This is a genomic window from Paraburkholderia caffeinilytica (genome assembly GCF_003368325.1).
In the GTDB taxonomy this organism is placed as follows: domain Bacteria; phylum Pseudomonadota; class Gammaproteobacteria; order Burkholderiales; family Burkholderiaceae; genus Paraburkholderia; species Paraburkholderia caffeinilytica.
In genome coordinates this window covers 227680-285111 of the sequence record NZ_CP031466.1, presented here as the reverse complement: position 1 = coordinate 285111, position 57432 = coordinate 227680, and the positions used below count along the sequence as shown (strand labels likewise).

The 57432-nt window shown below is 60.7% G+C and carries 51 protein-coding genes and 1 pseudogene (2 of these 52 cut by a window edge); 28 read left to right on the top strand and 24 right to left on the bottom strand.

Annotated features, from left to right (window positions below; translation table 11 throughout):
• The 3 genes from DSC91_RS01355 to DSC91_RS01345 form a co-directional block, all read right to left on the bottom strand.
• A protein-coding gene (locus DSC91_RS01355; protein WP_115776478.1) for an AraC family transcriptional regulator crosses the window boundary here: on the bottom strand, window positions 1–864 show its 5' portion. 132 nt of this gene lie to the left of the window's left edge; only the first 864 of its 996 coding nucleotides appear in the window; it begins with the start codon at window positions 862–864; the stop codon falls past the left edge of the window.
• Between the two features lie 26 nt (window positions 865–890).
• Window positions 891–1676 carry an SDR family NAD(P)-dependent oxidoreductase gene (locus DSC91_RS01350; RefSeq protein WP_115776477.1) on the bottom strand — a complete coding sequence of 262 codons (786 nt, stop codon included), beginning with the start codon at window positions 1674–1676 and terminating at the stop codon, window positions 891–893.
• Window positions 1677–1868: 192 nt separating this feature from the next.
• Window positions 1869–2900, bottom strand: a complete 1032-nt coding sequence (locus tag DSC91_RS01345; RefSeq protein ID WP_115776476.1) for an NAD(P)H-quinone oxidoreductase — start codon at window positions 2898–2900, stop codon at window positions 1869–1871.
• A 151-nt stretch (window positions 2901–3051) separates the two neighbouring features.
• Here DSC91_RS01345 and DSC91_RS01340 point away from each other — a divergent pair, with 151 nt between their 5' ends.
• Window positions 3052–3936, top strand: a complete 885-nt coding sequence (locus DSC91_RS01340) for a LysR family transcriptional regulator (RefSeq protein ID WP_115776475.1) — start codon at window positions 3052–3054, stop codon at window positions 3934–3936.
• A 17-nt stretch (window positions 3937–3953) separates the two neighbouring features.
• Here DSC91_RS01340 and DSC91_RS01335 read toward each other — a convergent pair whose 3' ends face one another.
• From DSC91_RS01335 to DSC91_RS38120, 4 genes are all read right to left on the bottom strand, one after another.
• Window positions 3954–5222: an RNA polymerase sigma factor gene (locus DSC91_RS01335; RefSeq protein ID WP_115776474.1), complete on the bottom strand. Its 1269-nt coding sequence runs from the start codon at window positions 5220–5222 to the stop codon at window positions 3954–3956.
• A complete protein-coding gene (locus DSC91_RS01330; protein WP_115776473.1) occupies window positions 5219–5590 on the bottom strand; it encodes a YciI family protein in 372 nt (123 codons plus the stop codon). Before DSC91_RS01330 ends, DSC91_RS01335 begins: the two co-directional genes overlap by 4 nt.
• Before the next feature lie 147 nt (window positions 5591–5737).
• Window positions 5738–6433, bottom strand: coding sequence for a phosphatase PAP2 family protein (locus tag DSC91_RS01325; protein ID WP_115776472.1), 696 nt, complete (start codon window positions 6431–6433; stop codon window positions 5738–5740).
• A 209-nt stretch (window positions 6434–6642) separates the two neighbouring features.
• Window positions 6643–6825 (bottom strand): hypothetical protein, encoded by a 183-nt coding sequence (locus DSC91_RS38120; RefSeq protein ID WP_115776471.1) that lies wholly within the window; start codon window positions 6823–6825, stop codon window positions 6643–6645.
• Between the two features lie 167 nt (window positions 6826–6992).
• Here DSC91_RS38120 and DSC91_RS01310 point away from each other — a divergent pair, with 167 nt between their 5' ends.
• From DSC91_RS01310 to DSC91_RS01295, 4 genes are all read left to right on the top strand, one after another.
• Window positions 6993–7262, top strand: coding sequence for a MoaD/ThiS family protein (locus DSC91_RS01310; RefSeq protein ID WP_115776470.1), 270 nt, complete (start codon window positions 6993–6995; stop codon window positions 7260–7262).
• 220 nt (window positions 7263–7482) lie between these two features.
• On the top strand, window positions 7483–8649 hold the full coding sequence (locus DSC91_RS01305) for a WD40/YVTN/BNR-like repeat-containing protein (RefSeq protein WP_115776469.1): 1167 nt from the start codon (window positions 7483–7485) through the stop codon (window positions 8647–8649).
• 179 nt (window positions 8650–8828) lie between these two features.
• Complete coding sequence (locus tag DSC91_RS01300; RefSeq protein ID WP_229758406.1) at window positions 8829–10397, top strand: flavin monoamine oxidase family protein; 1569 nt, start codon at window positions 8829–8831, stop codon at window positions 10395–10397.
• Window positions 10390–10833, top strand: a complete 444-nt coding sequence (locus tag DSC91_RS01295) for a c-type cytochrome (RefSeq protein ID WP_115776467.1) — start codon at window positions 10390–10392, stop codon at window positions 10831–10833. The genes DSC91_RS01300 and DSC91_RS01295 overlap by 8 nt, the downstream gene beginning before the upstream one ends.
• A gap of 152 nt (window positions 10834–10985) precedes the next feature.
• Here DSC91_RS01295 and DSC91_RS01290 read toward each other — a convergent pair whose 3' ends face one another.
• Window positions 10986–11876 (bottom strand): LysR family transcriptional regulator, encoded by an 891-nt coding sequence (locus DSC91_RS01290; protein ID WP_115776466.1) that lies wholly within the window; start codon window positions 11874–11876, stop codon window positions 10986–10988.
• 117 nt (window positions 11877–11993) lie between these two features.
• Here DSC91_RS01290 and DSC91_RS01285 point away from each other — a divergent pair, with 117 nt between their 5' ends.
• Window positions 11994–13418 (top strand): aldehyde dehydrogenase family protein, encoded by a 1425-nt coding sequence (locus tag DSC91_RS01285; RefSeq protein ID WP_115776465.1) that lies wholly within the window; start codon window positions 11994–11996, stop codon window positions 13416–13418.
• Window positions 13419–13629: 211 nt separating this feature from the next.
• A complete protein-coding gene (locus DSC91_RS01280; RefSeq protein WP_115776464.1) occupies window positions 13630–15075 on the top strand; it encodes a DEAD/DEAH box helicase in 1446 nt (481 codons plus the stop codon).
• A gap of 109 nt (window positions 15076–15184) precedes the next feature.
• Here the strand turns inward: DSC91_RS01280 and DSC91_RS01275 are convergent, their stop codons facing one another.
• Entirely contained in the window at window positions 15185–16231 is a 1047-nt protein-coding gene (locus DSC91_RS01275; protein ID WP_115776463.1) for a GlxA family transcriptional regulator, read from the bottom strand.
• A gap of 142 nt (window positions 16232–16373) precedes the next feature.
• Here DSC91_RS01275 and DSC91_RS01270 point away from each other — a divergent pair, with 142 nt between their 5' ends.
• Window positions 16374–17426, top strand: coding sequence for a helix-turn-helix domain-containing protein (locus tag DSC91_RS01270; RefSeq protein WP_115776462.1), 1053 nt, complete (start codon window positions 16374–16376; stop codon window positions 17424–17426).
• A 350-nt stretch (window positions 17427–17776) separates the two neighbouring features.
• Here the strand turns inward: DSC91_RS01270 and DSC91_RS01265 are convergent, their stop codons facing one another.
• The gene (locus tag DSC91_RS01265; RefSeq protein WP_115776461.1) at window positions 17777–19639 is read right to left on the bottom strand and encodes a DNA-binding protein; all 1863 of its coding nucleotides are present in this window, start codon (window positions 19637–19639) and stop codon (window positions 17777–17779) included.
• A 522-nt stretch (window positions 19640–20161) separates the two neighbouring features.
• Between DSC91_RS01265 and DSC91_RS01260 the strand changes: the two genes are divergently transcribed.
• Together DSC91_RS01260 and DSC91_RS01255 are read left to right on the top strand one after the other, a co-directional pair.
• Entirely contained in the window at window positions 20162–21034 is an 873-nt protein-coding gene (locus tag DSC91_RS01260; RefSeq protein ID WP_229758405.1) for a glycosyltransferase family 9 protein, read from the top strand.
• Window positions 21031–21981 (top strand): glycosyltransferase family 9 protein, encoded by a 951-nt coding sequence (locus tag DSC91_RS01255; RefSeq protein WP_115776459.1) that lies wholly within the window; start codon window positions 21031–21033, stop codon window positions 21979–21981. Before DSC91_RS01260 ends, DSC91_RS01255 begins: the two co-directional genes overlap by 4 nt.
• A 4-nt stretch (window positions 21982–21985) precedes the next feature.
• Here the strand turns inward: DSC91_RS01255 and DSC91_RS01250 are convergent, their stop codons facing one another.
• Both DSC91_RS01250 and DSC91_RS01245 read right to left on the bottom strand, forming a co-directional pair.
• Window positions 21986–22735, bottom strand: coding sequence for a maleate cis-trans isomerase family protein (locus DSC91_RS01250; protein WP_115776458.1), 750 nt, complete (start codon window positions 22733–22735; stop codon window positions 21986–21988).
• A 47-nt stretch (window positions 22736–22782) separates the two neighbouring features.
• On the bottom strand, window positions 22783–24144 hold the full coding sequence (locus tag DSC91_RS01245) for an MFS transporter (protein WP_115776457.1): 1362 nt from the start codon (window positions 24142–24144) through the stop codon (window positions 22783–22785).
• Between the two features lie 294 nt (window positions 24145–24438).
• Between DSC91_RS01245 and DSC91_RS01240 the strand changes: the two genes are divergently transcribed.
• Window positions 24439–25365 carry a LysR family transcriptional regulator gene (locus tag DSC91_RS01240; protein WP_229758404.1) on the top strand — a complete coding sequence of 309 codons (927 nt, stop codon included), beginning with the start codon at window positions 24439–24441 and terminating at the stop codon, window positions 25363–25365.
• A gap of 129 nt (window positions 25366–25494) precedes the next feature.
• Window positions 25495–26460, top strand: a complete 966-nt coding sequence (locus tag DSC91_RS01235) for a D-2-hydroxyacid dehydrogenase family protein (protein ID WP_115776456.1) — start codon at window positions 25495–25497, stop codon at window positions 26458–26460.
• 11 nt (window positions 26461–26471) lie between these two features.
• On the opposite strand, the gene DSC91_RS01230 is transcribed toward DSC91_RS01235, so the two are convergent.
• Genes DSC91_RS01230 through DSC91_RS01220 form a run of 3 tightly spaced genes read right to left on the bottom strand, consistent with a single transcriptional unit; the run spans window position 26472 to window position 31777 of the window.
• On the bottom strand, window positions 26472–28241 hold the full coding sequence (locus DSC91_RS01230; protein ID WP_115776455.1) for an ABC transporter ATP-binding protein/permease: 1770 nt from the start codon (window positions 28239–28241) through the stop codon (window positions 26472–26474).
• Between the two features lie 60 nt (window positions 28242–28301).
• On the bottom strand, window positions 28302–29855 hold the full coding sequence (locus DSC91_RS01225) for a DUF2235 domain-containing protein (RefSeq protein WP_115776454.1): 1554 nt from the start codon (window positions 29853–29855) through the stop codon (window positions 28302–28304).
• Window positions 29852–31777, bottom strand: a complete 1926-nt coding sequence (locus tag DSC91_RS01220) for a potassium transporter Kup (protein ID WP_167470483.1) — start codon at window positions 31775–31777, stop codon at window positions 29852–29854. The genes DSC91_RS01225 and DSC91_RS01220 overlap by 4 nt, the downstream gene beginning before the upstream one ends.
• A 343-nt stretch (window positions 31778–32120) precedes the next feature.
• On the opposite strand from DSC91_RS01220, the gene DSC91_RS01215 reads away from it, so the two are divergent.
• Complete coding sequence (locus DSC91_RS01215; protein WP_115776453.1) at window positions 32121–33008, top strand: SDR family oxidoreductase; 888 nt, start codon at window positions 32121–32123, stop codon at window positions 33006–33008.
• A gap of 54 nt (window positions 33009–33062) precedes the next feature.
• On the opposite strand, the gene DSC91_RS01210 is transcribed toward DSC91_RS01215, so the two are convergent.
• Entirely contained in the window at window positions 33063–34301 is a 1239-nt protein-coding gene (locus DSC91_RS01210; protein WP_162831309.1) for an EAL and HDOD domain-containing protein, read from the bottom strand.
• Window positions 34302–34647: 346 nt separating this feature from the next.
• Between DSC91_RS01210 and DSC91_RS01205 the strand changes: the two genes are divergently transcribed.
• The 4 genes from DSC91_RS01205 (at window position 34648) to arsH (ending at window position 37382) form a co-directional block, all read left to right on the top strand.
• A complete protein-coding gene (locus tag DSC91_RS01205) occupies window positions 34648–34980 on the top strand; it encodes an ArsR/SmtB family transcription factor (protein WP_115779634.1) in 333 nt (110 codons plus the stop codon).
• A 133-nt stretch (window positions 34981–35113) separates the two neighbouring features.
• A complete protein-coding gene (gene arsB / locus DSC91_RS01195; RefSeq protein ID WP_115776451.1) occupies window positions 35114–36199 on the top strand; it encodes an ACR3 family arsenite efflux transporter in 1086 nt (361 codons plus the stop codon).
• Window positions 36196–36618, top strand: coding sequence for an arsenate reductase (glutaredoxin) (gene arsC / locus DSC91_RS01190; RefSeq protein ID WP_115776450.1), 423 nt, complete (start codon window positions 36196–36198; stop codon window positions 36616–36618). Before arsB ends, arsC begins: the two co-directional genes overlap by 4 nt.
• Entirely contained in the window at window positions 36618–37382 is a 765-nt protein-coding gene (gene arsH, locus DSC91_RS01185; protein WP_115776449.1) for an arsenical resistance protein ArsH, read from the top strand. The genes arsC and arsH overlap by 1 nt, the downstream gene beginning before the upstream one ends.
• 62 nt (window positions 37383–37444) lie before the next feature.
• On the opposite strand, the gene DSC91_RS01180 is transcribed toward arsH, so the two are convergent.
• Window positions 37445–37639 carry a hypothetical protein gene (locus DSC91_RS01180; RefSeq protein WP_115776448.1) on the bottom strand — a complete coding sequence of 65 codons (195 nt, stop codon included), beginning with the start codon at window positions 37637–37639 and terminating at the stop codon, window positions 37445–37447.
• 384 nt (window positions 37640–38023) lie between these two features.
• Between DSC91_RS01180 and DSC91_RS01175 the strand changes: the two genes are divergently transcribed.
• Both DSC91_RS01175 and DSC91_RS01170 read left to right on the top strand, forming a co-directional pair.
• On the top strand, window positions 38024–38473 hold the full coding sequence (locus DSC91_RS01175; protein ID WP_115776447.1) for an ester cyclase: 450 nt from the start codon (window positions 38024–38026) through the stop codon (window positions 38471–38473).
• Between the two features lie 126 nt (window positions 38474–38599).
• Window positions 38600–38809 (top strand): annotated as a pseudogene (locus tag DSC91_RS01170) (LysE family translocator); the annotation flags it as partial.
• Window positions 38810–38851: 42 nt separating this feature from the next.
• On the opposite strand, the gene DSC91_RS01165 reads toward DSC91_RS01170, so the two are convergent.
• A complete protein-coding gene (locus DSC91_RS01165; RefSeq protein WP_115776446.1) occupies window positions 38852–39436 on the bottom strand; it encodes a TetR/AcrR family transcriptional regulator in 585 nt (194 codons plus the stop codon).
• Between the two features lie 216 nt (window positions 39437–39652).
• Here DSC91_RS01165 and DSC91_RS01160 point away from each other — a divergent pair, with 216 nt between their 5' ends.
• A complete protein-coding gene (locus tag DSC91_RS01160; protein ID WP_115776445.1) occupies window positions 39653–40429 on the top strand; it encodes an SDR family NAD(P)-dependent oxidoreductase in 777 nt (258 codons plus the stop codon).
• A 479-nt stretch (window positions 40430–40908) separates the two neighbouring features.
• Here the strand turns inward: DSC91_RS01160 and DSC91_RS01155 are convergent, their stop codons facing one another.
• The 5 genes from DSC91_RS01155 to DSC91_RS01135 all read right to left on the bottom strand — a co-directional run bounded on the left by DSC91_RS01155 (window position 40909) and on the right by DSC91_RS01135 (window position 47857).
• The gene (locus tag DSC91_RS01155) at window positions 40909–42036 is read right to left on the bottom strand and encodes a porin (protein WP_115776444.1); all 1128 of its coding nucleotides are present in this window, start codon (window positions 42034–42036) and stop codon (window positions 40909–40911) included.
• A gap of 311 nt (window positions 42037–42347) precedes the next feature.
• Window positions 42348–43703, bottom strand: coding sequence for a sigma-54-dependent transcriptional regulator (locus DSC91_RS01150; protein WP_115776443.1), 1356 nt, complete (start codon window positions 43701–43703; stop codon window positions 42348–42350).
• Window positions 43693–45576, bottom strand: coding sequence for an ATP-binding protein (locus DSC91_RS01145; protein WP_115776442.1), 1884 nt, complete (start codon window positions 45574–45576; stop codon window positions 43693–43695). Before DSC91_RS01145 ends, DSC91_RS01150 begins: the two co-directional genes overlap by 11 nt.
• Before the next feature lie 118 nt (window positions 45577–45694).
• Window positions 45695–47050 carry a 2-hydroxycarboxylate transporter family protein gene (locus DSC91_RS01140; RefSeq protein WP_279636297.1) on the bottom strand — a complete coding sequence of 452 codons (1356 nt, stop codon included), beginning with the start codon at window positions 47048–47050 and terminating at the stop codon, window positions 45695–45697.
• Between the two features lie 399 nt (window positions 47051–47449).
• Window positions 47450–47857, bottom strand: a complete 408-nt coding sequence (locus DSC91_RS01135) for a DUF3579 domain-containing protein (RefSeq protein ID WP_115776440.1) — start codon at window positions 47855–47857, stop codon at window positions 47450–47452.
• Window positions 47858–48543: 686 nt separating this feature from the next.
• Here DSC91_RS01135 and DSC91_RS01130 point away from each other — a divergent pair.
• The 8 genes from DSC91_RS01130 (at window position 48544) to DSC91_RS01095 (ending at window position 56621) form a co-directional block, all read left to right on the top strand.
• Window positions 48544–50265: a methyl-accepting chemotaxis protein gene (locus DSC91_RS01130; protein WP_115776439.1), complete on the top strand. Its 1722-nt coding sequence runs from the start codon at window positions 48544–48546 to the stop codon at window positions 50263–50265.
• A gap of 15 nt (window positions 50266–50280) precedes the next feature.
• A complete protein-coding gene (locus DSC91_RS01125) occupies window positions 50281–50655 on the top strand; it encodes a hypothetical protein (RefSeq protein WP_115776438.1) in 375 nt (124 codons plus the stop codon).
• Between the two features lie 221 nt (window positions 50656–50876).
• A complete protein-coding gene (locus DSC91_RS01120) occupies window positions 50877–51995 on the top strand; it encodes a porin (protein WP_162831308.1) in 1119 nt (372 codons plus the stop codon).
• Window positions 51996–52113: 118 nt separating this feature from the next.
• Window positions 52114–53826, top strand: coding sequence for a methyl-accepting chemotaxis protein (locus DSC91_RS01115; protein ID WP_115776436.1), 1713 nt, complete (start codon window positions 52114–52116; stop codon window positions 53824–53826).
• A 10-nt stretch (window positions 53827–53836) separates the two neighbouring features.
• Window positions 53837–54130 (top strand): hypothetical protein, encoded by a 294-nt coding sequence (locus DSC91_RS01110; RefSeq protein ID WP_115776435.1) that lies wholly within the window; start codon window positions 53837–53839, stop codon window positions 54128–54130.
• Window positions 54131–54366: 236 nt separating this feature from the next.
• Entirely contained in the window at window positions 54367–54654 is a 288-nt protein-coding gene (locus DSC91_RS01105) for a hypothetical protein (protein WP_162831307.1), read from the top strand.
• Window positions 54655–54986: 332 nt separating this feature from the next.
• Window positions 54987–55385: a DUF3579 domain-containing protein gene (locus tag DSC91_RS01100; RefSeq protein ID WP_115776433.1), complete on the top strand. Its 399-nt coding sequence runs from the start codon at window positions 54987–54989 to the stop codon at window positions 55383–55385.
• Window positions 55386–55751: 366 nt separating this feature from the next.
• Window positions 55752–56621, top strand: a complete 870-nt coding sequence (locus tag DSC91_RS01095; RefSeq protein WP_162831306.1) for an alpha/beta hydrolase family protein — start codon at window positions 55752–55754, stop codon at window positions 56619–56621.
• 68 nt (window positions 56622–56689) lie between these two features.
• Here the strand turns inward: DSC91_RS01095 and DSC91_RS01090 are convergent, their stop codons facing one another.
• Window positions 56690–57432: the 3' portion of an alpha/beta fold hydrolase gene (locus tag DSC91_RS01090; RefSeq protein WP_115776431.1), read on the bottom strand. It continues 301 nt past the right edge of the window; only the last 743 of its 1044 coding nucleotides appear in the window; its start codon lies off the right edge, out of view; it ends in the stop codon at window positions 56690–56692.

Below are 57432 nucleotides of genomic sequence, written 5' to 3'. Positions count from 1 at the left end.
GTAATGGTCGGCCAGTTCGGTCCGCGTCGACGTCAGGACGCTCTGAAAGCTTTCGGCCTCGGCAGTCAGCTTGCGCTGCAACGTGCGCTTGCTCATTGCCAATCGTTCAGCGACCGTTTCGATACTCGCCTCACCGCTGGGGAGCGCCTCAAGAAGCACCGCACGAACCCGCTCCGCGGTGCTAGCGCGAGCGTCCATATCGGCTAGCTTCTGGTTCAGCTTGCTTTCGAAGAAGTCCCACATGGCGGCATTCGAGGTCAGGAATGGCGTGGACGCATCGGCCGCTGAGAAACGAATCTCAGTGCTGTCGGCCTGGCGCAACGGGCACCCGAAGTACGCTTCATAAGGCGCGATGTCTCGCGGTAGTTCGGGTACACAAGTCGCCTGCGGCACGATGCGCTTGCGCGTGCCGACCCGGATCAGCTGGCAGAAGAACACCAGTTCGGTAAGACTGAGCGAATGAGGGAATCGGTCCTCGGCGCCATAAAGGCTCAAGGTCAGGCGCGTCGATTTCAGGCTCTGATCGACGTCCAGCAGCATCGGGCCAATCAAAGGCTTGTAGTGACTCAGGCGTCTGGCGGCGACGTTGAAATTCGGGCTGCACAGGCTGGCGAAGATGGGAGCGTCAAAGGCTTCGGCCTTGAAGTGTTCGGCAAGCAACAACGCTACTTGCCGATCGCCAGCGGCCAGCTCAATGCCACGCCATAGCCGAAAGTAGTCAGGCGGTGACAGCGCGATGTCGCCACGAAGGAACAGATCAGCGGGCAAGCCCGCGTGGGCCAGCACCGCGGAAGGATCGATCTGCATGTCGCTCAGCATCAACCTCCAGTTGCTGCCGATCACGAAGCGGTTAGCTCGTTTCATCGTGTATCGCCTGATGCGGTCGGTGGTCAGGCCTTTTCCATTGCCTGGCGCGACATCTTGAGCGTGGTCCTGCGCGGCAGCAGTGGCACGACCCAGTTCAGCAGGAATTTCAGCTTGCCCTCATTGAATGCGATGAGTTCGCCACGCTCCATGGCGTCGTAGCCGCATTGTGCCACCGACTCCGCCGACTTCGCCTGCTTCCAGATATCCACGCCCTCGAGGTTGCCGGCCTCTACAAATCCGGTGGCCACGGCCCCAGGGCACAGCGCGGTTGCCGTGACGTTATAGACGGCCACCTCTTCAGCAATGGCCTGAGTGAATGACGTCACGTAGGCCTTGGTAGCGTAGTAAACCGCTTGCAGCGGGCCGGGCATGAACGACGCAGTCGACGACACGTTCAGGATGCGACCGCGCTTACGCTGCACCATGCCATTGAGATAGAGGTGCGTCAGCTCGGTCAGCGTCGCCATGTTGACCTGCATCATCGCCTGAATGCCCGCCAGGTTTTGCTCGTGAAACAGCCCATGTCCACCAAAGCCGGCGTTGTTGATCAACACGTCGATCGTGATGCCATGCGCTTGTGTCTGCTCGAAGATCCGTTGCGCGGCGCCCGGCTTCGACAGATCCTCCGCGATGACGGTCGCGGCGATGCCGTACTGAGCCTCGAGTTCCCGCTTCAGCGCGTCGAGCTTGTCGCGTGAGCGCGCTACCAGCACGAGGTCGCCTCTCTTCTTTGCATGGATCGTTGCCAATTCCCGGCCGATGCCGCTGGATGCGCCGGTGATCAGGGCGGTGTTGGATTGCTTGGTCATGACTTCCTCATTCGTTGGGGCTTCCATGAGGTCATCGTAAGACTGCGGATCGCGCCACGCACTAGCGAACGACGCCAGTCTGCTATCAAATCGCGCCATCGAGGCAATCCGTCTCCGATAGCAACCGGCACAGTTCGCCCCTTATGAGTTACTCGGGCGCGGCCCGCCTCCGCTTTGACTGTCAACCCGTCTTCAACCAATGAGATCGGCACCGGTCGTCAGAACAATCTTCCCAAAGTGGGTGCCGGAATCGATCAACTCGTGAGCATCACGGGCGTCGGCAAGCGCAAAGGTTCTGTAGACGACCGGTTTGACCTTGCCGCTCTCGATATGCGGCCAGACCTGCCGCTCGAGTTCATCGATGATGGTCGCCTTGTCCGCGGATGTGCGCGATCGCAATGTCGAGCCCATGTGCGTCAGGCGTTTCGTCAACATCGGCAAGACGTCGAGATCTTTCGCCGGCCCCTTGATCACGCCCACCTGGAGGATCCGCCCGTCCATGGCTGCGGCGTCATAGTTTCTGGCGATGTAGTCGCCGGCAATGATGTCGAGGATCACGTCGGCGCCTCTTCCATCGGTAAACCGCTTGGTTTCGGCGACGAAATCTTCCTCGCGGTAATTTATCGCGAGGTCTGCGCCCAGCGCCAGGCTGGCCTCCCGATGCGCCTGCGAACCAACTGTCGTGATGATTTTCGCGGCGCCGAATGCCTTTGCCAGCATGGTCGCCGTGGTACCGATACCTGACGCGCCGCCATGGATCAACACCGATTCACCGGCGACCAGCTTGCCACGCTGGAACAGATTCAGCCATACCGTCATAAACGTTTCGGGCATGGCCCCCGCTTCCACCAACGTCAGGCCTTTGGGGATACGCATCGTGTTGCAGGCGTGTGCGACGGCATATTCTGCGTAGCCACCGCCGGGAATCAATGCACACACCAGTTCGCCGATCCGGAATTGGGACACGTCGGCGCCGACGGCAACCACTTGACCCGCCACTTCCAGCCCTGGAATGTCCGAAGCGCCGGGGGGCGGATCATACAGCCCTTTGCGCTGGAAAACGTCCGGGCCGTTCACGGCGGCCGCATGAATGCGGATCAGAACCTGACCGGCGTCCGGCACCGGCACCGGACGCGTAGTCGGCATCAGGACCTCAGGACCGCCGGGCTGTTTGATCTCAATGGCCGTCATGGACGACGGCACGCGATAAGTCGAAGCAGACATGGATACCACTCCTTCAATAGATGAGGCTCGATTGATCCGGGCGGATCGTTGAACGAGGAACTCTTGCGTTCAGTATAGGCATCGACATTGATGAATATGCGCAGCATTATTCACACTGTGAGATGCAAATTTGCATCAGGAGGGCGGCACGATGAACTGGGATGACGCAAGAGTATTTCTCGCGGTGCAGCGCGAAAAAACGCTCCGTGGAGCGGCCAGGACGCTCAATCTCGATCAGGCGACGGTCGGCAGACGGATTGCGGCACTGGAGCACGCCCTTCGTGCAACGCTCTTTCTGCGCACCTCCGAGGGTTACGCGTTGACCGCCGCGGGCGAAGCCGCGCTGAGATCGGCGGAGAAAATGGAGCACTCCGCGCACGAACTCGTGATACGAACTCAAGGCACGGATACACGGCTCGCGGGGGACGTAAGAGTGACCAGCACCGACTCGATCGCGATCGATTTCCTGCTTCCCGCCATCGAGCGCCTGCATGCTGCGCATCCCGAAGTGCGCATCCTGCTGGACACGTCGACGCGCATGCTGAATCTGGCAAAGCGTGAAGCGGATATCGCGGTGCGGTCAGTCAGGCCGGAAAATCCCGATCTCGTCGCGCGGCGCCTGGCGCGCTGGCCCATGGCGCTATTTGCATCGAATGCCTATCTCGAGCAGCACGGCAAGCCCGCCGCCGGCTCGGCATTCGCGGGCCACGACCTTGTCGTCTATCAGGGAAACTGGACCGGTAATCGATCACCGACTCTGGCTGGCGAACCGATACACGCGGGGCGCATCGTATCGACCTTCAATTCCAGTCTCATGCTGCGTACCGCGGTAAAGGCCGGCATCGGTATCGGTGAGCTGCCGATACATCTGGCCGAACTCGACGGCCTCGTGCAGATATGGCCGGAACCCGCGCGTGGGGCGGTCTACGAAATCTGGCTCGTCACGCATCAAGATCTTCGGCATACCGCGCGCATCGCAGCAATGATCGACGGCATCGTCGCCGCGTTCGAAGATCACTCGACTCACACAAAATAGTCACGCGCGGCGCCGATCTAACTTCTCGCCGATAACAGCTCGCTGCGCTTGCGCTGCAAGAACCGGCGCACGGCCGGGTCGCGCTCGAGTCCGATCGCGAGATCGTACGCGCCAAGCGCTTCGGCCGTCGCGCCGGCACGCGCGAGCAGATTGGCACGCGCGGCCCAATACGGCTGGTAGTCGGCCAATCGTGGATCGTCCGCATACGGCTTGAGCGCGTCGAGCGCCGCCTGCGGGCCGTCCCGTTCCGCCTGCGCGAGCGCGCGGTTCACCGCGACCACCGGCGACGCTGCAATCGCGAACAGCGCATCGTAGAGCTGCACGATCTCATCCCAGTTCGGGCGATGCGTCCGGCAGCGGTCGATGTGCGCCGACTGCAGCGCGGCCTCGAGCTGAAAGCGTCCGATTGCGTTGAATGCGCTTGCGCGCCGCAGCAGTGCGTCGGCGGCGTCGGTCATCGGCGCGTTCCATGTTGCCGGGTCCTGAGCCGACAGCGGCACGTAGTCGCCGGCCGCATTGCGTCGCGCATCGCGCCGCGCCTGCGCATACAGCATCAGCGCGAGCAGACCGAGCGTCTCCGGCTCCTCGGGCAACAGTTCGACGAGCAGTTGGGCAAGAAACAGCGCCTCGCCGGCAAGATCGCGCCGCTCGGTGTCGCCGCCGACCGGATCGGTCCACCCTTCCGCATACGCCGCATAGACCGCTTCCCGCACCGCAGCGAGCCGGCCGGGCAACTCCTCGCGCTCCGGTACGCTGAACGGAATGCCCGCTTCGCGGATCTTGTTCTTCGCCCGCACGAGACGCTTGCTCATCGCGGCGGGCGACATCAGGAACGCGGACGCGATCGTCTTCGCTTCGAGCCCCAGCACCACCTGCAGCATCAGCGGCGTGCGAATCGCGGCCTCGAGCGCCGGGTGCGTACATGCGAACAGGAGCGCAAGCCGCCGGTCGGGCAACATGCCCGCCTCGCGCTCGTCGATCTCGTCGGCGAGGATCGCGAGCTGGTTCGCCACTTCGTCGCCAACACGGCGATGACGCACGCCATCGAGTGCCCGGCGGCGCGCAACCGTCATCAGCCACGCTTCGGGATTCGCGGGGCAGCCGCGCTGCGGCCAGTCCGCGAGCGCGGCTGCAAACGCGTCGGCCAGCGCGTCTTCGGCTGCGGCGACGTCGCGCGTGCGCATCGCCAGCAGCGCGACGAGCTTGCCGTAACTGCGGCGAGCGACTGCCTCCGCAATCGAATGCGCGGCGCCGTCAGCGTCACGGTCGCCGCCGGAGGGACTCATGCAGCAGATGGCGCTTCGTAGGGGGCGGTCCAGACCGGGCGCACTTCCATGAGGCCGTGCGCCGCGCCGGGACAACGCGACGCCCACGCGATTGCCGCGTCCAGATTGGGCGCGTCGATCAGGTAGTAGCCGGCGAGTTGCTCCTTCGAATCGGAATACGGTCCGTCGAGCACCTGCGGCTTGCCGTCGACGAGCCGCACCGTGGTGGCCGTGCTCGTGTGCTGCAGCCGGTTGGCGCCCACCAGCACCTCCGCCTTTTTCAACGATTCGGTGTACGCGTGATATGCGGCAACCCCTTGCTGCCGCTCGCTGTCGGTCATCCGGCTCCAGCCGTTTTCTTCCGAATAGATCATCAATAGGTATTGCATATGAGCCTCCGTCATGGGGTTAAGGCGGGTGAATGACATCTGGCCGCCATGACAATGACGCGCGGACCGCATGCTGATGGACAGGCCGCATCGAAAAAAATCGCGAACGGGACGTCAGGCTTGGTCGCCGCAAGAACCCTTATATGTTTATAGCGCCTTCAAACCCGCCCTGAAAAGCAGGAACAGATCATCGAATTGAGTGACCAGTTCAAAAGACAAGAGAAACGCCAGCGTATAGGCAGGCCCTGGATAACTGTTCATCCATCGCAGGATCGGTCCTGCAAGACGTGGTCTGACGAAATCCCGCGTCGCGATATACGTGATGGCTACGCCGATCGCCGCCCCGGCGAGAACGTCAGTCGGATAATGCAGACCAAGGTACACCCGCGGCAAGCATATGAAGATACCGGTGTACAACAGCGCGAACACGCCGGCGCGTCGCGAGACAATAAAGATGCCCGTTGCTATCGACATCCATAGCATCGCATGATCGCTAGGAAAGGAACTCCATGTGCGCACAACCGCGTCATGCAGGCCGACGGAGGGAAAGTCCAGGTGCAGTTCCGGGTTGTAGAGCGGCCGCTGCCTGAATGGCAAGCAATAGGCAAGAAGCCTGCCGCACGCAAGGGATAGAAGACCGCTGGCGAGCGTCGCGATGATCGTCTCACGCTTCCATTCATCACGCGGACCCGGCTTGAACCACATCCACCACAACACGGGGATCAGGACGAGGCCTTTGAATATGATCTGGCCCGCTATCACCCTTATCGCGTGATTTATTGCCGCCGAGTGGAAAGCGTTGTGCGTCAGAAAGATCTGGACTGCTGTATCGAAACTGTTCATTGCTGCGCCGATCTTTCGGTTCTCAACAGGGGGGGCCCGCGTCAGGGAGTCGGGGAGTCGGGGAAATGGATTGGGACCGTCTGGAAACCGCCATGCCTGTATTCGGCTCGAGCGAGACGTTCGTCAACGGGATCCGAGCCGGAGCCGGAGCCGGAGCCGGAGCCGGAGCCGGAGCCGGAGCCGGAGCCGGAGCCGGAGCCGCAACGAGGCTATCTTCGCCAGCCGTGCCCGTAACCCCCGAAGCCGATGCCGACATCGACGGATGGCGCCGCGTAGTACGCTGGCGCATAACCATATCCATAGGCCGGCGCGGGTGCATACGCGTACGGTGGAGCGACAATGCAGCCTGACAGGCTAGCCGCAAGCGCAACGACACACAAAAGTCTGATCATGTTTTTTCTCCGTTCGCGGATTGTAGATGGCGCATAAATTCTGATTCGCAACGAAGTGTGTCCGAACGTAACCGGTCGGACGACACGGGCAACGCCCCGATGCACATGGCGGATCGTCTAAACTACAGTACCAACGGACGCGGCCATTCCCGCGCCCCTACTCCGCCATGGCGCACATCTTCTTCGCTGCTTCGATTCAGCGGCATATTGCAACGCCCGAACGCGACATCGACGCGCGCACGCTCGGAGAAGCGCTCGAAGCCGTCTTCGCCGCGCAACCCCGGCTGCGCGGCTACATCCTTGACGATCAGGGCTCACTGCGGCGGCATCTCGCCGTGTTTGTCGACGGCCGGCGGGTGCGCGACCGACAACATCTGTCCGAAGCGCTTGGCAAGGAAAGCCGGGTTTACGTCATACAGGCGCTGTCGGGCGGATAAGGGAGTTCAATCCGTATTCGAGCTTTGCATGGGACCGAACTAAGCGCTGAAGCGCCAGCAGCTTTGCATGGGACCTGAGTAAGCGCTAAAGCGCTAACTCTGGTCGACCGCAAAGCATGGGACCTGAGTAAGCGCTAAAGCGCTAACTCTGGTCGACCGCAAAGCATGGGACCTGAGTAAGCGCTAAAGCGCTAACTCTGGTCGACAGGAGACACTCGATATGAGCGATCGATTGCTTGTCGCAACCCGCAAGGGGCTGTTCGTTCTGCACGCCGATGACGCGGGTGGCTGGACGCTCGGTGAGCCGTATTTCGTCGGCGAGCCGGTAAGTATGGTGCTGCCCGATCCACGCGACGGCTCACTGTATGCCGCGCTCAATCTCGGCCACTTCGGCGTGAAGCTGCATCGCAGGCGCGCGGGCATGACGGATTGGGAAGAGTGCGCGGTCCCCGTCTACCCGCCGCAGCCTGCCGACGAAACGCGTAATAGTGACGGCGCGAACGTGAGTGCAAACACCGACACCGGCACGGACAACGCGAACGCCGCCGCGCCCACCCCGCCGTCCCCTCCCTGGACGCTTCAGCAAATCTGGTCGCTCGAAACCGGCGGCCTGGACGAGCCGGGCGTCTTGTGGGCCGGCACGATTCCCGGCGGGCTCTTCCGGTCCGACGATGGTGGCGACACGTGGGTGCTCAACCGTGCGCTGTGGGATCACCCGGAGCGCAGCGAATGGTTCGGGGGCGGCTACGACGCGCCGGGCATCCATTCCGTAATGGTCGATCCGCGCGACAGCCGGCACGTGACGATCGGCGTGTCATGCGGCGGCGTCTGGCAAACCGGCGACGGCGGCGCGACCTGGCGCCTGACTGCCGAAGGCATGGAGGCCGACTACATGCCGCCGGAGCGGCGCGGCGACGGCAACGTGCAAGACCCGCACCGCGTCGTGCAATGCGCGGCAAATCCAGATGTGCTGTGGATGCAGCATCACTGCGCGATCTTCCGCTCGACCGACGGCGCGGCGCACTGGCAGCGGATCGAAGCGCAGCCATCGAGCTTCGGCTTTGCGGTTGCCGTGCATCCGCGCGAGCCCGACACCGCGTGGTTCGTGCCCGCAGTGAAAGACCAGTATCGGATCCCGGTGGCAGGCCAGTTCGTCGTCACGCGCACACGTGACGGCGGCCGCACGTTCGAGCGCCTGTCGAACGGGTTGCCGCCTGCACCGGCGTACGACCTCGTGTATCGGCACGGGCTCGCTGTTGATGATTCCGGCACGCGCCTCGCGATGGCGTCGACCACTGGCGCGCTATGGACGTCCGACGACGGCGGCGAAAGCTGGCATTTGATTTCAGCACATTTGCCGCCTGCTTATTGTGTCCGGTTTGGATGAAGGCGTACGCGGGGAGGGTAATATCGGATCGTCTCACGCCGCCTGTTTCCGTCGCTATCCGTGATGCCTCTGCACGGTGAAAGCAGGCGGCCTCCTGACGTTCGCGCCACAATTCGTTCGCCATCGTTTCTCTCCAGTCGGGGCACCACGTCCTTATGTCGAGAATGACCGCAAGTACGATGAGCCGCCGGCACCTGCTGACGCTGATCGGCAAGAACCTCGGCGCGGCCGCCATGATGCAAGGCATGGGCACGCTTGGGTTCGCCGCCAACTCGACCTACGCCGGACCAGTCAAACTCGATGGCGCGCCCAAAGGAACGCGAATTCTCGTGCTCGGCGCGGGCATGGCCGGCCTTGTCGCGGCCCTTGAGTTGAAGAACGCGGGCTACCACGTGCAGGTGCTCGAGTACAACAACCGCGCGGGTGGTCGAGCCTGGACTGTCCGGGGCGGCGATCGTTACACGGAACTCGGCGGCGCCACCCAGTACTGCGATTTCGCTGACGGGCTTTATCTGAATCCAGGGCCGTGGCGCATTCCATATCACCACCGGGGCGTACTCGACTACGCGAAACGTCTGAAGGTGCCGCTCGAACCGTTCATCCAGGTCAACTACAACGCGTACCTGCATTCGACGGAGGCTTTCGATGGCCAGCCGCAACGATTCCGGGCGGTGCAGACCGACTATCAAGGCTATATCGCCGAGCTGCTTTCCAAAGCAATCCACAAGGACGCGCTCGACGATGCGTTGTCCGCCGAAGACGCGCATCTGCTACTCGAATCCCTGCGCCAATGGGGGGCGCTCGATCAGGACGGCCGCTATCAGGCGAGCCGAAGAAGCAGCGAACGCCGCGGATTCGAGATCGCGCATGGCGGTGGGCTGATGCCCGAGGCCGTGCCGTCGAATCTGCTCCCGCGCGACCCCTTGCTTGCATCGCGTTTGTGGCAATGGCTCTCGTCTGGAAACGAGCTGGACTTTCAGAGCGCCATTTTCCAGCCCGTCGGCGGCATGGACAGAATTGCCCATGCGCTTTATTCGCAGGTCGCGAGCGCCGTCGTGTTCAACGCCAGAGTCACGGCCATCATGCAGGACGAGCAAGGCGTCACCGTGCGCTATACCGAGACGACTACCCGGACCGAACGGAACGCGCACGCCGATTGGCTGGTATGCACCATTCCGCTCTCGATTCTGAGTCAGATCGACATGGCGGTCGGCCCGGCCATGCGCGCCGCAATCGACGCGGTGCCCTACGAGACCTCGGTGAAAATCGGCTTGCAGTTCGGCCGGCGATTCTGGGAAGAAGACGAGCAGATCTACGGCGGCATCACGCATACCGACCTGCCGATCTCGACGATCGGCTATCCGGCGACAGGTTACGGATCGACCGGTCCTGCGGTGCTGCTCGGCGCCTACATGTGGGGACCCGCCAGCTATGAGATGGGCGCACTGCCCCCTGCGGAACGGATCGCGGTGGCGTTGAGCCAGGGCAGCCAGATTCATCCGCAATATGCACGCGAGTACCAGAACGGCTTCGCGATGAGCTGGAGCCGATCGCCGTTCACGAATGGCTGCTTCGCCGCCTGGACGGACGAGTTGAGAAAAGCGCATTACGAGAATCTCTGTCAGATCGACGGACGGATCGTCCTTGCCGGAGAGCACGCTTCCCATATCCCGGCATGGCAGGAAGGCGCCGTGCTGTCGTCACTGGATGCGATTACCCGGTTGCATCGGAGAATCGTCAATGGATAGGCCGGCGTTGATCCTGCGCGTGATGCTGATGGGCTTGCTGATGGGCTTGCTGATGGGCTTGTTGATGGGAGCCGCGACGGTGCCGGCTCAGGCCGTGGCACAGGACGCACCGCGTACCTTCGCGATTTCTCCGGACTACCGCTTCACCGAAACGAGCGGCGAAGCGCTTTACAACGCTACTTGCGCGGGATGCCATATGCCGGACGGAAAAGGCGCGCAGGGCGCGGGCCACTACCCGGCGCTCGCCGACAACCCGGCAGTCGAAGCGGCACCCTACGTCATCGTCAACGTACTGCACGGCCGGAAGGGGATGCCATCGTTTGGCGACGCGATGAATGACGATCAGGTCGCTGCTGTCGTCAACTACACGAGAACCCATTTCGGCAATCGATTTGCCGGAAGTGTCACGCCGAGCGAGGTGAGAAGTCTGCGCTGAGTTCACGTGGCATGGCTGTCGATGCGCGGCCACTTACCTGCACTTGCGCATTCAAAAGGATTCAATGCGCCTGCCCCGAAGCCGGCGCATGACGTCCGAAAAAAGGCGCCACCTGATGAATGGCCTCTTCCGCCTGGCGGACACGTCTCCCCCTACGGCGCTTCGGCCAGGCGCAACTCATGGACCAGGCTAACAAGGGCGCGCAACCGCGCGGGAACGAAGCGATGACCTGAATAGTAAAGCCTCAGTCCGCCAAACGACGGGCACCACGGAACCAGCACGGGCACCAGAGCGCCGGTCTTCAACTCTTCATTGATGAACCATTCGGAAATAAAGCCGACGCCCAGCCCGAGCAGTACCGCCTGCTTGATGGCCGGCAATTCATTGAGCGCGATGCGCACAGGCAGATCCATCTGCAGCTTCTGGCCCTTGTGCTCCAGCTCCCAGTGATAGATGCCACCGTGGGACATGCGCATGCCGATGCTCTGGTGCTGGAGCAGATCGCGAGGGTGTCCGGGCGTGCCGTGGCGCGCCAGGTATTCAGGCGTCGCCACCACAAGCATGCGGACGTCGCGCGAAAGCGGCACGGCGATCATGTCTTGCGGGACGGATTCGGCCAGGCGGATACCTGCATCGAATCCTTCGGCCACGACGTCGATCATGCGCGACTCGCTCACGATGTCGATCCGTACCTCGGGATAGCGCTGCGCGTACAGGTTGAAAAGCGGCTCCAGCAGCAGGGTTGCCGCGCCCTGCGGTGCATTGATGCGCAGAGTGCCGCTCGGCACGTCCGGGCCGGTACCGGCTTCTTCGCCTGCGCTCCTGATTTCCGCCAATGCGGGGGCAATGCGCTCCACATAGCGCAGCCCCGCGTCAGTGAGAGCTACGCTGCGTGTCGAACGGTTGAAGAGACGCACCCTCAACCGTGCCTCCAGTCCGGCCACGGCGCTGCTCACGGCTGTAGTGGACATCCCCAATTCCTGCGCCGCGCCACGAAAGCTATTGCGGCGTGCGACGGCCAGAACCACTTCCAGCTCGGTCATTCCTGTTCTGTGCATGGATTGTCCCGAATTTACGGATATATCATCAGCCACAAGACGGCTTATCAGAACAATAAACTAATCCTAGACTTCGTTGCATCACATTCAGAGGAAGCCGACATGCAACGCATTGAGCACATCTACATCAACGGCGAATTCGTCACGCCACACGGCGAGGAATGGTTCGACCTCCACAACCCAAGCACCGAGGAAGTCATCGGTCAGGTGCGGCTGGGCGATGTGCAGGACGCGCGGCGCGCCATCGCGGCGGCCCAGGCGGCGTTCCCCGCCTGGTCGCGCACCACGCGCGAGGAGCGCATCTCTGCCCTGCAGCGCATGCACCGGGCCGTGGCGGCGCGTGAAGATGAGTTGATGGACGCCATCCTGATGGAATACGGCGCGCCGTTAGTACGCGGGCGCTGGATGGCAACGTATCCGGCCGATGTCATTGCCCAGGCCATCGATACACTGAAGTCCTTCGCGTTCGAGGAGCAAGCCGGCTCGGCTAAGGTCATCCAGACACCTATCGGCGTTGCCGGTCTGATCACGCCATGGAACAGCAATGCGGGCTTCATCTGCAACAAGCTGGCCACCGCGCTGGCGGCGGGTTGCACCGCCGTCATCAAGCCCAGTGAGATGAGCGCGATGCAGACGCAGATCGTGGCCAGGGCGTTGCACGAAGCCGGCCTCCCCCCAGGGGTATTCAACATCGTCAATGGCCGGGGCGAGGTCGTCGGCGAAGAGATCGCGCGCAACCCCGGCGTCGCCAAGATTTCGTTCACGGGCTCGTCTGCAGTGGGCCAGCATCTGGTGGCTACCGGCGCCGCGACAATGAAGCGCGTGACCCTGGAACTGGGTGGCAAGTCGCCCACGATCGTACTGGCAGACGCGGATTTTGCCGCCATCATGCCGCTGGTGCTGCAGGCGGGTTTCGCCAACAGCGGCCAGGCTTGCATTGCCGGGACGCGTATCCTCGTGCCTCGCAGTCGCCTGATAGAGTTCGAGCAGATCGCGAAGGAGGCAGTCTCGCATGTCCGATCCGGAGATCCGCGCAATACCGACACCGACATCGGTCCGATGGTGAGCAAAAAGCAATGGGAACGGGTGCAGGACTACATCCGTATCGGACAGCAGGAAGGCGCGACGCTGCTGGCAGGTGGTGAAGGCCTGCCCGATGGAATGCGCGCCGGATGGTTCGTGAAGCCCACCCTCTTTACGCATGCCAACAACCAGATGCGCATCGCGCGCGAGGAGATCTTCGGGCCGGTGCTCACGATCATCCCCTACGAGGATGAGGCTGACGCGATCGCCATTGCCAACGACACACGCTATGGCCTGAGTGCCCTGGTGCTGGGCAAGAATCCGGCAAGCTGCGAACGTGTGGCACGCCAGATTGATTCCGGCCGGGTGCTCGTCAACACCCTGGCCCATGAACCGCGCGCACCATTCGGAGGCTTCAAGCATTCAGGGCTCGGGCGAGAAATGGGCAGATGGGGGATGAGCGCCTACCTGGAACCGAAGACCTTGCTGACATGTACAGACTGAGCGGCATAAAAGCCTGACTCCCCGATTGCAATGTCCGCGATACGAATCTGGACATGACAGATATGAAGTCGCAAGTCGATCGGCAGAAACCTAACGGTTGTGTCGCGATAACACTTCGGTGGCAATCAACGTCGATCTTTTTGACCATTGATCTGCGCAACGCAATCAGGCGGTAACCGCTAGAATTGCGGCTTTAACCCGGAATACGCCAATGTCTTTTGCCTCGCTTGGCCTGATTGATCCCTTGCTGCGTAATGTGCAGGACCTCAATTACCAGACACCTACACCGGTGCAGGCCAAGGCGATTCCTGCTGTGCTCAGTGGCCGTGACGTCATGGCTGCGGCACAGACCGGCACTGGCAAAACAGCGGGCTTTGCGCTGCCGCTGTTGCAACGGCTGGTGCAACACGGCCCCGCGGTGTCCAGCAACCGCGCGCGTGTTCTGGTGCTGGTGCCCACGCGTGAACTGGCCGAACAGGTGCTGCAAAGCTTTATCGCTTACGGCAAAGGTCTCGACCTCCGATTTCTGGCCGCCTACGGCGGTGTGAGTATCAACCCGCAGATGATGCAGTTGCGCAAAGGCGTGGATGTGCTCGTCGCCACGCCGGGCCGTTTGCTAGATCTCAATCGCCAGAACGCAGTGCAGTTTGATCAAGTGCAAACGCTGGTGCTGGATGAAGCCGACCGCATGCTGGATCTGGGCTTTGCGCGCGAACTCAACGCCGTCTTTGCCGCCTTGCCTGCTCAGCGCCAGACCTTGCTGTTCTCCGCCACGTTTACCGATGATATCCACGCCATGGCGGCGGGCATTCTGCGCGGCCCGGTCAATATCAGCGTCAGCCCGCCCAATGCCACGGCCAGCAAGATCAAGCAGTGGGTGGTGACGGTGGATAAAAAGAACAAGCCTGACCTCTTCATGCACCTTGTGGCTGAGAACAGCTGGGAGCACGCGCTTGTGTTCGTCAAAACCCGCAATGGCGTGGATTACCTGGCGGCGATGCTGGATGAAGCCGGCTATGCGGTCGACACCATCCACGGCGACAAACCGCAGCCCGCGCGCCTGCGTGCGCTGGAGCGCTTCAAGACGGGCGAAGTACAGATGCTGGTAGCCACCGATGTGGCTGCGCGCGGGCTGGATATCGACGACCTGCCGCTGGTGATCAACGTCGATCTGCCGATCGTGGCGCAAGACTACGTGCACCGTATTGGCCGTACCGGCCGCGCGGGCGCCAGCGGCGTGGCGGTGTCCCTTGTGTGTGCGGATGAAGCGCCGCAACTGGCCGCGATTGAAGCGCTGATCCGGCAAACGCTGCGCCGTGAAGAAGAGCCGGGTTTTGAAGCCGAACACCGCGTGCCGCAAACTAGCGCGACGGGCCAGATCATCAAGAAACCCAAAAAGCCTAAGAAGCCGAAAGTGCCGCAAGCTGCGCCGGGCGCCATGCAGGTGCCCAACAAAAAACCGCGTCCGCAAAGTAGCGAAAACAAACGCAAGCCCGCGGCGCAGCGCGCTGTGGCCGCGGGTAAAGGCACAAGCTTGTCCAGCGGTAGCCCATTCAGCGTGCAAAAGCCACGCAGCAAACCCGCCGGCAAGCCGGCTGCGGGCTCACACAAGCAGGCTGGCAAACCCGCTGGCGGCCGCGGCAAACGCCAACCCTGATCGGTGGGGATGAGTAACGCCAGCCCTGGAACAGGCTGGCGGTTTGCTGCCCGCCGGCAGGCAGCGGCGCGGCTTCGGCGTGCATCAGGTCGGCGGGTAACGGCGGTGACTACCGCTCGGATACCGTCCCAGACTGCGTAGTCGAGCCGTGCCGCGCACGCATCAGGATGCTGCTTGGAGGCGCCTCCTCGCGCATCCGGTAGTCGGTGGGTGTCGTCGCCAGATATTTTCTGAACAGTTTGGCCAACTGACCGCCGCTGCCGATCCCGCAGCGCCGGGCGATCTTGTCGACCGGCAAGCTTGATTCGACGAGCATCCGACAGCTTATGTTCAGGCGCGCGCGAAGCAGATAGTCGGAGGGTGTCATGCCGATTTCGCTCTTGAAGCGTCGCAGGAAGTTGCGCCCGCTCATCGCTGCGACCTGCGCGGCGTCGTCGATAGAGATGGGACGATCGACGTTGGCCTCCAGCCAGCGCGCCGACGCCATAATCTTCTCGCTGACCTGAGGCGCCACGCCGCGCGCCATGGACGAGCTGAGGGGCGTCTCGCTTTGTGGCGCAATCGACTCTGCGACTTGCCGCGCCAGTTCCGGTCCAAGATCATCTTCGACGATGCGCAGTGCCGTGCGTACGGCAGCAGGCGCTTCGCCAAACAGTGGTGCCGGATAAAGTTCGTGCGCTTCGTTGCTGCCATATAGAAGCGCGTGATAGCGGCTGGGAAGCCCTGCCGCTTCCAGAAGCAGTCGTCCTTCCGCGATGGGATGAACAATTTCGCTGAAGGGATGCCTACGGCGCAGCCAATTGCCAAGGCGTTCGTCGCGGCGCGCCTGCTGCACGCCTGCGCCGCCTGCAATGAACAGCAGGTGCCTGTCAGTCGTACCTCGGTGCGACTCGACGCTCTCCGTCCAGACAAACACCGACGACGAGCTTGCGATGCGGCCACCCGCAGCCGAAAGCAGCGAGACGTCATAGCGTGCGCGGCCCGATCCCTGCGATGCGATGAGTGCGTTTGCCTTCTGGAAGATCTCGATAAGCGCCGCAATCTTTGGCAGCGCAAAGCCATTGAACAACGCTATGTCGACACGAGTCATCTCGCTCGTTTGCGTCGCCACGGAAGATTGCCGCGAGCAGCGCGGCAGAGAAGGTACCAGCTCCAATTGCTTTTCCCCGGAATTTTTTTGGCTTGTGAAGCGCTTTCTGACGACACTGGCTTTTTCTTATAATCGGTGATGCAAAAACAAATTACCTGATTGTTTGCCCCTCGGCTATCCGAAATTAATCACGCATGGAAATTTACGCATGGATCTGCCGGACCGATCAGTCAATGTGGCGGCCCAGGGCGCGTCGGACGAGCATGCGGCGGATATCGACAACGGGTTCTCATGGCTGGACCTTGCGACGACCGATGTAGAGGACGCCGCAGGCGTTCAACGTCGATGGATGCCAACCGAGTACGACCAGGTTGATGCAGGCGCGTTTGCCGGCCGGTTTCAGCAACTGGGTTTTCAGGACACCCTCGTGGCTGCTGAACGACAGAATCGCACCGTGCTGAAGCGGCTACATTTCCCGCCCGATTACTGCTCGGTGAGCTTCGTCCGATCGGTCTCAGGTCGGGCACGATGCGACCTCGATGCTCTGTCCCAAGGGACCGTCGCCTACCTGCCGGCAAACAACGAGTACGAAGTGCTTTTACCGCCAAGCGAGATCGCCTATTTTCGGATCCGCCAGGACCGATTCTTACAGGCAGCCGACACCTTGGGTTACGACCTGGCGGGAGACGGGGGCCAGGCGCTGATGTTCGATAGCGTCGATTCCAGTGATCTGAACGACATGCTCGATACCTTGATGTCGCTTCGACATTCGTCTGATTCAAGCCAGCTTGAGGCATTGAATCACGAATACCTGGAAAAGGTCGTGCTGGAGCGCACGCTCCGCATCCTTTCCGACTCGACCGCCAGGTCCTCTCAGATGCCGTCGGGTAGTGCGTATCGAATCACCCAGGCCGCGCAAGCATTGATTGAAAGCAGCCCCGAAGAACCATTGACAGTAATGACTTTGTGTCAGGGGCTGGGAGTCAGTCGTGCCTCGCTTCAGCGCTGCTTCTTGCAGATTCATGGTGTCGCGCCGCTTGCATACTTGAGGATGCGACGGCTCAATTGCGCGCGGCGCGCCCTGAAAGCGGCGCGCGGTACCAACGCCACGGTGACGGCCATCGCTATGCACTGGGGGTTCTTTCATTTTGCTAGATTCGCGCAAGATTATTTGCGCCAATTTGGCGAGCTTCCCTCCACGACACTCGGCAAGTCGGGCAGGACGAAGTCGGCGACTGAACGATCCCGTCTGCAACGTTAGCGCCGATGGGAGCGGTACGAGGGTCCCTAGCCGAACGTCCGCAGTCTAAATGGGGCGACTGCGCTCCCACGAAGCGCTCTAAAGCGGCCATTCGCTATCGGCAGGACATGCCCGTTACCGATGACCGCAGAGGCCGACGAACCACCATCGACCGCCAGGTTCGGACATTGACAAGCCCGGATACACCTGCAACATCAACCATCGAGAAGGCGACCCGCTACAGTTGGCCAACCGGCATCGAACCGGCAAACATGACCTCGCGGATCACCAGACGCCCGCGCACAACGCAGGATCGAAAGATCCAGCGGGCTTCGGTGTTCAGGCTGACCGCACCGATAACCCGCCGAAATTCAGCGCTCCACCTTCGACATCACCGCCGTCGCCGGGTCATACCGATAACCCTTCTGCGAAAGCCGCTCGGCCATCGTCGCGCCAATCAGCTTTTGCTGCGTGTCCCGGGATATCAACTCGCTATCCGGTTTAAGCCGCTCGAGTTCAGACGAGAGCTTCCGGATGAGCGCCACTTCTCCTGTGCTGCGCGAGTCGATGAACAATAGCTTCTCGTTTGCCGAAGCAAGTCGTTCCTTCAGGTCTTTCGCATGCTCCACCCACTGTTCAGCAATCGTGCGCAACTCGTTGAAGGCTTTTTCATGCGCTTTGGCCTGAGCCGAGATCTGGCGTTGTAACTCGGCGACCTCTTCCGCCTTCGCGGAGTCGCCCGCTTGAAGGGCAAGTTGATGGCTGCGTCGCGTTTCATCCGCGCGAGCCTGCTCGACTTCCGCGAGACGCTGCTGCAACGTTGCCGCCTGCTGTTCGGCGACCTCTGCGCGCTCCTTCGCGGCAGACGCCTCTCGCGAGACCTGGGCAAGTTCGGCGCTCACAGCAGATGCGTTCTGCGAAACCTCAGCCAGTTCAGCGATCGCTGCGGTGTTCGCCGCGCTCATTGCGCTGAGCTGTTCCCTCGCCTCCTCGAGTTCCCGGCCGACGCGCTGCAGTTCGTTGAGCTGATCCGACGCTGCGCCGGTCCGCGCTGCGCTCACCTGGCGCTCTGCCGCAAGCGTAGCGTGCGCCTCATCGCGTTCGGCCTCCAGCGCGGCGATCCGCGCGAGGCTCGCGTTCGCTTGCGCCGTAGCAGCCTCTGCCTGCTCCTGAGCGGCAGATACATCTTGCGAGACCCGCGCCAGTTCGGCGCTCGCAACAGACGCGTCCTGCGAAACCTGAGCCAGCTCGGCACTGACAGCGGCCTTCGCCTCAGTCATGGCGCCGAGCTGCTCCCGCGCCGCCTCCAGTTCCCGGTGAACGCGCTGCAATTCGTCGAGCTGAATCAACGCCTCCTCGCTTCGCGCCGCGCTTGTCTGGCGCTCTGCTTCGAGTGCGAAGCGCGCCTCATCCCGCTCAGCCTCCAGGCCCGCGACCCGCGCGACGCTCTCGTTCGACAGCGCCGTGGCGGCCTCCGCGCGCGACAACGCCGCACCAGCCTCCTGCACCGCCTTGTCCGCTTCGGCCGACTTCGCCTGGCAGTCGTAGCCCAACGCGATGATCTCCTGCCGCGCCTCGTCGAGCGCCTGCTTCGTCTGTGCAATCTGGTCGTTCTGGCTGGAAACGGCTGCGGCCAGTTCTTGACGTGCGCGACGTTCCTCGTCGAGTTCCGCCCTCGTGTGCTCCAACGCGGCCTCTTCCGCCGACACACGCTGCGCCAGTTCCTCCGCGCGAGCCTCGGCAGCGTCGGCGCGGCCGGCCGCTGCCGCGAGGTCCGCCGTGAGGCGCACGGACGCTTCCTCCGAGGCGCTCAGCGCATTCGTCAGAGCAATATGCCGCTCACGTCCGGCGGCGACTTCTTCCGTAGTCTTCTGATACTCGACAAGCACCTCGTCCCGTTCCGCGCGGGCCGCATCGAGGTGCTGGTTCACGGCGCTCAGATGCTGGCTGACCGCCCGGTCAGCTTCGCCCTGGGCCGCCATCCAGAGCCGGTCCGCGGCGCTCATCATGGTTTCGGCAATATGCTCCGGCAATCCGGCCTGAACCTGCACGTGGGGCGTGACGGGCTGCCGCGCATCGCGCCAGCGTTGCAAAGCCGCCCCAATGGCAACAATCGAGCCGCCCGGAATCTCCGGCCAAATAGTCACTGGAGAAACCTTCCGGCCCTCCTCGACCATGCGATCCGCGATTCCGGCGACGAGTTCGTCCGTGATTGTGTCTGCGTCCGTGGACATAAGCGCCTCAAAGCTCATTTTGACCTGACGAAAAATTGAGTCCCCAATACGTTACTCCACCCAGCAGGATCCCTGATGACAGGATTGCGGGTTGGCTCCTATCGCGCGACGCGCCGCTCACCGGAAAACCGGCAGCACGACGGCCAGCGCCATCCGCGCCGTACGGCGCGTGATCGATATTATGGGCGATATCCCGGCAGTGTCGGACCAGCAGGCGCGCCGCTACGAACCGGTCACCCGCCGTGGTGTCCCTTTCGTCACCGACCCGATGTCTGGACGCGAATTCTCCCTCTGCGCCTTAACGCGACAGAACCGCATGGACTGGCCGACAAGCTGATTAAGCGAACGTAACCCTGCGTAATGGCAGTTGTAACTCAAGTAACGTTCTCTGAATCTAGACTGTGCCCAATTCACCGAACGGTACTCGTTCACTCGTTCATGACCTGGCAAGCGCTTCGCCACCTGTTGGGAGTGCGCCAATGGGATGTATCTATGCGGCAGGCAGTCCAACCCGTAACGCGTGTGGCCTTGATTCTTTCACCAGCAGTGGGCGACTCACTGTTGATGATGACGGTTGCACGCAACCTCCAGAAACACGGCATCGCGACCACCGTGTTCGGCCAGCATGCGCACGCTTTGCGCGATTGGTTTCCTGGTATCGATATACAGGCGGAGTTGGGCGAAGATCATCTTGCGGAAAAACTGCAGCGCTTTGACACAGTCATTCAGATGCACGGCAATAGACCGTTTGCGGGGCTGGATCGCTCGCATCCCCGGGCGATCCTGCTCGATCACATCTGTCGCGCTCGCTCGTCGGAATCGATGGCAGACAGGCTTGCCCAATTCTGTCGCGATGAGTTCGGTCTGCCGGATGCTGGAAAAAGTAATGGCATCACACCGCCGCCGGGACTTCTGCACCGTAAATATCCGCTTCGCGTCGCCATTCACCCAACGGCGAGCACGGCGGATAAACGCTGGCTGGCGTCACGCTTCATTCGACTGGGCGTGGAATTGCGCGACCAGGGTTTCAGCCCGCAGTTTGTGGTTGCGTCGCACGAGCGTAAGGATTGGAAACATGTGGAGCGTTTAGGTATCGCGGTGCCCGATCTCTCTTCGCTAGATCACGTCGCCGCGTGGCTTTTCGAGTGCGGGTGGTTCATCGGTAACGATTCGGGAATAGGCCATCTTGCATCGAACCTGCAGATTCCCACCCTCTCATTGTTCATGCGCAGTGGTATCGCACGCACGTGGCGCCCCGACTGGGGGACCGGACGGGTGCTGATCGGCGGCGCCTATCTGCCCACGGGACGTCTGAAGGAGCGTTACTGGAAATACCTGTTGTCCGTCGGCAAGGTGATCCAGGCATTCGAGCAGCTGCGCGCCAATCTCGCATGAATCCATTACCCTTCCCCGGCATGATCGGCGACAGACCCGGACGCATCGCCGTGGTCATGTCGAACGCAATCGGCGATACCCTGGTGTTGATGGTCATCGTGCAGAATCTCTTGAGGAACGGCATCGATGTCACGGTATTCGGGCGCCCTGCTCACGCATTGCGACACTGGTTCCCCGATGTCACGATTCAACCGTTGCCGGACGAGGCGGATCTCGGAGCAACGCTGGCGCCGTACGACAATGTTCTGCAAATGCATCGGAATCAGCCGATGCCACGGCTGACGGAAGCTCACCCGTATGTCCTCGATCTTGACGACGTCGTATTTGGGGACCACCCAGGGTGCATGGCGGAACGCTTCGCCAACTTCTGCCGCGACGAACTCGGGCTATCGCATGTCGGTTTGCACAACGGAATGACGCCCCCGCCCGCACTGCGGCACCGCCAGTACATTCGCCGGATCGCGATTCATCCCGAGGCCAGCACGGAGGATAAACGCTGGTTCTCGCGAAGATTCGTGAAATTAGCCCACGATTTGCGTCGACGCGGCTACGACGTCAACTTCGTGATCGCGCCTCACGAACGCGAGCGCTGGTTCGATCTGGAAAGATGGGGCATTCCTGCTCCGGAATTCGGCAACCCTCATGAACTGGCATGCTGGCTTTACGAATCCGGCTGGTTTATCGGAAACGACTCCGGTGTCGGACATCTTGCGTCGAGTCTCAACATTCCGACCATCAGCCTGTTCCGACGGCGCCGCGTGTCTGAACGCTGGCGCCCGGCGTGGGGAACGGTCAACGTTGTTTTGCCCTGGCAATGGGTCCCCACCGCGCGACTCAAGGAGAAATTCTGGCGTCAAACGCTCACATGCGCGCGGGTATTGTCGGCGTTTCAGCGCATGGTTCGAGACGACGGCAATACAGCGGAACGCGGTTCGGGTCGGCAATAGCCGGTCACACACCGGAAAGCAACGCCCCCGCGCCAGGGACGATCGGCTCGAGCTCAAGATGATCCAGCATGCGCCGGACGGTGCATACCGCAGTCGAGACCGTGCGGATTCCCAGCATGTCTTCGATACGCTGAATCGCCGGCAATGAGGGCATCTGAACGCAGGCGGACGCCACCACGACGTCCGCGCCTTCCGTGTTCAAGCCGCGAACGTCGTCGACCAGTTGCATCGGGTCGCGCAAACCGACCTCCAGATTGTCGGGAATCTCAAAGCAGATCGAATCGATGACCTCAATGCCTTCGTTCTCGATATAAGCGACGACGAGGTCAGTCAAGGGCCGCATGTACGGCGCCATCAGCGAAATGCGCCGAGCGCCCATGATCTTCAGACCTTCCACCAGCGCTCCCGCCGAGGTCATGACGGGCGCGATGCAATGATTGGCACGCGCGATCTCCAACAGATCGCGTTCAGTTTCGCGATGATATCCAGGCCCCATCGCCATGATCGCAACCAGGCACGCCGTGCTCATGACATCGACACGAGCGTCGGCGAGCTCCGCCGCACAGCGCAAGCTTTCTTTGTTCATCGCGACCAGTTCTTCCTTCGTGACCTTGTGCATTCTCATCCGGCTCGAATGGAAGGTGAACCGCTCGGGGCGGATTGCTTCGCGAGCACGGAACATGGCGGGAATCTCGGTTTCCATGGTCGTATTCGAACTCGGAACGATCTGCCCAATGCGAAAACTTTGAGACATTTTTCTCTCCAAAAAATAGCGTTAGGTATCCAGAATTCTGGGGCGACTCAATCCGGCATGCCTGCGCCACGCGTCTCGGGCAAGAACCACGGCAGCACGATGCCAAGCAGATACACAGAGCCGAGTGCCAACGCAGCCTGCGACACACCGCCGAACGATTTGATCATGCTGCCCGCGATGATCGGGAACACCCACGCGATCAGACGCGCCGCATTGAACACGAAGCTGATCGCGGTGGAACGCACGCTCGAAGAAAAGAGTTCACATGGGTAGATCGCCATCCAGACATAGGCACAGCCCAGGGTAAAGAAGCCATTGATCGGCGCCGCGATCATCATCGCCTCAACGCTTGTTGTCAGCTTGTACGTGATGACCGTTGTGACCAGCGCACCGACGAAAGTGAGTGACAGGAACGCCCGCCGGCCGATGGCATCCACCACGAAGCCCGCGATCATGTAGGCCGCAATCGCGCCGACGGTGTACGCGATCGATATCTTCGACCCCCACGACAAAGCGTCGGACACACCTTCGGCTTTAGCGAGCGCCACGGTATAGGTCGGCAGCCAGCTCGAAATGGCCCACCAGCCGACGGTCGTGACAATCGACAGCACGAGCAGAAGCAGCGTACGGCGCAGCGCTTCAGGTTCGCTGAATAGCTGCGTGAGCGTGAAGGGGCGCTTATCGGATGCAGACGCGTCGTCCGCGTCCAGCTGCGTACTCGTCGTGCTCGTCGCGCTCCAGCGTTTCTCGCGCACCGCGCGTTGCCATTTCTCCGACTCGCTGACCCCGCGCCGGATGTACAGCACGAAAAATGCGGGGACTGCGCCAAGCACGAACATCAATCGCCAGGTTTCGGCACCGAGTGGATGAGTCGACGAAAGCGCGTACCAGACGACCGCCGCAATCAGCGTGCCCCAGCCGAAACCCGATTGGAGAAAGCCCGCTCCTTTCGCACGCGCCCGCTCCGGCCAGGTTTCCGACAGCAGCGCGACGCCCGTGCTCCATTCGCTGCCCATGGCGAGGCCAGTCAGGAAACGCAGCGCGCACAACACCCAGAAGGTTTGCGAGAACGCGGTCAAACCTGAAAACATCGCATAGAGGAATACGGACCAGAGCATCATCCGCTTGCGTCCGACATAGTCCGCGAGAATCCCGCCGATCAGACCGCCCGCCCCCCAGCCAAGCAAGGTGATGCCGATGACCAGACCCGCATAGGTCGTAGGGGACGCGGCTTGTGCCGGCGACAGCACCGAATGCAGCATCGGCCCAAGCACGACGACGAGTGCCAATGCTTCGTAACCGTCGAAAATCCAGCCGAGAAAACTGGCCTTCAGCACACGCCAGTGCATGGCCGTGAGCCCCTCGTACCAGCGAGTTCGCGCGCTCAAGGCGAGGTGTTTGTGTTCCATCGTTCGTCTCCTTCATATTTTCAACGGAGTTTTCCTGCGCGCCGTCTGTTCTCCGGCTTGCGCTTCTGGGAGGGCCAATGCTCCGGCGTCCAGGACAACGCCGCCGCCTCGACATAAAATCGCGAGGCACGCTGCCCGGCTTCGCGCCTCGACCGATGGTCCGGCGCGGATCGAACCCCATGGCACAGAGGATGCCGGTTGCCGGGCCCATTGAAAACTTCTCAATGGTCAATAGAGGCATCGCCAACCGCGATGGGTGCCAGGCGGCCGGATGTCCAACCCGAAGGAGTAAGGATGCGTGTTTCAGCAGATCGGCCGTTGCGACTCGACATGGAGTCGCTGCGCATTTTCGTGGCCGTCATCGAGGAGGGCAGCATTGCCGCGGCGGCAGCCCGCACGCACATCGTGGCGTCGGCCGTCAGTAAGCGCGTATCGGATCTCGAAGAGGACGCCGGCACGCCGCTGTTATATCGGCACAGCCGCGGCGTGCAAGCCACGCCGGCGGGCGAGGCGCTCTACCATCATGCGAAGCGGCTGAGCGAGCACCTGCAGCAAATATCGGACGAATTGTCTGAGTATTCGGCAGGGCTGAGAGGGCACACCCGGATTTATGTGAACTTCACCGCCATGGTCCAGTACCTGCCGGGCGTGCTGCGCACCTTCCTGCGCACCAATCCGAAAGTGCGGATCGACATGGCCGAGAAATCGAGCGATGAAGTGGTGCAGGCGATTGCAAGCGGTGTCGCCGATCTCGGCATCTGCGCGGCAACCGAGGACTCCCTCGGCGATCTGCAGTGGCGTCCCTACACCGTCGACAAGCTGGTCGTGATCGTGCCGTCGGATCATCGGCTCGCCGAGCGCGCGAGCGTGACCTTCGCGGAAGTTCTGGACGACGATATCGTCAGCATGCCCTACGGTACGTCCATTTCCAAATTGTGCCGCGCCGCCGCAGAGCGTGCCGGCAAACGGCTTCGCGTGCGCATCGAGGTGACCAGCTTCGAGGGCGTGCGCAATATGGTCAGCGCGGGGCTCGGCATCGGCGTGCTTCCCAAGGGCAGCGTGACGCCTTATATGCAGTCGGTGCCGTTTCGCGTCGTTGAACTCGATGAACCGTGGTCGATGCGGCCGCTGTTGATCATCGCGCGCAATTTCGACACGCTGCCGCTTCCTGCGCGCATGCTGGTCGACCACCTCGACAAGCACCGGGACAACGCGTCATGAGGACGATCACAAGCTGATGTCGAGCCATCGCGGTTCGCGATGGGTGACGTCGCTACTTATTGATTTACGTGACGGGCCGGGATTCCTAGCATTCGGTTGGCAGCAACTACAACTCACGGAGCGCGCAATATGAACCCCACACCCCCGATCAAGGTAGCCGTCCTCGACGATTATCAGAACGTCGCGCTGAGCATGGCAGACTGGTCGCCGCTCAAGAACCTGGCAGAGGTGACGGTGTTCAACGACCACGTCGCCGATATCGGAAGCCTGATTCAACGCCTGCAGCCATTCGACGTCGTATGCGTGATGCGAGAACGCACGCCGCTGTCCCGCGTGGTCATCGGAAGTCTGCCGAACCTGAAGCTGATTGCCTCGACCGGCCCGGGGAACGCTTCGATCGATCAGGAGGCGGCGGCGGAACGCGGCATCGACATTCGTCATACGGGCTATTCGTCCACGCCGACGATCGAACTGACGTGGGCGCTGATTCTCGCGATGGCCCGCAATATTCCCCGCGAAAATCAGTCACTGCGCGAGGGAGGCTGGCAGCTTTCGCTGGGCGATGAACTCGCGGGCAAAACGCTCGGATTGCTTGGCCTTGGCCATATCGGCTCGGCAGTCGGCATCATCGGGCGGGCATTCAGAATGAACGTCATCGCGTGGAGTCAGAACCTCACCGAGGAGCGTGCCGCTGAAAAAGGCGTGCAACGAGTCAGCAAGGATGTACTCTTTTCCACCGCGGATTTCCTGTCGATCCACGTGCGGTATAGCGAGCGAACCCGAGGGTTGGTCGGCGCGGCGGAACTCGCGCAGATGAAACCCACAAGCCGGCTGATCAATACGTCGAGAGGGGCGATCGTCGACAGTGCCGCCCTGCTTCAGGCACTCACGACCGGTCGGATCGCCGGCGCCGCACTGGACGTATTCGACGTCGAACCGCTCGATAATCCGCACCGTCTGCGCGAATTGCCCAACGTACTCGCAACACCTCACATCGGCTATGTGTCGAAGGAGTTGTATCGCACCTTCTATGGCGACACGGTGCAGAACATCGTTCGGTGGCTTGATGAAACCGGACGTTCTGCACAAAGGTAGCGGCCAATCGATCACGTCGACGACGGCGGTGTATATGCCACTACGTGCTCGCGCGCCCGCGCAATATCGAGCGTCTCCTGATGGAGATTCGCAAGCGACTGGCGGTGCGTGACACTGACAATCGCTCCTTCCGGCAATCGTTCGGTTAACAGACGATACAGATGCGTTTCGTTCGCGGCATCGAGTGCACTCGTGGCTTCGTCGAGAAACACATAGTCAGGCTTGTGCATCAACACGCGTGCGACGGCTAGCCGCTGCTGTTCGCCGGGAGAGAGAATGCGCCACCAATGCTGCGATTCGTGCAATCGGCCGATGTAGCCTTCAAGCCGGCACAAACGCAGCGCCTCGTCACATTCCTCGTCGCTGAAGTCGGTGGCCGCCGCGGGATAGGTGAGCCCAGCCTTCAGCGTGCCAGCCGGCAAGTAGCTCTGCTGCGGCACGAACATCATGCGCGCGTTCACCGGTGCGTCGATCGAACCGTTGCCGAACGGCCAGAGACCCGCCAGCGCGCGCAGGAGCGTGCTCTTGCCGGCGCCCGACGGTCCGCGCACGAGCCAGCGCGAACCGGGTTCGACGACAATGTCGCGCACGCTCGCGAGCGTCTCGCCGTTGGGCAGCGCCAGCGTAAGCTTGTGCGTGGCGAGCCGGCTCTCGTCGACGTAATGCAGATTGATGCCGCCATGCTCGGTTGCGGGCGACACGGATTCCTTCAGATGAGGTTGCTGCATGACGCGCTTGAACTCGCGCAGACGGTTGACGGTTGCGCGCCACTGAACGAGCGTGTCGTAATTGTTGATGAACCACGAAAGCGATTCGCTAACCGAACTGAATGCGTCGCCGATCTGCATGAGTGTGCCGAAGCTGAGCAAGCCTGCGAAATAACGTGGCGATGCCACGGCGATCGGAAAGATTTCGGCTATCTGGCCATAGAAATTGAGCACGAAGCTGTAGCGCCGCGTGTACTTCATCACGCGCCACCAGTTCTCGCGAATCCGGCCGAACAGGTCCTGCGCGGTCGATGCCTCGGTTCGCATGCCGTCATAGAACGCAATCTGCTCGGCGTTTTCGCGCAAGCGGATCAGGCCGAACCGGAAATCCGCCTCGACGCGTTGCAACTGATAGTTGATCGACACAAGCGGATGACCGACCTTGTTGGTCAGGACTGAGCCTGCAATCGCATAGACGACAGCGGCCCAGAGCATGTAGCCGGGAATCTGGAAAGGCGTGCCGCCAATCTCGATGGCCAGCGCGCCCGCCGTGCTCCAGAGAACGGTCGAGAACCAGACGAGTGTTTCGAGCGTCGAGAGCAGGTCGAGTGTGAGCGAAAGCGTGGTGGTCGCGAATGACGCGAGGTCGACGGCGATCCGTTGGTCTGGGTTGTCGGTGAGCCGGTCGCGCTCGATGCGGTAGAAGGTGCCGTCGCCGAGCCATTCCTGCAGATAACGTGTGGTCAGCCACTGGCGCCATCGAAAGCCAAGCATCTGGCGCAGATAGCGGTTATAGACGGAAATCCCCACGAACGCGAACGCGAGCGCGCTGAAAAGCAACATCAGCTGCGGGAAGTCATGCACCTTCCGGCCTTCCAGTGCGTTATAGAAATCGCGGTTCCACGTATTCAGGCGAGCGTTGATGCCAACCAGAATCAGGTCCATGGCGACGATCGCGACCAGCAGACCCCACGCGGTCTTGCGTTCCTCAGAGACCCAGTACGGTCTGATCAGGCTCCAGGCTGAGGCACGGTCGGCTTGCCTGGATGCAGGGCCGGAAGATTGGTCGCTCATGAACGCCCCTTAACGCGCAGTGAATGCGGACCGAGTGCATCTGACGAACTGCGTGACACATCATGATGGCTGACCTGCTCCAGACCCGCCGGGCGCCGTTGCAGGCGCCGTCAGGTCTTCGCCGGAAGACGGGTGTGCCGCCTTGCCAGCCGGCACACCGCCCAATTCGGCAACGTCGACGCGCAGGCTTCCTTGATTGTTCCAATACGCCCAGGCGGCATCGTTGGCAAAGCAATACAGGTAACCCGAGTAAGGCGCCTTGATCTCCACCTCTCTGCCAATTCTGAAGTAGAAGGGTTGAGGTGACGCGCCTGCCGAGTCCGGTTGTCCTGCGTATGAGATTGCACCGCAGAGTTCGAACCAGTTCGCGTCCCTGACCCGCCTCGTCCAGGCAAACAGGCATTGCATCCAGTTACCTGGCGTTCCCTCCGCCCCCGATGCGCTGTCTCCATCCAGCCATGTTTGACCTTCAGGCACCTTGAACCGGTAGCTTGCCCCTTCCTTCATGAAAATACCGGTCCAATTCCATAACGGGCTGGCGAAAACCCGCACCTGAACCCCTGCCGCGGGGTCTATGTTCGGTCGATAGGGAGCCTGAAAGATGGGCGGACCGACCTGCCGTGCCAATGCCAGATCCGATATGAATTCCGAACACCTTCGTGAGCTCCTCGCCAGATAGGGAAAGGGCCGGGGACGAAAACCGATTTTCCGGTAGAAGCCCGTGAGTGAGTTGTGAAGGACGCCATGTACCGCAGACGGCGACAATTGATCCGCGCTTGCCAGCTGGTCCAGCATGTCTGGTTCAAACACCGCACCGCACTGCGCAGCCTCTGCAATCATCCATTTGAGCGTGGCATCGGAAAGCCCGGTCTCCTTGTAGCCGCCTCCCACGTCGGCATGCACGCCAGGAAACCACACTTGCGACACGCGTGCCGGATCGCAGCCATCGTCGTCCGTCCACAACGTTGGAAGGAAGGTGTTGCGCTGCTCATCGATTGCAAGGCCCTGGACCGCGCGTTCAACTTCTGGCGGAAGCCGCGTGTCATGAAATTCGAAGCGCTGCCTCCCCAAGCCGAATAGGTCCGTAATTTGGGGGATGCCGAGCGCGCCCACCGTCTCCCACACCCCCAGGAAGCGAATGGGCGGCGGCGTGCCATGCGCGACGCAGAACCGCTCCTGCCGGCTGACGTTTCCCGGTATTTTTGGGTCGAGCCGATACAGATTCCAGGCCTGCTTGACCAGCGCCCAGGTTGCCTCGCGAGGCAGTCCACAATGGTGAAGCATGCCCACCAGGCTGCGAGCCGTAAACGCGCCACGCGAAAAGCCAACGACAAAGATTTCAGAGCCTTCCTCGTAGTGATCGGACAGCCACTTGTACGCCGTTCGAATGTCTCGGGAGAGACCCAATCCCAGCGCACCGTCCACGATGCGGCGAACCCGGCCTTCGTTAGCGCCAATGCCGACGTGATAGTAGCGGAGCTGCTCGACGCCATCGTCGCCGCGCTCACTCAATGCGTTGAAAAAGCGAACGACATTGGTTGGAACAGGCACGCCCTGAAACTCGTCGCTATCCGAGTTCCATGTGCCGTCGCAGCAAACGAAAAGTCTCTTCATATTTCAACGCGCGAGCCCAGCTCGATCACCCGGTTCGCGGTCAGCTTGAAATAAGCCGCGGGGTTGCCGATATTGTGCGCCATCACGCTGAACAGTCGTTCGCGCCATACCGACATGCCCTTGCCTCCGGTCGCCACCACGGTGGCATGACTGAGGAAATAAGACACGCGCGCCGGATCGATCACCAGGCCCTTCGGCTCGCAATCGCGCAGCGCTTGCGGCAGGCTGGCCGTGTCCTTGAAGCCGTAGGCCACGACGATGCTGTGGCAGTTGTGGCCCAGCGGCGTGATCGCGACGCGCTGCTCGCGCGGCACATAGGGCACATCCAGGTTGGTCACGTGCAGGAACAGCACACGCTCGTGCAGCACGTGGTTGTGCGCCAGGTTGTTGACCAGCGCGTGCGGCACGGTGTTGGGGTCGATGGTCAGGAACGCGGCGGTGCCGGGCACGCGTATCGTCTCCCTGGCGAAAAGGCTGTCCAGGTACCTGCCCAGCGGCAGCGCACCGGCATGAATGCTGGCCTCTTCGACCATCAGCGCACGGCCGCGGTGCCAGGTGGACATGACGGTGAACATGATGGCGCCCAGCAGTAACGGGAACCATCCGCCATCCACGAACTTGAGCAGGTTGGCCGAGAAGAACGCCAGGTCGATGACGAAGAAGAAACCGGTGGCCAGCACGCACAACAACCAGTTGTAGTGCCAGGCGTAGCGCACCACGTAGAAGGTGAGGAAGGTGGTGATCGTCATGGTGCCCGTGACCGCGATGCCATAGGCCGACCCCAGCGCCGTGGAGGAACCGAAGCCCAGCACCGCCCCCACCACCGCGATCAGCAGCAGCCAGTTGATGGCGGGCACGTAGATCTGCCCGACTTCGCGTTCCGAGGTGTAGACGATGCCCATGCGCGGCATGAAGCCCAGTTGCATGGCCTGCTTGGTCATGGAAAACGCGCCGCTGATCACCGCCTGCGACGCGATCACCGTCGCCACCGTGGCCAGCAGCACCATCGGGAACAGCGTCATCGACGGGAAAAGGTGGAAGAAGGGATTGTCCACGGTCTTCGCATCCGACAACAGCAGCGCCCCCTGGCCCAGGTAGTTGAGCCCCAGCGCGGGTAGCACCAGAGCAAACCACGACAGGCGGATCGGCGGCGCGCCGAAGTGGCCCATGTCGGCATACAGCGCCTCGGCGCCGGTCAGCGCCAGCACCACCGCGCCGAGCGAGACAAAGGCCCGCCAGCCGTTGCGCACCAGGAATTCGAGGCCCACGAACGGATCGAAAGCGGCGAGGATGGCCGGCGCGCGACCGATGCTGAATAGTCCCGACACCGCAATCACGCCGAACCACAGCACCATCACCGGCCCGAACACCGCGCCGATGCCGGCCGTGCCGTGCCGCTGCACCAGGAACAAGGCGATCAGCACGACCAGCGCGATCGACACCACGAAGGGCTTGAGCTGCGGCTCCGCCACTTCCAGCCCCTCCACCGCGCTGAGCACCGAGATGGCGGGCGTGATGACGCCGTCGCCGTAGAACAGCGCCGCGCCGAACACACCGGCGAGCAGCAGCCCGTGGCGCAGGCGGGGCCGGTCCATCACCGAACTGGAGGCCAGCGCCAGCAGCGCCATGATGCCGCCTTCGCCGTGGTTATGGGCGCGCATGATCAGCGTCACGTATTTCAACGACACCACGATGATCAACGACCAGATGATGAGCGACACCACGCCCAGCACATTGAAACGGTTGAGGACCAACCCGTGGCCCGAGTCGAATACCGTACTCATGGTGTAGAGCGGACTGGTTCCGATGTCGCCGAACACGATGCCGATGGCGGCCAGCGCCAGTTTGGGCATCGACCCATGGCGGGTTTCCGCGACGTGGCCGGCCTGGGCGCCCGGTTGCGGGCCTGAAGACGATTCCATGAATGCCTCCTTTTCAGTGGGTCTGGGCCCACCGCCACCAAACGGTGCGCCGTCCCGCAAGCGCCGGGCGGCTTGTCTCCTGCAACAGGCCGATCTGCGTCTGCCTGTCGATAACAGCGTACAGAAGAAAGGGCGCGCCTCAAAGCGCTCCTGATACGGATATTCAGCCTTTTGTAAAGATTGCGCCGGTGAACGGGTTGAAGCGGATCGACGGATGGCGCCAGCGTTGGACTGGTCGACCAGGCACCGGGATCCTGTTAGTCCTTTTAATATGATGACGTCACTACTTCAACGGAACCGGAAATGAATGGATAGTCGCGCTGGCAACCAAGGAGATTTCACTATGCGTATCTTTCTGACCGGTGCGACAGGCTTCGTCGGCACGGCCATCGTTCCCGAACTCGTCAAGGCGGGTCATCAGGTGATCGGCATGACGCGTTCCGACGCGGGCGCTCAAGCGCTTATCGATGCAGGGGCGGAGGTGCATCGCGGAACCCTGGAGGATCCGGAGAGCCTGCGCAGCGGCGCCGAAAAAGCAGATGCCGTCATCCACACGGCATTCGATCACGATTTCTCGAGATTCGTCGAGAATTGCGAAAAGGACAAACGTGCGATCGCGGCGCTCGGTTCCGCGCTCGCCGACTCCGACCGCCCCCTCGTCATCACCTCCGGAACCGGTATGGGTAGCGGTGAGCACGGTCAACCGGCAACCGAAGATGTCTTCAATACCCGCCATCCCAATCCGCGGATCGCGTCCGAGCTGGCTGGGAATGCGCTCCTGGAGACAGGCATCAACGTGTCGGTGGTCCGTCTGCCTCAGGTTCACAATCCGTTCAGGCAGGGTCTCATCACGCCGCTCGTTGCCATCGCCCGGGAGAAAGGTGTCTGCGCCTTCGTGGGCGAGGGCCGCAACCGCTGGCCGGCCGGCCATCTCTCCGATGTGGCGCGTCTCTATCGGCTCGCCGTGGAAAAGGGCGAACGGGGCGCCCGGTATCACGCGGTCGGTGACGAAGGGATCAGCAGCCGCGAAATCGCCGAGGTGCTTGGCCGGGGTCTGAACTTGCCCGTCGTCTCGATCAGCCCGGATGAAGCTTCATCGCATTTTGGATGGATGGCCATGTTCGTCGGACTGGATATGCCGGCCTCCAGTGCTCAGACCCAGGCAAGGCTGGACTGGCATCCAACCGGTCCAACACTGATCGCCGACCTCAACGAAGCCCGGTATGCCTAGTCGCCTGGCTGGTGGCATGCTTGCCGCGCTCGTCCGGACATAGCCGCCCCTCGGTCAGTAGCACTCGACCATCTTCCGAACCGCTGCGGGAGAAACCGCCAGCCGTTGAAGCCTCGCCGTCGCCGCCTCCACGTCGTCCTGCTCAAGCAGCGCCGCGACCGACAGCAATTCGCCGAGTACGCCGCCGCCGTTGAGGATAGCCACGCGGATGGAATCGGAAACAGGGAGCTCGTCGACGAAGCTGCGCAGTTCCATGTGATAGGCGACATGCAGTAGCGACAGCATGCCCGTCAGATAGGCCTCGGCCGCCAGCGAGCGCGATCCTTCCGGGATCGCGCCGATCATCTCTTCCATGAAATGGGCCCGTCGCTGCGCGAGCAACACAAGCGGATCGTCCTCGATTGGAAGCCCGTCACGGCCCACATAAAGCAGAAGCCCGCACCAGTGCAGAAGTCTGCGACTACCGGCTATCGAAAGCGCCTGCTTGAGCGATGAAATGCGCTCCGTTTTGCCGTTAGGCTGCTCGCTGCTGTTTGCAAGCCGCAACAGTTGGGCAACCAGCATGGGCGTCTCTCCCAGCGCTCGCGCAACACTCCCCAACGGCGCATCGCTGCCGACCAGGTCGAACACGTGAAGAATCGCGTTGACTGGCGGCATCGCACGCTTGCCTGAAAGAATCTGCGGTTTGGCAAAATAGTAGCCCTGCAGCAGATCGCATCCCAGTTGCCGCGCACGCTCCGCATCCTCCGCACTATCGATTTTCTCGGCGAGCACGACCTTTCCCGCACGTTTGAATTGACTGACCAGCTCCGGTAACGCCGAACTTTCCACGAACGGCCAGTCGATCTTGATGATGTCGACGGAAGGAAGAAACCATCGGATCTCGTCAGTCAGGCTCCTGACGTCGTCCAATGCTATCTGGAAGCCCGCTCCCCGCAACTCGCTGCACCGTCGCGAGAGGTTCGACGTCAGCTCGACAGACTCCAGAATCTCCAGAACGAAGCGTGACGCCGGGAGCACATACGGGTAGTCCGAAAACAGAAAGTCATGCGGGCAGTTCAGGAAGCAGGCCTTGTTGCCGGCAAGCCGTTCGAGACCGATCGAGCCCACTGCGCGTTCAATCACCGCCGTCGTACAGCGCAGTTCGTCCCCAATCCGCGCCCCGCCGACGGGGCCGTCTCTGAAAAGAAGCTCATAGGCGACAACGCGGCCGGCCCGATCCATGATGGGTTGACGTGCCACAAACACGTCGGCATCGCCCGGTGCGACGGCCTCAATTGAAACGCTGTTCACGACCACCTCTGGCTGAAAGGCCTAACGATAGAAACGACGACGCTGCGAGGACCGAACCTCGACGCACGATTCTCAACGATTCCGGCGTGCCTGTCCAAAGACCTCTTGTGACAGGACCCGGCCCGATGTCGATCTGGCGCGGTGAGCCTTCAGTAGTCGGCCTGCGGAAGGCTGGCGCACCCCCAAAAAGTGACACAGGTTTCGGCTGGCCAAGTGGCCGTTTTATGCGTAATCGCAGTCGCTGCGCCTCTGCTCGTCCGTTCGCCTATCGAGCGGCACTCGCCTTAGCATCATCGTCATTTCAATGATACTTGAAATATAGAAATGAATGATCTATCGTTCGCGCATGGACTCGAACCTCGTTGTACGCGCCTTGGGCGCGCTCGCCCACGAATCGCGCCTCGCGATCTTCCGCCTGCTGGTTGTGGCTGGTCCACAAGGCATCGCTGCGGGCGAAATCGCACAGCAGCTTGGAGTTTCCCCTTCCAGCCTGTCGTTCCACCTGAAGGATCTGTCACACGCAGACCTGGTGAAGCCGCGACAGGAGGGGCGTTTCATCATCTATACGGCGAACTTCGACGCCATGACGGGCCTGATCGGTTTCCTGACGGAGAACTGCTGTGCGGGCGCGACCTGTGCCGCGAGCGATCTCCCCAATTGCTGCGGGAACACGCCGTGAAGCGCAGGCCCATCCCTGTCGCGTTCGAAAACCTAGGCGACGGCATCCGGTTTTACCGAGTCGCATGTGCTGGATCGCAGTGCGATCCAGCGCGAATTGCGCGCCATTGTCGAAAGCCCCGCAAAGGAATCAAATGAGCAGCACTGATACAGCGATCGTCGGCACACGGCCTGCGATTGGATTTTTCGAGCGTTATCTGACGGTCTGGGTTGCGCTCTGCATCGTGGGTGGCATCACGGTCGGTCAGCTACTTCCTCAGTTCTTCCAGGCAATCGGCCGCATGGAAGTCGCGCAGGTGAATCTTCCGGTCGGTGTGCTGATCTGGGTAATGATCGTCCCGATGCTGGTCAAGATCGACTTCACGGCGATGACTCAGGTCAAGAGCCAGTGGCGCGGCATCGGCGTCACGCTGTTCGTGAACTGGTTCGTCAAACCCTTTTCGATGGCGTTGCTGGGCTGGATCTTCATCCGTCATGTGTTTGCGCCGTGGCTTCCCGCCAACCAGCTCGACAGCTACATTGCCGGTCTGATCCTGCTGGCCGCCGCCCCCTGCACAGCAATGGTGTTCGTGTGGTCGCAACTCTGCAAGGGCGACCCGTACTTTACGTTGTCGCAAGTAGCGCTGAACGACTCCATCATGATCGTGGCATTCGCGCCGCTCGTCGCGCTGCTGCTGGGCCTGTCCGCGATCACGGTGCCGTGGGATACGCTGATCATGTCGGTTGGGCTGTACATCGTCATTCCCGTCATCCTTGCCCAGTTGTTGCGCCGACATCTGCTGACCAGAGGCGAAGCGTATTTCCGACAAGCGGTCGCGCATCTCGGTCCGTATTCGATCAGCGCATTGCTCGCGACACTGGTACTGCTATTTGCGTTTCAGGGGCAGGCGATCGTCGAGGAGCCGCTCGTTATCGCCATGCTCGCGGTGCCGATCCTGATACAGGTGTTCTTCAATTCAGGACTCGCCTATCTGTTGAATCGGCGGCTCGGTGTTGCGCACTGTGTTGCGGGGCCGTCCAGTCTGATCGGCGCTAGCAATTTCTTTGAACTGGCAGTCGCCACGGCAATCAGCCTGTTTGGGTTTCATTCCGGCGCGGCCTTGGCCACCGTGGTCGGCGTACTGATCGAAGTGCCGGTGATGCTGTTCGTTGTCGGTGCGGTCAACCGCTCGCAGCACTGGTACGAAGCGAAACACAGCATTAAGGGACAACCGTTATGAGCGTCACGATCTATCACAATCCCGATTGCGGCACGTCGCGCAACACGCTGGCCATGATCCGCAATGCCGGAATCGAACCGCAAATCATCGAGTATCTGAAGTCCCCGCCCGACCGGGAGACACTGAAGGACCTGATCGCTCGTGCGGGCTTGACAGTACGCGCCGCGCTGCGTGAAAAAGGTACGCCCTACGCCGAGCTGGGTCTGAACGATGTGTCCTTGAACGATGAGCGCCTGCTCGACGCCATGATGGAACATCCGGTCCTGATCAACCGTCCGTTTGTCGTCACGCCGCTTGGCGTGCGCCTGTGCCGGCCCTCCGAGGTCGTGCTCGACATTCTGCCGGTTGGGCAGAAGGGCGCATTCACGAAAGAAGATGGCGAGCGGGTGGTCGATAGCGAAGGAAAGAGGCTTCTCTAATGACGCACGACATTCCCAACGTCAGTGCCGCTCACCTCGACACACCGGATCTGCAGAAGCTTGAATCGCAGACAGCTTCGCAACACGCTCCGCGAATCCTGTTGCTGTTCGGCTCGTTGCGCCCCACCTCCTACAGCCGGCTTCTCACGCTCGAGGCCGAACGCCTCCTGCGCCATTTCGGCGCGGATACGCGGGTATTCGATCCGCACGGCCTGCCGCTCGCAGACAGCGTGCCGGCCGATCATCCGAAAGTGGTCGAGCTGCGCAAACTCTCTGAGTGGTCGGAAGGCCACGTATGGTGCAGCCCGGAACGTCACGGCACCCTCACGGCGGTATTCAAGAACCAGATCGACTGGCTACCGCTCGAAAGCGGCGGCGTTCGCCCCACGCAAGGCCGCACGCTCGCGGTGATGCAGGTGTGCGGCGGATCGCAATCGTTCAACGCCGTGAACGCACTGCGCATTCTCGGCCGGTGGATGCGCATGGTGACCATCCCGAATCAGTCTTCAGTCGCGAAGGCCTGGCAGGAGTTCGACGCCAACGGCAGGATGAAACCATCGGCCTATTACGATCGCGTCGTCGACGTGATGGAGGAACTGTACAAGTTCACACTGCTTGTGCGCGACCGCTCGGATTACCTGACCGATCGCTACAGCGAGCGGAAAGAAGCGCATCCTGCACATGCGACCACACTCGCGGCCGCCGCCATGAATCAGGAAGCGTTGGCCGCCAATGCGGACACTGACGACAGCGAAACGGAATAACAGAGACGGCGGTCGTGGCAGTGCCGCGACATGGGTGCTCGCCGTCGCACAGTTCCTGCCATTCATGTCCTGGCGACATTGGGGACATTGAGGACGACGCCTGCCACCTGAGAAAGAGACGCTGTTTCGACAGGTTCGATGATCGCCACGAGACCTGTCTCCAATCCGGCATTGCGTTCAAATAAGGCTAGCAGTTCAGGGCGCAGTCCATCGCCGCGTTGGGCTGCGAGTGCGTGAAGCGAGAGAAATGGCAACATGGTTGAGCTCCTGTCAATGCGGGACAGGCGAGCACTGCGCCGACAATTGAATTGGCGCTCCGGGCGCTCGCAAGATACCTGTAGTTCGAGCGCACCGTCCTTCATCCGCCGGCCTCGGCTACTGTGCGATCGCATGGACAAGTTACGGCAGCAGGTCGGCACCGGCACTCCGATTCTTGCTGTCTATTTCACTTCGCTACGACCTCTGGTGCCCTTGCATACAAACGACTCGCGTCGTGACCGCCGTCACCACAAGCTGCACGTCGGTTTTTCGAGTATTGCAGCAAGAAACGGGGGGCGACTGACTGCTGGCACCCATATTGTTCGGACAGAGGGAGGCGATTGCGTTTCCCTCTTTCGACCACAGTCAATGAGGAATTCACCATGTCAAAGGAAGATGACAACAAGGCAGTCGTAGGCCGCTGGTTCACCGATTTCTGGGGCAAGACATGCAACCTCGACATTGTCGACGAACTTGCTGCTCCTGACATGCTGCTTCAATACTCGCTGCACGAGGCGCGCCGCGGCCGCGAGGACATCAAGGCATTCATGACCGATTTCCGCCGGGCGTTTCCGGATCTCAACTTCTGGGGCGCCGCCGATCTCATCGCCGAGGGAGACTATGTCGTCGGCCGCTGGGAGGGTGGCGGCACGCATACCGGCCCAGCATTCAGCGATTTCATCATTGGGTCGTTACCTGCTGCGACCGGCCGGAAAATGCACTTCAGCGGCACGACCGTGCTACGGCTCAAAGGCGGCAAGATCGTCGAAGAAATCGGACTGGACGACGGCGTGACCGCGCTGCAACAACTTGGACTGCTCAAGGCAGCGTAGTCGAAGGGTCAGCGCTTCCGCAGTCTTTCAGTAACGCTGTTGGAATCTCATGCCACAACGGGCCGGCGCACACCGGCCCGTTGTGGTGTGATCCGTCGATTGCGCGATCGCCTCAAATCCGCACGTATGTTGAATCCCAAGCTCGCGATGATCTTTCTGTCACTGCTGCCGCAGTTCATCGACTATCACAACGGCAGCGTTCTCAGGCAATCGCTCGTGCTCGGTTCGTCGTTGATTGTCGCGTTCGCAACGGTCAATGGCTTCGTGGCAGTCTGCTCCGGCAGCATGGCGACGTTCCTGTCCAGCCGCCCCGGGCTCCTGCTGGCTCAACAGTAAGCGGTCAGCCCGAATGTCACCGATCTCGAGCGAACAGAACACTCAACTCACCCGCAATGAGTCGCCACTCAAGATCAGCGCGAGCGACGCGGAGAGAATCGACTTCGCCAGTTTGTCGTCGTCAACGGCGCGCGCAAGCGTAATCGCTCCCACGATGGTCGCGACGATACCCAGGCCAGCGTCCTTGCTATCGCTGGATGCGGCTTGCGCTATTTGCGACGCCAGTTTGCGCACGTAACCCGTAAGCCGTTCCCTGACCTCCGGATTCGCATGCCGCGCTTCCCCGGCGAGCGCGCACAGCGCGCATCCATTGCCGGGATTCTTCACGTGACGCTCATTAAGAAAAGCTTCGGCAATAGACTGCAGAGGCGTTTCTCCACGCTTCGCCGAACCGGCTGCGCGAGACGCGATACGCTTCTCGCTCTGGCTAACCGCATGCTCGAGCGCCTCCAGAATCAACGCATCACGCGACGAGAAATGGCCATAAAACGCGCCGTGCGTAAGCCCCGCGCTACGCATGCAGTCGGCGACGCCGAGCGCCTCGATACCGTGTTCGCGGATCTGTCGTGATGCGTTCTCCAGAACCCTTTGCCGGCTCTCCGCCTTCTGTGCCTGCGAATAACCCATTTTTCCGCCTCATCACGCTTGACAATCTGCATGATGAGCATAATACTGAATTTCTGCATGATGATCAACATACAGAATGAGTGTTGACGATACTCGTGCCAGTTCGGATGCAGCGGCTGCTCTGCGCTGCTTAACAGAGATTTTTGCGAGGTTCTTGCGCCGCCGGCAGGTAGCACTTTGGACATGATCTCGCGGCGTAATGCACAGGAGAAGGATATGCGTTTTACTGGAAAAACAGCGCTCGTCACGGGCGGCAACAGCGGCATTGGCTTTACTGCAGCGAAGCTCTTGATCGCCGAAGGCGCCCGTGTCGCGATCACCGGCCGCGATCGCGAAAAACTGGATCAGGCCGTATCCGAGCTCGGCGAAAACGCGCTTGGCATTCAGGTCGATCTCGACGATGAGACCGCGATCGAGTCGATGTTCAAGCAGATCCAGGCAGCATTCGGATCACTCGACATCGTCTTCGCCAACGCCGGAATCTCCGGTCCGACACCGCTCGGCGGCACGACCGCCGCTGCATTCGAGGCGATTCTTCGCACCAATCTCACCGCTGTCTTTCTCACGGTTCAATCGGCCCTGCCGTTGATGAGCGCCGGGGGCTCGATCGTCTTGAACGGTTCCGTGATGCGCGAACTGGGTTCGCCAGGGTCAGCCGCCTATTCCGCAACGAAGGCAGGCGTGACCGGCATGGCAAAGGTGTTTGCATCCGAACTCGTGCAGCGCGGCATTCGCGTCAACACCGTGATTCCCGGCGGCACGCGCACGCCGATCTGGACGCGCGGCGCACGAGCCGGCGCAACGCTCGACGCGACCGAAGAAGCACTCGCGCCGCGCATTCCGATGGCCCGCCTCGCCGCACCTGAAGAGGTTGCCAAGGCCGTGCTTTTCCTCGCATCCGACGATGCTTCGGGAGTAACGGCAGCGGAAATCGTCGTCGACGGCGGCACGATCGGTGCGCCGTGGGGAGCGCCGATGTTCCGCAAGGGGTGAAGGCGTTCGACGTCTTCGGCGACGAAGTCCCTTGATTGCGGGACACGTCATACACGAACACCCATGTCGGAGGTGCCGGGAGTAGTTTTTGAGTTCGCTGCAATCACGCGCGATATTGCATGCCAAGGGCGATAGATCGATGACAAATGCGGCAAACCTTCCAGACGAAGGACTAACCACCGAACGCGTGATATTGCGTGCCGTCAGCGAGGATGACGCGAGCGTTCTACAGGCGTATTACGCAGCCAACCGAATTCATCTTCAGCCTTGGGAGCCTGTGCGGGAGGCCAATGGCAGGCGTATCCATTTTCGTGCTCCTTCAGAGAAACGAGTGCACAACTCCCGTTTTACTCCAGTCGGACTTACTGCCACTGCCATCCCACATAGCATCTAAACAGAAAAAAGCGGCGGGCGGAAAAGTCCGCCGCCGCTAGTAGGAGCACATCGATGAATGATTCAGCGCGCTTCCGATTACCGGATCAGAAGCGGGTGCGCACGCCCGTGGTCAGTTCGAGCTGGTTGGTCGCGCCGAAGGTGGAGCCGACGGTGTAGCCGCCATGCAGCCTCATGTAGTCGCCGGCCAGATACACTTCAGTACGCTTGGACAGGTGATAGAACGCCGACCAGTACAGCGTTTCCTTGTAACCGTTGTGGAGGCCCGAGGTCGGATCGAACGCGCCGATGTTGGCGTTCGGGATATCGCCGTCGCCGTTGTAAGCGGCGTTCTTCACGCGCATCTGCTGATAGCCGAGTTCGTAGTCGAACGGCCCCTTCGGCGAGACCTTGAGCGACACGGTAAAGGCATTGTCCTGACGCTGACCGAGCGCGCCCTGATTGCCCAGGTAACGGAAGTAACCCGCATTGGCGCGCAGAATACCGAACGTGTAGTTGCCGCCCACCGAGAACGACTGGTTCGTGAAGCCAACGCGATTCACGTGGCTATAGAAGCCCGACACGTTGAACGGCCCGCCGTTGTACCCGAGCGCTGCCTGGTAGTTGGAGTTGGAGCCAAAACTCGTCGAGTTGCCGAACGCGTAGCCCGCGCTGGCGAAAATGCCGTTGTCGAACAGTTTCTTCCACGCCACGCCATTGTTATAACGTGTGCCGGTCGCGCTGGCCGCGTAGAAAATCATCTGCTTGAAGTTGTTCGAATTGGTCCAGCCGCCCTCTTCCGTCGTCAGGCGCGCGGAGCCGTACGGGTCGCCATAGATCGTCGATGCGTCGCGTGCGATCGTGTTCTGGAACCCTGCGGTGATCTTGCCGAACGTGTCGTTCTCGATGCCCACCCATGCATCACGGTCGAAGATCTGGCCCGGATCTTCCATCTGGCCGTTGGCGACCACGAATTCGCTCTCGAGCCGGAAAATGATCTTCGAGCCTCCGCCGATATCTTCCGCACCCTTCAGGCCCCAGCGGCTGCCGCTGAACCACGGTTCGCCGTCGTTGCCCATGCCGATCACGTGATTGCCGTTCGCATCCGCGTGCGTCCGGTAGGTCGGCACGCTCAGGTCCATCAGGCCGTACAGCTGAACACTCGATTGGGCATGCGCGCCGGTCGCTGCAAAGGCGCTTGCCGTCACGGCCAAAGCCAGATACTTTATCTTCAAGATCGTCTCCAAGGATTGCTACGCTGAAATTGTCGTTTTGCTGCCCGCCGTGGCGCTCAACCGATGGCTGCAATCCTAGTGACCTCAATCCTTCACGATCCTTTCCCGTCTCACCTGTACAACTAAGTGAAATTGCCGATGTACGAATCGTTGTTCCGCCTCGGCAAGGCATCTCTGCTACGCAGGATGTAGCAGGCGCCGAGGCGACACCAGCATTGCAATTGAATTGCGCGGCGCTTGGTCCAACTGCACCGACCGCACCAACTGCACCAACTGCACCGACCGCACCGACCGCACCGACCGCAACGGTGTCACTCAGATTCGGCCTGCGGTTCCCGGGTCGAGATCCTGAACTGGCGAATCTTGTGATAAAGCGTCTTGCGCGGCATGCCCAGCGCTGCGCTGGCCGCGCCAACATTGCCGTGATGGCGCTGCAGCATTTCTTCGATCAATACGCGCTCAAACCGTGCTGTCTGTTCGGCGAGGGTGCCGGAAATCCCCGCCGGGTTGGCATCGGAGATGAGCGTGTCGCCCACCAGACCCAGCACGAAGCGGTCCGAGACGTTCTGCAGTTCGCGCACATTGCCCGGCCATTGATGTGCCATCAGTTCCGACACCTGCGATGCCGAGACGATCGGCGCGGCTTGCCCAAAGCGCCGGGCCGCGGCAAGCACAAAGTGCTCGAATAGCAATGGAATGTCTTCGCGGCGCTCGCGCAACGGCGGCAGGTCGATCTGCGCGACGTTCAACCGATAAAGGAAATCCGCCCGGAAGCGGCCTTCTTTCGCCAGTTCCGACAGATCCGCTTTGGACGCCGCGACGATCCTGCAGTCGACCGCAATTGACTCATTGGCGCCCAACCGTTCGATGTGGCGCTCCTGCAGAACGCGCAGCAGTTTGACCTGCAGGGCAACCGGCATGGTTTCGATTTCATCGAGAAAGAGCGTGCCGCCATGCGCCCATTCGATCTTGCCGACCCGACTCTTGAGCGCGCCGGTAAACGCCCCAGCCTCATGACCGAAGAGTTCGCTTTCAAAGAGCTGCTCGGGCAACCCGCCGCAGTTGAGCGCAACAAAATGACGGTCGCGCCGCTGGCCGAAGTCGTGCAACCCACGCGCGATCAGTTCCTTGCCGGTCCCGGTCTCGCCTGTGATGAGTACCGAAACAGAGGTATCCGCGAGCCGCAGGATCTTCTTGCGGACTTCGGCAATCGCAGGCGACTTGCCTAGCACCATGGCCTCGATACCGCGCCAGTTACGCAGCGCGTCGCGCAGTCCCTCTACTTCGAGCGTAAGACGTCGTTTCTCAACGGCGCGTGCGACCCGGCTCACGATATGTTCCGACGAAAATGGCTTTTCAATGAAGTCATAGGCGCCGCGGCGCATCGCGCCTACGGCTGTCGAGATGTCCGCATGACCGCTGATCAGCACCACCGGGATCTGCGCATCGACCGCCAGTACACGTTCGAGCAATTGCAGTCCGTCGATGCCCGGCATCCGGACATCGGACACGATGACCACCGGTGCGCCTGGCGCGACCTCGGCCAACGCCGAGTCCGCCGATTCATAGGCCCGAACCGGATAGCCGGCCAGCGCAACGGCCTGCTCGACGCCGAGCCGGACGTTCTCGTCGTCTTCGACCACTACAACACGAATCTCATCGCCCATTGGCTGTCCCCTGCGCCGTTGCCGCCACAAAATCGATCCTGAACCGCGCACCACCGCCGGGAACGTTCTCTGCCGAAATACGGCCGCCGAATCCCTCGACGAGCCGCGACGTGATCGCCAGACCCAGCCCGAGACCCCTCCCCCGCGGCTTTGTCGTGACAAACGGCTCGAACAGATGAGCCAGCACCTCGGGGGCGATGCCCGTGCCGCTATCGGAGATCGTGAACATCACCCGGCCGTGCTCATCCCCGTCGTGCGCATCAATGGCAATCGTACGCCGCCCCTCAGTCGCGACCGCATCAAGTGCGTTGCCAAGCAGGTTGACGATCACCTGCTGCAATTGGCTCGGCTCCGCATACACCATGGTACCCACAGCAACGTGCATGTCGAGTTGCACCTGCTCGTCGCGAATTCGCGACTCGTAAATCAGGACGGCATGCGCCACCGCTTCATTCAGCGACACGGGAACCCGTTCGATGCCCGGCCTGCGGGCGAAAGTCTTCAGCTCGCCGGTGAGCAGCGCCATGCCGTCGACCAGGCGCGAAATACGTTCGAGATTGGCGATCGCCGATGCGGGCTGATTGCGCTCAAAAAACGTGCGGGCGTTGTCGGACAGTGTCCGGATCGCGACGAGCGGCTGGTTCAGTTCATGCGTCAATCCCGCTGCCATCTGCCCCAGCACCGCGAGCTTGCCCGCATGCACCAGTTCCTGCTGCGAATCACGCAGTGACTGCTCTGCATTGATGCGTTCGGCGATTTCCTGTCGCATCCTCGCGTTGGCGCTGGTCAGTTCGGCGGTGCGCTGCTGCACGGTGACTTCAAGACGCTCGTTAGCGCGACGCAGGGCATCCTGGGCGTTCAGCTTCTCGGCAATCGCACGACGATGCTGGGTCGCGTACAGGCCATAGAGACCGGCGATCAGGAACAGCCCGGTGACGAATGCTAATGCGAGGTATTGCTGGTGCCGTGCCGGTGCGACGTCGAGTAGCACGACGATCGAATCGCCCGCTTGCGGCGCCGGTTTTGACATGGCAAGAAAGCGCCGGTAGCGGCCTGGATGAGTCCAGTCGGGAAACTGCGCAAACCAGCCCGCCGTGCCCCAGTCGCCAAGCCGCCGATACAGCAGCGGCTCGACCGCTCGGCCCGCGTATTGTCGCGACGCCTGAATCTGCGTCTGCCGCTCCGGCGTGATGGGTCTCAACGCCGTGAACTTCCACGCCGGAACCGTGGAGATAACAATCACGCCGTTCGCGTCCACGACCATCGCCGCTTCGGCCGGCACCCTCCATGCGGATTCAAGCGCATCGACACTAATCTTGACCGCCGCTGCGCCGATCGACCCATCGGCCTCGCGCACCGCGCTCGCATAATAAAGACCCGGCACGCCTGTGTTGGTGCCGATGCCGAAAAAGCGCCCCGAGCCATGCGCGAGCGCGTCCTTGAAGTACGGGCGATACGAAACGTTAGTGCCAACGAAGCTCAGCGGTTGATCCCAGTTGCTCGCGGCGATCACCGTGCCGTGCGGCTCGATCAGGTACACCGCGAGGCTTCCCGCCTCGCGGTTGACCGCGGCCAGATAGGTATCCACGGCGTGCAAAAACGCCGGCTGCGCATCGGTTCGCGCGCGCAACAGCGCATGCACACTGTCCTGCCGTGCAACGATGCCAGGCACCATTTCATAGCGACCCAGTTCGCTTTTCAGGCTCGCGGCGTAGAGATCGAGGCGGTAACTGCCGACCGTCGCGATCGCGCTAACTGAGCGCTGCCACGCAAGCTCGATCGCTACGCCAGCCACGCCGGCGTATAGCACCGCTGCGGCCAGCCATCCCCACAGCGGAACACCATACACTCTCACGTGCACGAACGACCTCATCGAAACCTCACAGGCGACTGACGCCGGCCAATTCTCGCAAATCGCCCATCCGGCGTACAGCCCGGCATACACCCCATTCACGGCTGCGGTCGTTCAACGTCCTGGCCGCACCTGCGCGTCATCCAAAGCGCGCAAGCACGATCAGTGTCCCGGTGACGACGATTGCGCCGCCAATGCGCGTGGCGATCTGCGCGAACGGCATCAGTTGCATCCGGTTCGCCGCCGTGAGGATCGCGACGTCGCCGGTGCCCCCCTGACCGCTATGGCACGCGTTCACGATCGCCGTGTCGATGGGGTGCATCTTCAGCCAGAACGCCACCGCAAAGCCGCTGCCCATCAGCGTCACAACGGTTGCCACAATCGTGACGATATTGGCCAGAGTGAACGCCGCGACCAGTTTGTCCCACGGCGTCATCGCAACGCCGATCGCGAACAGCAATGGGTAGGTCACCGCCGTCGAGAAGAACTTGTAGACAACAAACGCCCCCTCCTGCACTTGTGGCGATACCGCCCGCGCAAGTTTGACCAGCACCGCGATGAACAGCATCGCGACGGGCGCCGGCAGTCCGAACAGGTCGCGGCACATCAGCCCCAACAGATAGAGCGTAATGGCCGTGATCCCGGCTGCCGCGATGTGGGTGACGTCGACGTGTCCGGTGATTTCATCGCGCATCGGCGCCATCTCCTCCTGCTCCCCAACCTGGAGGCGCCCTTGCCCGGTGAGGTGCGGCAAGCGTTTCCCGAGCATGTCGAGCGCGCCGGACAGGACAATCGCGGTGAGGCTGCCCAGCATCACCGGCGGCAGCACCTGCGCAAACAACTCGCCTTGTGGCAGATGAAGAATTTCCGAGTAGCCAATCGACAGGGGAATCGCGCCTTCACCGACACCGCCCGCCATGATCGGCGCGACGATGAAGAAGAATGTATGGTGCGCGCCGAGTCCTAGCGCGGTTCCGACAGCGGTTCCAACGATTGCGGCGGCAACAGAACCGACCGCGAGCGGAACAAAAATTTTCAGGAAGCCCTGGATCAGCACGCGGCGGTCCATGCTGAGAATGCTGCCGACAATGATCGATGCGATGAACAGGTACAGGAAGTTGGTCGACTTCGTGAAATCCATCGTCAGCTTGAGGATCGGCTTGGGCAGAAAGTGGTAATAGGCCAGCGCGGACGGAATGAACGTTGCAAAGATCGCAGCCGCGCCGATATTGCGGAACAGCGGCAAGCGCTTGCCGATTTCCGCGCACGTGAAGCCGAAGAATGCGAGTACTGCAATCGCCATCGATATCTCGCCAGGCACCTTGCCGGAGATCACAAAACCGGAGATCAACGCGAGCAACACCACATAGATCGGCAACGGGATGACGCCGATCCGGATTTCCATCAATTTCCACCAGCCTTCCGGCCAGAAGCGGGTTTGGGCTTCAATGACGGGTGCCGGTTCTGGCTGCGACGTGGGGGATGTGCTGTGCACGTTTGTCTCCTGACTGTTCAAGGGCTCTTAACGCAGCGCGATAACGCGTTGCCGCTTTTGAGCTGATTAATACGCGCAACCATGCAGCGGATCGCTTGTCCGCCTTAAGGTCGCTTCCGAACGCGGGCTAAGCAGTCCCGATCGGAGGCGTTTGTCGGCAGATAAAGGCAAGAGTCGGGCCAGCCGGCATCTATTTCTTCGTGCCGCTATGTGCCTGTTATCGTTACGTTTTTTTGCCGCGTGGCGCAAGACGATTGGCGCCTGGCTCAAAACTCAGAATTCGGCGGTCTAGGTAGGCTGAAATCTCAGCCACAGTAAAGCGCAGCGTGAATCAGAATCGTCGGATCACCGACGCCTTTATTTGCGTGCGCCTTACGGATGCGGCATGCACCGGCCCCTTCAATCTGATGCGCGGGGTAGCCGCTGTAGCGAGCCCATTGGCGTCGATGTGTTCGTCATGGCGGCCCCTGCCACCTCGTCGATACCGTGCTCGTCCTGTGCTTCAAACGGTGGCGTGCTGCGAAAATCCATTGGCAAATCATTGTCCCCTGCGAACCTCGCGACGAATTCAAATGCGGCCGGGCAAATCAGCTGAAGATCACTGGAGACCAGCAGGCACTTGACGTCGGCCTGGACGATTGGCATGGCTAACCGTGTGCAGGCGATGTGAATGCCAGGTCGGCGCTCGCCAACGAACAGCGTGATGACACCGGTCAACCGTTCAGCCCAGTCGCCGGGCCGGAATGTCTTGCCGCTGAACGTGATGCCCTTGATCAAAAAGTGTTGGGTACCGAAGTGCGCCTTCATACTTCTACAGCCGGTTGCTGGGACGACGGGGCTCGTGTTCCAGGCCGCGCAATCTCCTGGTCAGACTAGCTAAAGTACTAGATGGAGCGTCAGTTAGGGCGCCAGGTGAGGTCATTGCATAGTCTCCGTGAGTGCGACGTCGTGGCCGCGTCGATGTCATTCCAGGCGCGGCTCCCCAGTCTTGATCGAAGGCCGTCGCGAGGCAGCAATCTCGCAAGGGCCATGCCAGGTGAGCGCGCTCATGCACGCCTCTATTCTTTTGATTTTTCGACGGTTTTTTTTCGACGTCATCCGACAAAGAAGGCGTTTAGTCGCAAACTTCGGAATTCAGCCTTTCGAATGGCCGGGATGTCAGCCATCCGGTTTCCACAACGTCATTTGGAAATTACGCGATGCTCATTCCAGGATTCCCTATCTAATAGCCAGCAATAGCGTGTCAGCATTTCCCTACAACAAAATCAGGACACTCCTGCTTTAAGTTGCTTTTCTATCCGAGCTATTGATAGCTTGGGGAAAGATAAATTGTGCTAAGCAAAATTTCAATCGATCTGTTTTTACGATTTTTCACCTGATACGCGAAGTTCACCCCTTCAGTTGCAGTAGGTCCTGCCGTATACCCGTTGAAGTCTTAGGGTCATCGACCCTTTCCACACGACCTTGAATACCCAAGCTACGAAGGGAACAAGTTGAACAGCTTTGCACAAACAATCAAATTCAAGATCATCCTCGCTTTCGCCGCGTGCGTGACGCTAATAGCTGTAATTGGACTATTCGGGATATTTGGACTATCCAGATTGAACTCGAACATGAGCGACGCCTATTCCGGCAATACCATTCCGATTGCCGATCTATCAGACGTTCGTGCGAATCAACTCAATGTACGTCTCATGCTGAGGCGCATTCAGGTATTCCGGGATCCAGTCAAGACGGCACAAACCGCTTCGAGCATTCAAGCCGCTCTCGAACGTCTCGACAAGTCGTGGAACCACTATTACCCCGACGGTATATCCAGCGATAAGGAACGTGAGATCGCAGAGCGCATCAAGAGCACCCTGCCCCAGTTCAAAGCAGCAACGAACGAAGTGGTTGCTGCTGCTAGCGCGGGCAATTTCGACGCGGCTTCGACCGCGGTCGAAAAGGTGGTTCCTGTGGCCAGCTCATTGAATGACGCGCTGGACCAGGACGTTGCGTTCAATCTGGCCCAGGCCAAACAGTTTGCCGACGATAGCGCATCGACCTTCAGAACCATTTTCTGGATCGCAATCGCGCTGGTTGTCGTTGGCATCCTGGTCGCTGTCGGTGCGTCCGTCTATCTGCTACGCGCGATCTCGAATCCCCTCACCAAGGCCGTAGACATTGCAAACCATATCGCCGCCGGAAAACTGGAAAATCAGATTACCGTGGACTCACGAGGTGAGTTCGGCCAGCTGCTCGATGCATTGAAGAAAATGGATCGGCAACTCAGCGAGACGGTGCGCGAGATCAAGACCACCACTGAATCGGTCTCGGTGGCGTCGCGGGAAATCGCCAGCGGCAACACCGATCTGTCGGCGCGGACGGAGGAGCAGGCCGCGTCGCTTGAAGAGACCGCGGCGAGCATGACGCAGTTGACAGAAACGGTGAAGCAGAACGCCGACAACGCACGTCAGGCGAATGCGCTGGCAACGCGTGCCACCGACATCGCCGACGCCGGCAATGAGGCTGTCCAGGGCATGGTAGGGACGATCGAGAAGATCAGCGGCAGCTCGACCCAGATTTCGGAAATCACCGGGGTGATCGAAGGCATTGCCTTCCAGACGAATATCCTTGCATTGAATGCCGCTGTCGAAGCGGCTCGCGCAGGCGAACAGGGACGTGGCTTTGCCGTCGTTGCCAGCGAGGTTCGCAGCCTGGCTCAACGTTCCGCCACCGCTGCAAAGGAAATCAAGGAGCTGATCGGCTCGTCTGTTGCCATGATTCAGGACGGCTCAAAGCAGGCCTCCGAAGTTGGCGCAACCATGGGTCAGGTCAAGCAGGCAATCAAGCAGGTCTCCGATATTGTCGGCGAGATCGCAGCAGCTTCCGAAGAACAGAGCCGCGGCATTGAACAGGTGAATCAGGCTGTCGGCCAGATGGATGAAGTGACGCAACAGAATGCCGCGCTCGTTGAACAGGCTGCAGCAGCCGCCCAGTCGCTCGAAGACCAGGCAGCCAAGCTGACGGACGCCGTATCGGTATTCAAGGTCGCCGACATGGGGCAATCCACGTCACGAATCGCCATTCCTCGGAGCAAGCCTCGCCTGCCTTCGCCAAAAATTCAAACAATGCGCCGCGCAGAGTCTTCAAAGCCGAAGGCTGGACTGTCCACCATTGCTGAGCAGCCCGCTACCGTCGTCGATACGGCGAACGCTGACTGGCAAACCTTTTGATTCTGAGTGGACGATATGCATAACGCCTTCAGTATGCAGAGCGACGACGCACGCCTCCAGACCCCAAGAGGTTCGGCAGAGCAATCGGCGTTTGTCCCGCATACCCATTCTGAAAAAGCAAACGGCGACACGTTGCTCGATTCGCTTGTGGCCCTGTCGAAGGCAAACAGCACCGCCGTTGTTCAACATGGCGCACGCCTTGCTGTTCTTGGCGAATTGCTCGCCTCCCTATTGACGCACCTGCCGCACTCAATGCGCGTTGCAATTGCCACGTCATTCCGCAACAGGATTGAGGATCTGATGTCCCTGGGCGACGACAGGTGCTTACCTGAAAAATACCATTCTGCACTATTAATGGAGGTCAATCGCTACCTCAACGCACTCCGGTAAGCCGATCTCCCAGACAGCGTCGTCCATGGTTCGACTCGACTCCGGATAGAGCCCGTGTCGTCACGTTCATCCTTCCAGGGATGGCGCCGCACAGGAATCAGATTCACCACACGCAGATTTCACCTCGATAGCCTTCGCTCACCGGCGCCTATACCTATGTCGCCGTATACACAGGCTATTGCTATCAACGTCACGCTGTTAACTTCACACGAGTGTCAATTTTGAAAAGACGGGTATCAGGGATATCGCTTGCGGCAATTAGCTACTTTTCCTGCGGCACAGCTTATGCGGACCGGTATGAAGGCGTGGTCACCGACTCCACCACGCTCTACGGCATCGTCAACGACGATATCGATTACGTTAGCACCAGGAGCAAACGTCAAGCCGTGAGCGCAACGCGGATCAATTCCAATTCGTCCCGATTCGGCATCCTCGGCAACGAAGATCTGGGCGGCGGTCTGTCGGCGATTTTTCAGATCGAAAGCAAGGTCAACGCCAGCACTGGGACAGGCGCATTCGCCGCCCGCGAGACATTTGTCGGACTTCATGGCGATTTCGGCGCACTCAAGCTGGGCAATATGGATCCGCCCATTGACGAGGTAAAGGGCTTTTACGGCAACGCTCCGACCGGCGTTACCAGCATACTGAGCACCCAGGCGATCATCAACAACAACTCGGGCGATGCCTATGGCGGGAGCAATGCAGGGGCCAATAACGGTTTGCCCACGATGAACGACACGATGCCTAACGCGATCAAGTACGAGTCGCCAAAGGTGAGCAATCTTTACGTCGATCTCATGTATGCACGTCCAACAGGCCAGAACCCCGGATTCGTACCCTACAACGTCGGCGGCGATATTGTCTACGCAGACGGTCGGATCAAGGCGGCCCTCGCAACGCAACGCAATTTTGGCGTACGCGGCCCGGGCCTGAATGACTCAACCTACCTCCTAACGGGAGGCGTCACCTTCTGGAAAACCTATGCGGCCTTGGTATTCAGCACATTGAGTGCCGACTATACCGGCGGAACCGTCAGGCGCAACTTCTGGGGCGCGTCCGTGACACAGAGTGTTGGCCTCGGGAAAATCTATGGCTTTTATGGCCAAGCGGGGAATGGGAGTCTGGACAAGCCCGGAATGTCCCAAACGGGCGCCCGCATGTTCGAACTTAGCTATACGTATTACCTGTCCAAGCGGACCTCGATCTACACCGGCTTCGTCAGAATCATCAATGAGGCGAACGCCACTTATCAGTTGGGTGTCAACGGAGTCAAAGGTGGCTCAACCGATGCGGGAGCCGGCGTCTCCGGTTTCATCGTTGGGATCAAGCATAATTTTTGACCCCCCGCTCGAGGACGAACAGGTTGGCGTGCCGCCGCCACAGACCTGACGGCGTTTTCCCTTCTTCTTCCAACACGAGGTTCAGTCCGCGTGCGCCCTATTTGACAGGTTATTCGCCATGAAATGGTTCTATGATTTGAGGATTGCGAACAAGCTGGTGACCGCGTTCATCGCGATGCTTGCGTTGACGTCGATGCTCGGGGTTTTTTCTATTTTTCAGCTCTCGTCAGTCAGCAGTACCTCTTCTGACATTGCAACCAACTGGCTGCCGGGCATCAGCAATGCGCTGAAGATGAAGGTTACGCTCGCACGTTACCGCCTCTCCGAGCTTCAGCACATTCTTGCCAGCGAAGATGATGTGCTGCAGGATGAAGCAAAAAGTCTTGACGTCCGGTTGGTCGAATTACGGAAATATAACCAGGCATATGACGCTATCAATTCCAGTCCGGAAGACAGAGGGCTCTCGCAAGAACTCGAGAAGACTTTGTCAGCCTACGCGGACGAGAGCAAGAAGGTCATCGCGCTGTCAGGCTCCGGGAAGAAGGAAGAAGCGCGCGTCCTGATCAGAGCTGACTCTACCCTGCTATACCGGAAACTCAACAGTCAAATAGACAGGATGGTGACGCTCAATGAGGAACGCGGCCTGCAATCGGCGACGACAGCAACGGCTACGTACACCTCGGCGCGCACCTGGATCATTGTCCTGCTGGTCGGCAATGTTGTAATTGGTTTGCTGCTCGCGTTGTGGCTTGCCCGCATTGTGTCCCGTCCTTTGAATCAGGCGGTGAAGGTTGCGACCCGTGTCGCCGAGGGCGACCTTACCGCCGACATTACAGCGACGTCGAACGACGAAACCGGCCAATTGATGCTGGCGCTGAAAACGATGAATAGCAGCCTGACAAGAATCGTTGGCGGAGTGCGACTTGGTACCGACAGCATAGCCACAGCCTCGAGCCAGATCGCAACAGGCAACGTGGATCTATCGTCCCGCACGGAAGAGCAGGCGGCATCGCTTGAGGAGACCGCGGCAAGCATGACGCAATTGACAGAAACGGTGAAACAGAACGCCGACAACGCACGTCAGGCGAATGCGCTGGCAACGCGTGCCACCGACATCGCCGACACAGGTAACGAGGCTGTCCAAGGCATGGTAGGGACGATCGAGAAAATCAGCGGCAGCTCAACCAAGATTTCGGAAATCACCGGTGTGATCGAAGGCATTGCCTTCCAGACGAATATCCTTGCATTGAATGCCGCCGTCGAAGCGGCGCGTGCCGGCGAGCAGGGACGTGGCTTTGCCGTCGTTGCCAGCGAGGTTCGCAGTCTGGCCCAACGTTCTGCCGCAGCCGCCAAGGAAATCAAGGAGCTGATCGGATCGTCGGTGGCGATGATTCAGGACGGCGTGCAACAGGCGGCAGAAGCCGGTGCGACCATGGGTCAGGTCAAGCAGGCGGTCAAACAGGTCTCCGATATCGTAGGCGAAATAACGGCCGCGTCGGAAGAGCAAAGCCGTGGCATCGAACAGGTGAATCAGGCCGTCAATCAAATGGACGAAATGACCCAGCAGAATGCCGCGCTCGTCGAACAGGCTGCAGCCGCCGCACGGTCACTTGAAGAGCAGGCACTGAGTTTGAAAGATGCGGTCTCGGTGTTCAAGGTCACCGATGCGGGTATCTCCGCCTCACGAGCGGTTATTCCGCAAAGCAAACCGCGCCAGTCCGCCCCGAAAACTCCAACCGCCCTTCGTACGGCTAAACCGAAAACAGCTTCTCAATCACCCAGTGGGGCGGCGGTCTCGACGAATACAAGCGCCGACTGGGAAACATTCTGAGGAGCTGGTTTTGAATAACACCGACGCACTTCTGCAATCACTTACCACACTGGTGATGTCTAATGGCAAGGCCGTTTCCCGTTTCGGCGCACAGGTGATGGTGATGAGAAATTTCATCGATGTCGCGCTCCCACATCTCACAACAACTCAACGCGCGGAGATCGCGAAGGCATTTCGCCAGGGGATTGAGAACGCAATGTCGCTCATGGATGACATATCCCTACCTGCCGACTATCACTCAACCCTGCTGGAACAGACAAATGCCCTACTGAACGTGCTGCAGACGAGCCCGACTCGCCAGTAGCGCCCTTCTCGAGACTGCAAGATCGCGCTGTCTTGCACGTTCTGATTCTGCCCCTCGCAGGAGCCGGAAAGCTCCGGCGCCGTGTTCAGTTCTCACGGCGCCCTTTTTCATTCAAAGAATCGTCAACATACAACGCCTATATCGCAATGGATAGAACCGCTTCGACAGTTAAGTCTGAACTGTCCGCGCTTGCCGAAGCGTGCGCTACCTTCGACCCCTCACAAAGGGATCAGCGGATGGTCATTCGCCTCATGGTCATACCCATGCTCACCCGCAAACTGGACAATCTGCGCGTCGTACTTCGCGCAAATGCGCACGCCGAACCCATTCAGGCGATGATCGATGAAACTACGCGAGCGCTTAACCACGCCTGTACCAGACTCGACTGCACTTTCAATTCGGCAACCGATGCAATGGGTCCAGCCGACGAAATCCGAATGGAAGCAGCGCTGGCCTCGCTCGGCGCGCGGAAGAAGCCCGTGGTCAAGAGAAATCTAAAATTAGATTCGAATCCTTATAAATAGGTATACCGGCTAGATACTTACTTTCGAAGAAGGCAATGCACCGGTGTTGCCTTGACTCGCGCTCCCGCACCGATCCACGGACAAGACTAGTGTCGTCGTGGAAAACCCCCATCAAAAGTCACCTTGGGTGAAAGCATTGAGAAGGTTTCACCTTCTTAGAATTGCATCATTGATATGGAAGACCCTTTTCCGCATCCAACACAGCGGACCGGTGCAATCGGAACAATGGTTTCGACCTGAATTCTCACGTCGAACGCAGCGTCGGACGAACTTGCCCGAACGCAAACATCCAGCCCGCTAACGAGCCCGCACGCGCCGGTGATTCAAGCATCATGACTGACGATGGTATCGATCACTACGTGATCCAAGGCATGACGTCGCAACGCAAGCTATTCCGGCCGGGCGACTGGGCCGAACGGCTGACCGGTGTCATTACGCTGTTCGTTGGCGAACGCTACCCCGGCATTCATATCGCCTGCACGCGACTCGCGATGCCCGTTGTGGAACGAGACCTCAAATGCCTGCGCGTCGCGCACGAGTTGCGGCTCGTCTGTCCGGACGCATTTGATTTTGTGATGCTGTTCGCGAGGGACAACGACCTTGCAGTCAAGGTCTGCCGTGTTCTCGATGAACCAAGGGAGCTAGTTCAGATGAGCACGCGAGAGGCCTCAGTAAAGAATGATGTGAACGCGTTGGCGATTTCAACTGTTTCTGCCGACGCGCAGGGTTAAGTACAGGACGCGAGGACGCGAGGACCGGGAGGCCGTTGATGGCGATACTCACTGAAGTGCGTTACGCCTATGCGTGCGCTGCGTGTGGACACCGTGACACGGTATGGCGGCCAGACGCGTCGCATGCGGGCAAACTCGCCATCTGTGCGCGGTGCGACGGACAGGTCTGGTTGGGCGTCAATGACTCAGCAGATCCGGGAACAGCGCCGGACTCCTCGGCAGACATGGGCGACCGCCGCTGCAAGGTCTGAGGGACGGCCGTGGCCAACAAATGATCGCCGCAGGCAATCATTTGTTGGCCATCGCTACTGCATCCCGCATTCAACTCACGTATGCTGTGAACGGAACAACCAAACCGTCTCCAGAATGCGCGATCAAAAATCAACAAATGCAAGACCCCTAGCCTGTTTCACCCACAGGCTCTGGCAACCGTTGCTGAGATTCGCGGTCCCGGCCTGCGTGCTCGCATGCTCGGTCACAGCCGCTGTTCCAGCGTATTCAGGTGAACTGATGCAAGTGCCTGTCCGAGGGACGCAGACCCAGGCGATTTTCATCGACCAGCCGGCCAGCACGCCGCCATGGGTCATCGTATTGTTTGCCGGTGACGAAGGTGTGGTCGCCCTTGACGACACCGGCCCGACGGCCATGAAGGCAAATTTTCTCATCCGGACCGCCGGATACTGGACCTCCGCGGGCGACGCGATCGCTATCGTCGATGCGCCATCCGATCGATCGTCCGGCATGAATGACGCGTTCCGTCTGAGCGAGGCGCACGCCCAGGATTTACACGTCATCGTCGCGGCGCTCAGACAACGCTTTCCAGCCGCAAAGATCGCCCTTGTGGGTACCAGCCGGGGCACGATTTCGGTTGGCAATGTGCTCCAACGGGAACCCCGGCTGGCCGACGCGTATGTACTGACCTCGCCCGTCACGATTAGCATGCGTGGCGAGGCCGGGCTTTCGGGCGCGCACTGGGACGTCGGCGCTGCGCCTGTCCTGGTGGTGTCGAACGAAAATGACGCATGCCGGGTTTCGCCGTTCAGCGCGGCCCGCACGCTCGCTCAGGACAACCGGTTGCAGTTCCTGGCGGTATCGAGCAGCGAACGCGGCGGGCCTCGCGCCAATGAATGCGGGGCGAAGTCGCCACACGGTTTTCTCGGCATCGAGGCGCAGGTGCTGTCGGCAGTCTCACGCTGGCTCGAGGACCCGGCGTCGGTTGGGACTCCGCCACATTAGCGGGTCGATTGGCTGTTCCAACTTGACGAGATTGAGCACCAGTAGCCCGCCGCACGCCCTCACACCGTCTAAAGCCGGGCGACATCGACGACAGCATCGGCAAACGCCTTCGGCGCTTCCTGCGGCAAGTTATGTCCGATGCCGCCGTCGATGTTCCGGTGCTGATACTTGCCGGTGAATTTCTTCGCATACGCTGCCGGCTCGGGATGCGGCGCACCGTTGGCGTCGCCTTCCATCGTGATGGTCGGAACAGAAATGGTCGGCGCCTTCGCGAGGCGCGCTTCGAGCTCGTCGTATTGCGACTCTCCCTTGGCCAGGCCCAGACGCCAGCGGTAGTTGTGAATCACCACCGCGACATGATCCGGATTGTTGAAGGACTCGGCCGAGCGGTCGAACGTCGCATCGTCGAAATTCCATTTGGGCGACGCGAGACGCCAGATCAGCTTGTTGAAGTCGTGACGGTTCGCTTCATACCCCGCCTGGCCACGCTCCGTGGCGAAATAGAACTGATACCACCAGGCCAGTTCAGCCTTCGGCGGCAACGGCGCCCGGTTGGCTTCCTGGCTGCCGATCAGATAACCGCTTACCGACACCATCGCCTTGCATCGTTCCGGCCACAGCGCGGCAATGATATTCACCGTGCGCGCGCCCCAGTCGAAGCCGCCAAAGACGGCCTTGTCGATCTTCAATGCGTCCATCAGCGCGATGATGTCGACGGCGACCACCGCCTGCTGACCGTTGCGAGGCGTATCCGCGGACAAAAACCGCGTCGAGCCATAGCCCCGCAGATACGGCACGATGACCCGATAGC

What these genes read in the sequence shown, in the direction of transcription:
- DSC91_RS01350 (WP_115776477.1), bottom strand. Translation starts at nt 1,676, where the DNA reads ATGACCAAGCAATCCAACACCGCCCTGATCACCGGCGCATCCAGCGGC.
- DSC91_RS01345 (WP_115776476.1), bottom strand. Translation starts at nt 2,900, where the DNA reads ATGTCTGCTTCGACTTATCGCGTGCCGTCGTCCATGACGGCCATTGAG.
- DSC91_RS01340 (WP_115776475.1), top strand. Translation starts at nt 3,052, where the DNA reads ATGAACTGGGATGACGCAAGAGTATTTCTCGCGGTGCAGCGCGAAAAA.
- DSC91_RS01335 (WP_115776474.1), bottom strand. Translation starts at nt 5,222, where the DNA reads ATGAGTCCCTCCGGCGGCGACCGTGACGCTGACGGCGCCGCGCATTCG.
- DSC91_RS01330 (WP_115776473.1), bottom strand. Translation starts at nt 5,590, where the DNA reads ATGCAATACCTATTGATGATCTATTCGGAAGAAAACGGCTGGAGCCGG.
- DSC91_RS01325 (WP_115776472.1), bottom strand. Translation starts at nt 6,433, where the DNA reads ATGAACAGTTTCGATACAGCAGTCCAGATCTTTCTGACGCACAACGCT.
- DSC91_RS38120 (WP_115776471.1), bottom strand. Translation starts at nt 6,825, where the DNA reads ATGATCAGACTTTTGTGTGTCGTTGCGCTTGCGGCTAGCCTGTCAGGC.
- DSC91_RS01310 (WP_115776470.1), top strand. Translation starts at nt 6,993, where the DNA reads ATGGCGCACATCTTCTTCGCTGCTTCGATTCAGCGGCATATTGCAACG.
- DSC91_RS01305 (WP_115776469.1), top strand. Translation starts at nt 7,483, where the DNA reads ATGAGCGATCGATTGCTTGTCGCAACCCGCAAGGGGCTGTTCGTTCTG.
- DSC91_RS01300 (WP_229758406.1), top strand. Translation starts at nt 8,829, where the DNA reads ATGAGCCGCCGGCACCTGCTGACGCTGATCGGCAAGAACCTCGGCGCG.
- DSC91_RS01295 (WP_115776467.1), top strand. Translation starts at nt 10,390, where the DNA reads ATGGATAGGCCGGCGTTGATCCTGCGCGTGATGCTGATGGGCTTGCTG.
- DSC91_RS01290 (WP_115776466.1), bottom strand. Translation starts at nt 11,876, where the DNA reads ATGACCGAGCTGGAAGTGGTTCTGGCCGTCGCACGCCGCAATAGCTTT.
- DSC91_RS01285 (WP_115776465.1), top strand. Translation starts at nt 11,994, where the DNA reads ATGCAACGCATTGAGCACATCTACATCAACGGCGAATTCGTCACGCCA.
- DSC91_RS01280 (WP_115776464.1), top strand. Translation starts at nt 13,630, where the DNA reads ATGTCTTTTGCCTCGCTTGGCCTGATTGATCCCTTGCTGCGTAATGTG.
- DSC91_RS01270 (WP_115776462.1), top strand. Translation starts at nt 16,374, where the DNA reads ATGGATCTGCCGGACCGATCAGTCAATGTGGCGGCCCAGGGCGCGTCG.
- DSC91_RS01265 (WP_115776461.1), bottom strand. Translation starts at nt 19,639, where the DNA reads ATGTCCACGGACGCAGACACAATCACGGACGAACTCGTCGCCGGAATC.
- DSC91_RS01255 (WP_115776459.1), top strand. Translation starts at nt 21,031, where the DNA reads ATGAATCCATTACCCTTCCCCGGCATGATCGGCGACAGACCCGGACGC.
- DSC91_RS01250 (WP_115776458.1), bottom strand. Translation starts at nt 22,735, where the DNA reads ATGTCTCAAAGTTTTCGCATTGGGCAGATCGTTCCGAGTTCGAATACG.
- DSC91_RS01245 (WP_115776457.1), bottom strand. Translation starts at nt 24,144, where the DNA reads ATGGAACACAAACACCTCGCCTTGAGCGCGCGAACTCGCTGGTACGAG.
- DSC91_RS01240 (WP_229758404.1), top strand. Translation starts at nt 24,439, where the DNA reads ATGCGTGTTTCAGCAGATCGGCCGTTGCGACTCGACATGGAGTCGCTG.
- DSC91_RS01235 (WP_115776456.1), top strand. Translation starts at nt 25,495, where the DNA reads ATGAACCCCACACCCCCGATCAAGGTAGCCGTCCTCGACGATTATCAG.
- DSC91_RS01230 (WP_115776455.1), bottom strand. Translation starts at nt 28,241, where the DNA reads ATGAGCGACCAATCTTCCGGCCCTGCATCCAGGCAAGCCGACCGTGCC.
- DSC91_RS01225 (WP_115776454.1), bottom strand. Translation starts at nt 29,855, where the DNA reads ATGAAGAGACTTTTCGTTTGCTGCGACGGCACATGGAACTCGGATAGC.
- DSC91_RS01220 (WP_167470483.1), bottom strand. Translation starts at nt 31,777, where the DNA reads ATGGAATCGTCTTCAGGCCCGCAACCGGGCGCCCAGGCCGGCCACGTC.
- DSC91_RS01215 (WP_115776453.1), top strand. Translation starts at nt 32,121, where the DNA reads ATGCGTATCTTTCTGACCGGTGCGACAGGCTTCGTCGGCACGGCCATC.
- DSC91_RS01205 (WP_115779634.1), top strand. Translation starts at nt 34,648, where the DNA reads ATGGACTCGAACCTCGTTGTACGCGCCTTGGGCGCGCTCGCCCACGAA.
- arsB (WP_115776451.1), top strand. Translation starts at nt 35,114, where the DNA reads ATGAGCAGCACTGATACAGCGATCGTCGGCACACGGCCTGCGATTGGA.
- arsC (WP_115776450.1), top strand. Translation starts at nt 36,196, where the DNA reads ATGAGCGTCACGATCTATCACAATCCCGATTGCGGCACGTCGCGCAAC.
- arsH (WP_115776449.1), top strand. Translation starts at nt 36,618, where the DNA reads ATGACGCACGACATTCCCAACGTCAGTGCCGCTCACCTCGACACACCG.
- DSC91_RS01180 (WP_115776448.1), bottom strand. Translation starts at nt 37,639, where the DNA reads ATGTTGCCATTTCTCTCGCTTCACGCACTCGCAGCCCAACGCGGCGAT.
- DSC91_RS01175 (WP_115776447.1), top strand. Translation starts at nt 38,024, where the DNA reads ATGTCAAAGGAAGATGACAACAAGGCAGTCGTAGGCCGCTGGTTCACC.
- DSC91_RS01165 (WP_115776446.1), bottom strand. Translation starts at nt 39,436, where the DNA reads ATGGGTTATTCGCAGGCACAGAAGGCGGAGAGCCGGCAAAGGGTTCTG.
- DSC91_RS01160 (WP_115776445.1), top strand. Translation starts at nt 39,653, where the DNA reads ATGCGTTTTACTGGAAAAACAGCGCTCGTCACGGGCGGCAACAGCGGC.
- DSC91_RS01150 (WP_115776443.1), bottom strand. Translation starts at nt 43,703, where the DNA reads ATGGGCGATGAGATTCGTGTTGTAGTGGTCGAAGACGACGAGAACGTC.
- DSC91_RS01145 (WP_115776442.1), bottom strand. Translation starts at nt 45,576, where the DNA reads ATGAGGTCGTTCGTGCACGTGAGAGTGTATGGTGTTCCGCTGTGGGGA.
- DSC91_RS01135 (WP_115776440.1), bottom strand. Translation starts at nt 47,857, where the DNA reads ATGAAGGCGCACTTCGGTACCCAACACTTTTTGATCAAGGGCATCACG.
- DSC91_RS01125 (WP_115776438.1), top strand. Translation starts at nt 50,281, where the DNA reads ATGCATAACGCCTTCAGTATGCAGAGCGACGACGCACGCCTCCAGACC.
- DSC91_RS01115 (WP_115776436.1), top strand. Translation starts at nt 52,114, where the DNA reads ATGAAATGGTTCTATGATTTGAGGATTGCGAACAAGCTGGTGACCGCG.
- DSC91_RS01105 (WP_162831307.1), top strand. Translation starts at nt 54,367, where the DNA reads ATGGTCATTCGCCTCATGGTCATACCCATGCTCACCCGCAAACTGGAC.
- DSC91_RS01100 (WP_115776433.1), top strand. Translation starts at nt 54,987, where the DNA reads ATGACTGACGATGGTATCGATCACTACGTGATCCAAGGCATGACGTCG.
- DSC91_RS01095 (WP_162831306.1), top strand. Translation starts at nt 55,752, where the DNA reads ATGCGCGATCAAAAATCAACAAATGCAAGACCCCTAGCCTGTTTCACC.